Raw genomic sequence first — 54,480 nt, 5'->3', positions numbered from 1 at the left:
GTTCGGATCTTTGCGATAGCGCGCCATGTTGGCGGCGGTCATGCGGAACGGAAAGGCCTGGATCTGGAACTCGGTCTGGCCGCCCTGGAAAGCGTCGCGGCCGAAGGCGTAGATCTGCTCGATCTGCGCGTCGGTCATCGAATAGCAGCCCGACGACGAGCAGGCGCCATGAACCATCAGATGGGAACCGGTGCGGCCATTGGCTCGGTCGTAGGCGTTGGGATAGCCGATGTTGAAGGCAAGGTGGTAGCTCGACCGCGGATTCATCTGCGCCGGACGGACAGTATAGAAGCCTTCCGGTGCCTGGCGGTCGCCTTCGGTGTATTTGGGACCCAGCTTGCCCGACCATTTGCAGATGTCGTAGCTGGCGACCAAGTCGTAGCGGCCGTTAGGCTTGGCCTTCCAGATTTCGAGCTTGCCCTCTTCCTTGAAGATGCGGGCCATCACCGGCGAGGTGCGGGTCATGCCCTTGGCCTTCATGCTGGCCAGGATCTTGTCGGGCAGCGGCTTGTTGGCGTGGGGGGCAAAATCCTTCATCGAAGAATCGGTGCAGCCGGCGACGCCTATCGCGGCAATCAGAAGTCCGGTGCGGGCAAGCTTGGCAAACATGGCTATGTCTTTTCTTTCGGACCGCAGGCATCAACGCCGACAGACCCAACCCTAAGTCCGTTAACCTTGAAAATTCCTTACCGCAAGCGCCGGGCCATTACGGCAATCCGATTGAAACGAGTGCAGCGGCATTTTTGTGGCGAAGGTGCTCAATCTCGCCACATTGCAGCGCCGAAACCGTCCGGCGGTCCGTCCGATTGAAATCGGACGGCCCGAATCTTCTTGTTTCACCATGATCTTTTCCGAAAACCGGTACCCACTTTTTGCTACGCTGACCTTCGGTTTGGGATCATGGTCTAAAGGTTTCGCCCCATAGCCAGGTATTTTTCGCGGCGCTGCTCGCGAAAATCGGTGTTGGCGCCGGAGAACTCCTTCATCGTCTTGGCGATGAGGTCGCCGGTGGCGGCAATCACCGTTTCCGGGCCACGATGGGCGCCGCCGAGCGGTTCGGGAATGATGGCGTCGATGATCTTCAGCTCCAGCAGATCCTGGGCGGTGATCTTCATGTTGGTCGCCGCATCCTTCGAGCGGGTGGTGTCGCGCCACAGGATCGAGGCGGCGCCCTCCGGCGAGATCACCGAATAGATGGCATGCTCGAGCATGTAGACGCGGTTGGCGGTGGCGATCGCGATGGCACCGCCCGAGCCGCCTTCGCCGATGACCACCGAGATCGACGGCACCTTCAGGCCGAGACAGGCCGAGGTCGAGCGGGCGATGGCTTCGGCCTGGCCGCGCTCCTCGGCATTGACGCCGGGATAGGCGCCGGCCGTGTCGACCAGCGTCAGCAACGGGATGTTGAAGCGATCGGCGAGTTCCATCAGCCGCACCGCCTTGCGATAGCCCTCCGGCCGTACCGAGCCGAAATTATGCTTCAGCCGGCTGGCCGTGTCGCAACCCTTTTCCTGGCCGATGATCGCCACCGGCTCGCCGCGGAAGCGGGCGAAGCCGCCGACGATCGCCTGGTCCTCGCCGAAATTGCGGTCGCCGGCAAGCGGCGTGAAATCGTTGAACAGGCCCTTTATGTAGTCGACGCAATGCGGTCTGTCCGGATGGCGCGCCACCTGCACCTTCTGCCACGGGGTCAGCGCCCTATAAGTGTCGCGCAATGCGTCACGCACGCGTTTCTCGAGACGGCTGATCTCATCGCCGACATCGACCGCCTCGCCATTCTCTGCGAGCTTCTTCAGCTCGACAATCTTGCCTTCGAGATCGGCAACCGGCTTTTCGAAATCGAGGTAATTGTACATTCTTGAGCGGACCGATAAGCCGGGAGGCAATGACTGACGGAACCTGGGAAATAGAGGCGCCGGGCGGTGGAACGTCGTCCTCACATAGCGATATGACGTCTAGTCGGCAAGCGGATGATGATCGTTGACCAGCCGCACCAGCCGCTCCTCCAGCACATGGGTGTAAATCTGCGTCGTTGAAATATCGGCATGGCCAAGCAACTGCTGCACGGCCCTGAGATCGGCGCCGTTCTGCAGGAGATGGCTGGCGAAAGCATGGCGCAGCACATGCGGCGATATTTTCGCAGAGGCGATGCCGGCGCGCGCGGCAAGGCCCTTCAGGTCCCGGGCGAAAACCTGCCTCGAGAGATAGCCGCTGTCGCTTGCTGCTGGAAACAGGAACGGGCTATCTGCGAAAGCCGGCACCGTTGCCCGGGCAGCGAGCCAGGCCCGCATTGCCATGCGCGCCTTTGCCGACAGCGGCACCATCCGTTCCTTGTCACCCTTGCCGCGCACCATGAAGAAACGATCGTCGCGCAGCGCCACCGTGACCGGCAGGCCGACCAGTTCGGAAACGCGCAGGCCGGTGGCGTAGAGCACCTCGACCAGGGCATGCAGGCGCAGCGCCGCCAGGTTGTCGCCATCGTTCAGCGAGGCGTCAGCTGCCTCCTGCGCTGCACGGTCGATCAGCCGGCCGGTGTCGGCCTCGCTCATCGTCTTCGGCAGCGGCCGGCCCTTCTTCGGACTGTCCAAGGTTCCGGTCGGGTCGTCGCCGCGCAGGCCTTCTGCATAGAGGAACTTGAAGAACTGGCGGATCGCCGACAGTTTGCGTGCCTGCGAGGTGGCAGCAAAACCGCGCGCCGCGATCTCGTCGAGATAGCCGCGGATATCGGCGGCGGCGGCACCCGCGAGCCCGCCGTCGATCTCGGCCGAAGCGTCTTCGAGGTCGCGGCGATAGCTGGAAAGCGTGTTTTCGGCAGCGCCGCGCTCGGCACTCATCATTTCCAAAAAGGCTTCGATGCGGGCCGCGCTATTCATTTCTTTTGGGTCAGTTTTTCTCTTTTGGGTCAGTTTTTCTTGGGGTTCAGCTTTTCGGGAGGAATGCGTACGCTCATTTCGGTCTTTCTCGGCTCGACGAACATCGCCAGAGCGAACATCGTGCCATAGACAATGCCAGCCAGAATCGTGAGCGTCACGACAAAGCGGAACAGTGTCGGCATCAATTTTCGCCCGTCTTCTTGTTCTGCATTTCCAAACCCTGTGCCCTTATGAGACGCCAATCCGGCCAATTCAAGGGCGAAGCTCGGACGACGCTCGGGGCCGCCACGCTTGACGCAAACAGGCTTTTGATGTCGATACGCCGGCAAAGAGGGCCTAAGCAGGCATTCGTGGGCTGGCCCACGAATGCCTGCTTAGATTCTTTGGCTTGTCGCAGTTCTTGTCGCCAAACCGTAGGACACTTGGCGGAACCTGCTTAGAAACATCATGGTGTCATGAACGCACTACCAGCAAATACTCCCGATGAGAGCCATGCCGCGCTGCTCGGCCGGCTGGGCAACCGTTCCATCGTCTTTGTCGGCCTTATGGGCGCCGGCAAGACGGCGATCGGCCGCAAGGTGGCGGGCATCCTGGGACTGCCTTTCATCGACAGCGATCAGGAGATCGAAAGCGTGTCGCGCATGAGCGTCCCTGAATTGTTCGAACGCTATGGCGAGACCGAGTTCCGGGCGCTGGAGCAGCGGGTCATCCTGCGCGTGCTGGAACATGGTCCGCAGGTGCTGTCTACGGGCGGCGGCGCCTTCATGAGTGCGCAGACGCGGGAGGCCATTGCCGGCCATGGCGTGTCGGTATGGCTGAAGGCCGAGATCGACCTCTTGATGGACCGCGTTTCCAAGAAGCAGAACCGGCCGCTCCTGAAAAGCGCCGACCCCCGCGCCGTGATCGAGCGGTTGATGGCTGAGCGCTATCCGGTCTACGCAGCCGCCGATGTCACTGTGCCGACCCGCGACGATCGCAAGGAGGTCATCGCGGCCGAGGTGGTGAATGCGCTTTGCGGGTATTTCGGCGTTGCGGCCGTGACAGGCGAGGTGCGGTCGTGAGCACCAATACGACAGTCACCGTCGAAGTCGGGCTCGGCGATCGTGCCTATGACATATTGATCGGCTCCGGCCTGCTTTTGCGCGCCGGCAGCGAGATTTCGCGCCGCCTGCCCGGTACGCGCGCCGCGGTGGTCACCGACGTCAATGTCGCCGCAGCACACCTTGAGACGTTGAAGGCCGGCCTTGAAAAGGGCGGCATCCAGCCCGCCGTGATCACGTTGCCGGCTGGGGAAAAGACCAAGAGTTTCGCGCATCTCGAAGAGGTGGTGGACGGCGTGCTCGCCGCAAGACTGGAACGCGGCGATGTCGTCATCGCGCTCGGTGGCGGTGTCATCGGCGATCTGGCCGGATTTGCCGCCGGCATCGTGCGCCGCGGCATGAATTTCGTGCAGGTCCCGACTTCGCTGCTGGCGCAGGTCGACTCTTCCGTCGGCGGCAAGACCGGCATCAACAGTGCGCGCGGCAAGAACCTCGTCGGCGTCTTCCATCAGCCGAAACTGGTGCTGGCCGACACCGAAGTACTCGATACGCTGCCGATCCGGGATTTCCGGGCGGGTTACGCCGAACTCGCCAAATACGGGCTCATCGATCGCCCCGACTTCTTCGCCTGGCTGGAGGAAAACTGGGGCCAAGTGTTCGCCGGCGGCCCGGAGCGGGCCGAGGCCATCGCCGAAGCCTGCCGCGCCAAGGCCGATGTCGTCGCCCGCGACGAGTTCGAGACCGGCGACCGCGCGCTGCTCAATCTCGGCCACACGTTCGGCCATGCGCTCGAGGCCGCCACCCACTATGACAGCGCCCGTCTCGTCCACGGCGAGGGAGTCGCCATCGGCATGGCGCTGGCCTATCGCTTTTCGTCACGCCTCAACCTGGCAAGTCCAGACGATGCGGCGCGCGTCGAGGCGCATCTTCGCGCTGTTGGCCTGCCCTGGCGCATGGCCGATATTCCGGGTGAATTGCCTGATGCCGAAGCGCTGCTTGCCTTCATCACCCAGGACAAGAAGGTTTCGCGCGGCGCGCTGACCTTCATCCTGACGCGCGGCATCGGCCAGGCCTTCATCGCCAAGGATGTGCCGGCGTCAGAAGTGCTGTCGTTTCTGAGGGAGAACCGCCCGGGTCAGCCGAAAGGCAGCCCGGGTCAGCAGAAGAGCCGCCCGGGATGAACGAGGCCGGCTGGATTGCCGCTGGTGTCTTGGCCGGGCTCGGCCTGCTCGCTTTCGCCTTTCGCGCGCGCCTGCTCGCTGCCTTCGGCTATGAACTGCAGCGCATCGAGCCGCAGCATTCGAACCATGATGAAGCGCGAGGCGCCGTCGACGATTTTCGGCGCGACGGCCAGGTGGTGCGCGTGGATCGCGCCCGCATCGGCCGCCTGTCCGATCTCGACGAGCTCGAAGTGTCCGATGTCATGGTCCACCGCACCAACATGCGCTCGGTCAATGCCGACAATCCGCCGGAAGCGGTGGTGCGCGAGATCCTGCAGAGCCCGCATACCCGCATGCCCTTGTGGAAGGGCTCGCTCGACAACATCGTCGGCGTTCTGCATGCCAAGGACCTGCTACGCGCGCTGAACGATGTCGGCAACGACTTTTCCAAGATCGACGTGATGAAGATCGCTTCAAAACCGTGGTTCGTGCCCGATACCACGACACTGCAGGAACAGCTCAACGCCTTTCTGCGTCGCAAGGCGCATTTCGCAGTCGTCGTCGACGAGTATGGCGAGGTCGAGGGGCTGGTGACGCTGGAGGACATCATCGAGGAAATCGTCGGCGAGATCGCCGACGAGCACGACATCGACGTGCAGGGCGTCAAGCAGGAAGCCGACGGCTCCGTCGTCGTCGACGGCACTGTGTCGATCCGAGACCTGAACCGGGCGCTCGCCTGGGACCTGCCGGACGAAGAAGCCACCACCATTGCCGGTCTCGTCATCCACGAGACGCAATTGATCCCGGACGAGAAGCAGGCGTTCACCTTTCACGGCAAGCGCTTCGTCGTCATGAAGCGCGACAAGAACCGGATTGCAAGGTTGAGGATCAGGCCGGCCGGTGACATCTAGTTCTGGTAGGTTCTGTCGCGGCTCACCAATCCTTGACTGCACGCTCGCCGCGCCGGCGTGCACTTTTCGGCTGGGCTGTCTGGAGATGACGGTGATCGATCGGCGAACCCTGCTTTTGATGTCGATGGCTTTGTTGCCGGCCAGCGCTTCGGCGGCGTCGCGCCGGCTTTTGCCATCTCCGCAAACCTTCGACTACGGACCGGCCAGGCTCGACATCTACGCGCGCGCTGGCGCTAGCTCCCTGCCTGTGGTCCTTTTCATTCATGGCGGTGCCTGGCGAGCCGGCAATCGCACCAACGTCGACGTCAAGCCGGGCTTCCTGCTCGACAATGGCTTCTGCTTCGTCTCGATCGACTACCGGATGCTGCCTAAGGCTGATGTCGCCACCCAGGCCGACGATGTCGAGCAGGCATATCGTTACGTGCGTGCCAACATCGTCAGATACGGCGGCGATCCGAACCGGATAGCGGTGATGGGCCATTCGGCCGGCAGCCATCTCGCCGCATTGACCGGGCTGCGCGGCGGTCTGCCCGGCGTCGCGGCGCTGGTTCTGAACGATACCAGGGCCTATGATCTGGAGGCGCTTGCGAGCAGCGGCGGCATGACGCCGGCCTATGCCCGGGCCTTTCCCGACCCGTCGCAGTGGCGCGCGCTGTCGCCTGCCACCCATGTCGGGAGCCGCAAACATCCGCCGACTTTTATCGCCTATTCGCGCGCATCGGGTCGTGAGGCGGCCTCACGGGCCTTCGCCGAGCGCCTGCGGGCGACCGGAACGGAGGTGACACTGTTCGACGGCAGCGCTTATTCGCACATGTCGATCAACCGCGACTTCGGCGAAGGCGACACCTTGACCCGTGCAGTGATGACTTTCCTGAAGGCGGCGCTCGGCTGAAGCCTACCACCTGGTCTTTTCGTCCGGCGCGGCCGGCTCGATCGCCAGCGCGTGGACACCAGCCTTCAGCTCGTCGGCCAGCAATGCGTTGACCGCGCGATGGCGGTCGATTCGGCTCATGCCGGCAAAGGCTGAGGAGACGATGCGGACGCGGAAATGCGTCTCGCCGGTGCCGTCATAAGTGTCGTGATGGTCGGAATCCTGATGGTGATGGCCGGCATGCAGATGGCTTTCGTTGATGATCACCAGCCGCTCCGGCGAGAACGCCTTCTTCAACTTGCCTTCCATCGTTGACTGTATGGACATTCGTACTTCCCTTCACCACATATGCGGGCGCATGACCCTCGAAAATCGGCGCCCTTTGCGCGTCCGGAAGGAAGCGCGGTACCGTCGCCGCGACAAAATTCGCCGATCGCCCGCTTTATGCCCCGATTCAGCGGTTAGGGCGATCATTGCAAAAATGTCAATTCTTGTTTCGCACCAGCGAACAGCCCATAAATGGGTGAGATGAAACCGTACCCCAAATATTTCGAGAAAATTCGCATCCGCCCGGAGAAGGATGCGGAGTTGAAGTCGCGCTCGCCGATCTGCCAATGGGACGGTTGCAAGGAGGCCGGCACCCATCGCGCGCCGGTCGGGCGCATGAAGGAGGGCGAATATTTCCAGTTCTGCTTCGATCATGTGCGCGAGTACAATAAGGGCTTCAATTATTTCTCCGGTGTCCCCGATACCGAGATCGCCCGCTTCCAGAAGGAAGCGATGACCGGCCACCGGCCAACCTGGAAGATGGGCGTCAACGGCGCCTCGACGCGCTCCTCGCCCGATTTCGCCCAGCAGCGTTCCGGCCGCGCCGGCTACTACAACCGCATGCGCGATCCGTTCGACCTGTTCAAAGGCCCGAAGGATCCGCGCGAAGCGCGGGAGCGCAAGGCCAAGCCGCTTGAGGCCAAGGCGCTGGAAACGCTTGGCCTTGATACAAAGGCGACTGGCAAGGATATCAAGGCGCGTTATAAGGAACTTGTGAAACGCCACCATCCGGATGCGAATGGCGGCGACAGAGGTTCGGAAGACCGGTTCCGCGATGTGCTCCAGGCGTATCGCGTGCTCAAGCAGGCAGGATTGTGCTGAGCGACCATTCGGTTCGTGTCGTTTTCCAACTTTCATAAGGTTGGAAAAGGCTCTAAGACCGCCCCCGAACAAAATCGATTGCCGGCGAAACGCGGCGTTCGCCCGTGGAGACGTTGATAAAGATGAACAAGGTCGATCGCGACATCGCCAACCTGCCCGACAGCACCGTGTCGGTGAAGGAGAAATTTGGCTTCGAGTCCAAGATGGTGGTGCCGGCCTATTCGGTGACGAGCGAGCATGTGCCCGACATCGATCCCGACTATCTGTTCGACAAGAACACGACGATGGCGATCCTCGCCGGCTTTGCCTACAACCGCCGCGTCATGGTGGCGGGCTATCACGGCACCGGCAAGTCGACGCATATCGAGCAGGTCGCCGCCCGTCTCAACTGGCCTATGGTGCGCGTCAATCTCGACAGCCATGTCAGCCGTATCGACCTCGTCGGCAAGGACGCCATCGTCGTCAAGGAAGGGCTGCAGATCACCGAATTCCGAGACGGCATACTGCCCTGGGCCTACCAGCACAACGTCGCACTCTGCTTCGACGAGTACGATGCCGGCCGTCCGGACGTGATGTTCGTCATCCAGCGCGTGCTGGAGTCGTCCGGCCGGCTGACGCTGCTCGACCAGAGCCGGGTCATCCGCCCGCATCCGGCGTTCCGGCTGTTCTCCACCGCCAACACCGTCGGTCTCGGCGACACCACCGGCCTCTATCACGGCACCCAGCAGATCAACCAGGCGCAGATGGATCGCTGGTCGATCGTCACCACCCTGAACTATCTGCCGCACGACAATGAGGTGAACATCGTGCTGGCCAAGGCCAAGCACTATCGCGACAGCAAGGGCAAGGAGATCGTCAACAAGATGGTGCGTGTCGCCGACATGACGCGTTCGGCCTTCATCAACGGCGACCTGTCGACTGTCATGAGCCCGCGCACGGTCATCACCTGGGCCGAGAATGCCGAGATCTTCGGCGATATCGGCATGGCGTTCAGGCTGACCTTCCTCAACAAGTGCGACGAGCTGGAACGCTCGCTCGTTGCCGAGTTCTACCAGCGCGCTTTCGGCCAGGATCTGCCCGAATCGGCCGCCAATGTGGTGCTGGGGTAACACCGATCCCATGGGAACGATCCTCCGGATATTCCTATGGAGTTTTTCAATCTTCTGCTTTGGTATCTGTCAGGCGGCTATGGCCCAGGATGAACCATTCAAAGCCGGGCAAATTTGGACTTATCGCGGCGCGACACCGGTATCATCGCGGTTAATCGTTGGCGCAGTCGATAACTTCGATGGCGAAAGCCAGCCGATCGTATCGGTTTCAGTTACCGACGCTCCAATTCCGAATGGCGGCAAGCAGCTACAAACCGTCCCCCACCTTCCTGTAGCCGCCGACGCGCTGAGAAAAAGTGTAATTGAACTTGAACGGATCGGTTCGATTCCTAATGGTTTTGACAACGGATACAGTTTGTGGAGACATGCATATGACAGCGGGAAAGGAGGCTACTTTACGATCTCGGTGGAAGAGGTTGTCGGCCACCTTCGCGCTCAATTTGGTCAGCAGCCGGCAGCAAAATAGAGATGTATGATGGCGGGTCCGGGCGACAACACGCGCAACAAGTCGAAGACGGGTTCTGAAGCTGACAGCTTCAAGCGCGCCGTCACCGTCTGCATGCGCGCGATTGCCGGCGACAAGGACCTCGAAGTCGGTTTCGCCAAGGATCGGCCGGCGCTGGCCGGCAGCCGCGCCCGGCTGCCTGAACTTCCGAAAAAAGCGTCGAAGGCCGATATCGCCATCACCCGCGGGCTCGGCGATTCCATGGCGTTGAAGCGCGCCTGTCACGACACGCGCATCCACACTCGGCTGGCGCCGGAAGGCAAGCAGGCCCGCGCCATCTACGATGCGGTCGAGCAGGCCCGCGTCGAGGCGATCGGCTCCCGCGCCATGCAAGGTGTGGCCGACAATATCGGCTCGATGCTCGAGGACAAATACGCCAGAGCCAACCTTATCGACGTCAAGGACAAGGCCGACGCGCCGATCGAGGAAGCGCTAGCCTTGATGGTGCGTGAAAAGCTGACCGGCCGCACCGTGCCAAAGAGCGGCGAGCGGCTGGTCGACCTCTGGCGTCCGTGGGTCGAGGAGAAGGCCAGCGCCGATCTCAACGGGCTGTCGGCCAAGCTCGACGACCAGCAGGCTTTCGCCCGTGTCGTGCGCGAGATGCTGGCTTCCATGGAAATGGCCGAGGAACTCGGCGACGACCAGGAGACGGAAGACTCAGAGGACAACGACGACAACCAGCCGCAGGGCGAGGAGCAGAGTGAGGAGGGCGGCGAGGACGATTCCGGCTCCGAGCAATCGCAGTCCGACGACACCGAAGCGTCGTCCGACGACGAGCAATCGGCCGAGACTGAGGCATCCGATGCCACCGCCGACGACCTGTCCGACGATGACGACGCCGATGCCGAGACGCCCGGCGAGGCGCGCCGCAACGACAATCCCTTCACCAATCTGTCGAAGGAGATCGACTACAAGGTCTTCACCACCGCCTTCGACGAGACGGTGGGTGCCGAGGACCTGTGCGAAGAGGAAGAGCTGGATCGGCTGCGGGCCTTTCTCGACAAGCAACTTGCCAACCTTTCCGGCGTCGTCGGCCGGCTGGCCAACCGGCTGCAGCGCCGCCTGATGGCGCAGCAGAACCGGTCCTGGGATTTCGATCTCGAAGAGGGTTATCTCGATCCGGCGCGGCTGGTGCGCGTCGTCATCGATCCGATGCAGCCGCTGTCCTTCAAGCAGGAACGTGACACCAAATTCCGCGACACGGTGGTGACGCTGGTGCTCGACAATTCGGGCTCGATGCGCGGCCGGCCGATCACGGTCGCCGCAACCTGCGCCGACATTCTGGCGCGGACGCTGGAACGCTGCGGCGTCTCGGTCGAGATCCTCGGCTTCACCACCCGCGCCTGGAAGGGCGGGCAAGCACGCGAGAAATGGCTGAAGGAAGGCAAGCCGCCGAATCCCGGCCGGCTCAACGACCTGCGCCACATCATCTACAAATCCGCCGACCATCCGTGGCGACGGGCGCGCCGCAATCTCGGGCTGATGATGCGCGAGGGCCTGCTCAAGGAAAATATCGACGGCGAGGCGCTGCTGTGGGCGCACAACCGCCTGATCGCCCGGCCGGAGCAGCGCAAGATCCTGATGATGATCTCGGACGGCGCGCCGGTCGACGATTCGACGCTGTCGGTTAATCCGGGCAACTATCTCGAACGGCATCTGCGCGCGGTGATCGAACTGATCGAGACGCGCTCGCCGGTCGAGCTCCTAGCCATCGGCATCGGCCACGACGTTACCCGCTACTATCGCCGCGCCGTCACCATCGTCGATGCCGAGGAACTGGCCGGCGCCATGACCGAGCAACTGGCCTCACTGTTTGGCGAGGAAAGTACGCGGGACACGCGACGCGGCGGCATGCGGCGCGCCGGATGATTTTTTCGCGGGGCGGCTTTCGGCAGACGCTTTTCGCCGTCACAGCGCTGTTCGTTGCCGGCATCGCCCTGTCGCCTTGCATCGCCGCGGGCAGCGTTTCGGTCGAGCCGATCGAAATCTCGGCACGGCTGATAGACCGGTTTCATATCGGCCGTGACGAAAAGCGGTTCGGCCCGCTCGAATTCGTCGGCGGGCTGGACATGACCTCGCCGTCACGCGATTTCGGCGCGCTGTCGGCGTTTCGCTTCCTCAAGCCCGGCAGTGATTTCATCGGCGTCGCCGACACTGGTTTCTGGTTCTTCGGCACGGTTACCCATGATGCCGACAAGCGCCCGTCGGGCATGCGGAATTTCCGCATGCAGCAGATGGTCGACGAGGCGGGCCTGATCGAAGAGAAATGGAAGGTCGACGCCGAAGGCCTTGCGGTCAAGGGCGGCATTGCCACGGTCGGCTTCGAGCGCATCCACCGTGTTTCCCAGTTCAAGATCGACCCGCACGATATGGGGCCGCCGTTCAAGCAATTGGATTCCCTGATTCCAGCCTGGGAACTTCGCCTGAATCGCGGCTTTGAGACCGTCACCCACGCCCATCCTAACGGCCAGCACCAAGGCGGGCTGGTCGTGGTGTCGGAGAAGAGCCTCGACAAGGCCGGCAACATCTATGCGGCTGTTATCGGAGGGCCGCACAAGGGTGTCTTCACCGTCAAGCGCAACGGCAATTTCGACATTACCGACGGCGCATTCCTGCCGGACGGCGACCTCTTGCTTTTGGAGCGCAGCTTTTCGATGGCTGGCGGGGTCAAGATGCGGCTGAGGCGCATCTATGGCGAAAGCGTCGAGAAGGGCGCCGTTGCCGACGGGCCGGTGCTGATGGAAGCCGACATGGCCTACCAGATCGACAATATGGAAGGGCTCGACGTCTGGACCCGCGACGACGGCGCACTGATGGTGTCGCTGATCTCGGACGACAACCACTCGATGCTACAGCGTAATCTCTATCTGGAATTTGTGCTGCACGAGGATTGAGAACGTGCGGCGATTGGCTGATGGCGAGGCTGCCGTCTCGAGCTCTTCGATGTTCGCAGCTTCGCAAAGAGAATTCGGCCTATTGCTCGTTGGTCGCGATCCAGATGACGTGGCGGGCGCCGCGCTTGCCATTGGCGCGGACCCTAACTTCCTCGACCGAGAAGCCCGTCTGCTTGAGTCTGCGGGTAAAGCCGCTGTCGGGCCCCTGCGACCAGACCGCCAGCACGCCGCCGGGCTTGAGCGCTGCTCTCGCTCTGTTCAACCCGGCTATACTGTAAAGAGCGTCATTGGCCCCGTGGACAATCGCTTCCGGCCCATTGTCGACGTCGAGCAGGATGGCGTCATAGGTTGCCACGTCCAACTTGATGAGCCGTCCGACATCCGCCTCGCGAACGGTCACGCGCGGATCGTCGAGACAGCCACCGAACACCGAGGCCATCGGGCCGCGCGCCCACGCCACGACGGCGGGTACCAACTCGGCGACAACAATGCCGGCGTCGGCGCCAAGCTCGGCAAGGGCGGCGCGCAGCGTGAAGCCCATGCCCAGCCCGCCGATCAGGATTTTCGGCTGCCGCCGACCGGCAATCGTTTGGCAGGACAGCCTGGCCAGCGCTTCCTCGGAGCCGCTGAGGCGGCTGTTCATCAGTTCGTTCGAGCCGAGCATGATCGAGAATTCGGCGCCGCGTTGTTTCAGGCGAAGCTCGTGGTCGCCGTCAGGCGTATTCGCGCTATCGAGCTGGACCCATGGGATCATGCTCGAGACCCTGTGAGCATGATCTTTTCCGAAAACCGGCACCCACTCTCAGGGATCATGGTCTATGCCGCCAGTGCCGGCTGGCTCCAGCGGGCGGCAAGCAGCCGGTAGGGGATCAGCGCCACCACGGCGATGATCAGCTTCACGCCGAGGTCGCCGAGCGCCCATGACACCCAGCGCATGGTCTCGACCGGCAGCACGCCCATCAGCGGCGCGGTTTCAAGCGCGAAGCCATCGTTCGGGCCAGCGAAGGCGAAGGCCGCTGAAAAGGCGACGGTGAAGAACACGGCGGTGTCGAACACCGAGCCGACCAGCGTGCCGACGATCGGCGCCCGCCACCAGCTCTGCCGGCGCAGCCAATTGAACACGGTCACGTCGAGCAGTTGCGCGATCAGGAACGCGGTGCCGGAAGCCGCCGCAATGCGCACCAGCCGGTCGGCGGCCGTTTCGAACTCGATCAGACCGTAGCGGAACAGCAAGGGCGGCATGACGACCGAGCAGATCACCGCCGCCGTGAAGCCGACAAACACGATCCGGCGCGCCACGGCCGGGCCGTAGCGGCGGTTGGCAAGGTCGGTGACCAGGAAGGAGAAGGGATAGGTGAAGGCGCCCCAGGTCAGAATGTCGGCCAGCGACAAGCCGCCGATCGCACCTTCCAGCGGGAACTGCACAAGGATGTTCGACGCCACCACGACAAGCGCCATGGCCGCAACAAAGGGCAGGTAGCGGGAGAAAAAACTCATTTTTTTATCCTGGGTAATGGAACCAGCGGGGTGTCATGCCGAGTTCGGACGACACTCCTTGGAAGGCGGTTGCCTGAAAAAATTAAGCGGCAGGCTGTTCGGCAAGTTTCTTGGCGATCTGCTTCTTCAGCAGGCGGGCGCGCTGCGACAGCTCCTTGGCGTCGGCCTTGGCCAGGAACGCATCAAGGCCGCCGCGATGCTCGACCGAACGCAGCGCGTTGGCCGAAATGCGCAGGCGCACATTCTGGTTCAGCGCTTCCGAGATCAGCGTCACATTGACGAGATTGGGCAGGAAGCGACGCTTGGTCTTGTTGTTGGCGTGGCTCACATTGTTGCCGGACATAACTGCCTTGGCAGTGAGTTCGCAGGTGCGGGACATGGTTCTAAACCTTCAGTTCTCGGTCTGGCCAAACATTCGACCCGCGCCGGTTGGCGCGCGGTTTCGGTCAGGCGGCCTTATGGAAAAAGTTGGCGTTCCATAGTTGCATTTCGCCGATGCGTCAAGCTCCGGCTTGCGCACGGGTGTGACGACGCCTTTTCACATAAAGGCCGGAATTCAGCCTATAAGCGGTCGCACAACGAGATGCCAGGCCGGAGTTGTCCGCTTCCGCTGAAAAATCGAGGATCGATCCCCGCCATGCTTCGTTCGTCTCTTGCTCTTCTTGCCTCGCTTGCCGTTGCACTGCCGACGGCAGCGTCTGCCGCCACGCCACAATCCTTCAAGGGCGAGTATACGGTATCGATCCTCGGCCTCTCGGTGGCGAAAGCAACCTTTTCCAGCAGTTACGAAGGCGATACCTATTCGATCGACGGCAGCGTCTCCAGCGCCGGCCTCGCCACAATCTTCGACGACACACGCGGCACGGTCTCGTCAAAAGGCAAGATTTCGGGCAAGCAATTGCAGCCTGAAGCGTTCCGCGCCGACTACAAGTCGGGCGAGAAGGCCTCGATGATCGATATCCAGTTCGCCAATGGCACTGTTATCGCGACGAAGGTCGTGCCTGCGCCGAAGAAGCGCAATCCCAAAAATTGGATACCGCTGGGCGCCAGCCATCTCGCGTCGGTGCTCGATCCGATGGCCGCCACCGTCATCCATGCCGATAGCCTCGACAAGGTCTGCGGGCGCACGGTGAAACTCTATGACGGCGAGATGCGCGCCAATCTGACGCTGACATACTATTCGAAAGGTTCGATCTCCGTGCGCGGCTACAAGGGCGAGACCGTCACCTGCAGGCTGGGCTTTGAGCCGGTGGCGGGGTACCGCAAGAACCGCAAAGCTTTGAAGTACCTGAAGGATCGCAGCCGCATCATGGTGACATTTGCGCCGGTCGGTCAAACTGGCGTATATGCGCCGATCCACGCCACCGTCAGCACGAAAATCGGCACTCTCACCGTCAGCGCGGAGCGGTTCGAAGCAACAGAATAGGCGCGATCGCGCGCCGCCAGAAACAGGCATGAGGCCGACGGACATGGGGCGCGCAACACTGATCGGCTTCTCAGCGATCGCCATGTGGGCGCTGCTGGCGCTGCTTACGGACGCTTCCGGTGCGGTGCCGCCATTCCTGCTTTCGGCGATCACCTTCACGATCGGCACCGGCGTCGGGCTCGTCGCGCGGCTGTTCATGCCGGCCGCCGCCAACCGGCAGAAGATACCGCCGCAAGTGTGGGTGATCGGCATTGCCGGCCTGTTCGGCTATCACTTCTTCTACTTCACTGCGCTGCGCAACGCGCCGGCGGTGGAGGCGAGCCTCATCGCCTATCTGTGGCCGCTGCTGATCGTGCTCGGATCGGCGCTGATGCCGGGCGAGCGGCTGGCCTGGAACCATGTCGTCGGCGCGCTGCTCGGGCTTGCCGGCACTTTCCTGATCGTCACCAAGGGCGGCGGGCTTGCCTTCGACGCGCGCTATGCATTTGGCTATGCGATGGCTGGCGTCTGCGCCGTGCTGTGGTCGGCCTATTCGCTGCTGTCGCGGCGCTTCCCGTCGGTGCCGACCAGCGTCGTCACCTGGTTCTGTGCGGCCACGGCAGCACTTTCCCTTGTCTGCCATCTGATGCTGGAAGAGACGGTGCTGCCTGTCGGCGCCGGCCAGTGGCTGGCCGTGCTCGGCCTCGGCCTGATGCCGGTGGGCGCGGCCTTCTACGCCTGGGACATAGGCGTCAAGCGCGGCAACATCCAGGTGCTGGGCGCGGCGAGCTATGCCGCGCCGCTGCTGTCGACGCTGGTGCTGATATCAGCCGGTTTCGCCGAGCCGTCCCTGCGCATTCTCGCCGCCTGCGTGCTGATCACCGGCGGGGCAGCACTTGCGGCGAAATCGCTGTTCTTGCGCAAGCAGGCAACTGGCGAGGCTGGGGCGTGATGCCGTTTCCCGGCGGCATTGACGCCAACGCCAATGCGACGCTGCTGTTTTCGCTGGTGGCGGCGGTGATCTACGCCTTCATCATCGACATGCCGCCGACGCTTGCGCGTTCTGCGGTCAAGACGCTGGCCGTGGCAATGCTTGCCGTGCTGGCCTCGCTGCAGGGCGGTCCGTGGCTGCTCGTAGCGGCACTGGCGCTCAGCGCCGTCGGCGACGCGTTCCTGTCGCGCGACGATGAAAAGGCTTTTCTCGGCGGGCTGGCCAGTTTTCTCGTCGCGCATGGGCTTTACATCGCGCTGTTCCTGCGTTCCGGCGGTGGGATCGGGCTGCTCTCGGCCGAGCCGTGGCGCGGGTCGATTGCCCTGGCAATGGCCGTGTTCGCGCTCGCCATGCTTTTTTCGCTCTGGCGCCGTGTCGGCCCCGCCTTGCGCCTTCCGGTCAGCGTCTATATCGCGGCAATCCTCGCCATGGCGATTTCAGCCCTGACGCTGAGCAATATCTGGGTCGTCGGCGGCGCCGTGCTGTTCATGGCGTCCGACGGGCTGCTCGCCTCGGAAAAGTTCCTGCTGATCGCCGTTTCGCCACACCGCGCCTTGATGCGCTACGCGGTCTGGATGCTGTATTACGCTGCGCAGTTGTCGATCACGATGGGTTTCCTGTTGGGGTAGGATCAACGCAGAGAGACGTCCAAGGCTGATCCTCTAAGCTCTTGCAAAAATCATACCTACAGGATTGATCGGGACCGACGAGTCCGAATTGCAAGAAATGGCGCTCAATCGGGCGGGTCAGCGCTAATTGACCGCCCGGATTCGGCTACCTGCTGCTCATTACCTCAACATGGAACGCAGTGTCAGGTAAATCATGCATAAGAATCCGCCGAATGCCACGACAAAAATCATGAAGAGCAAGCGCTTCTGAAGCGTCGGAAGTTGCTTCCATTCCTGAAACGTCATCCAGGACCAGAAGATCAAATAGGCTGCACCGAACACGGACACTAAAAAGAGCGCTACAAAGATGCTCTTCGGATAAATAGGGCGCAACAGAAGACCTGCTATACAAATCGCGACGCAGGCGGCAATGAGCGCCTTGTTCCGCGCAGGAAGCCGATGATCATTCATATCGATCATGCCCCAGGCTGCCAGCCCGGTTCGGCCAGCTCGAAGGCGGCGAAATCGAAGCCCGGAGCCACGGTGCAGCCGACCAGCGTCCACTCGCCCAGGCTGCGTGCCGACTGCCACCAACCTGCCGGCACGACGATCTGCGGCCGCTCGCCCGCCGCCAGTGCCGTGCCGAGCACCTGCTCGATCACCGGCCCGTTTTCCCCATGCATCGACAGCGCCAGCGGCGCGCCGGCATAGAAGTGCCAGACCTCGGCCGCGTCCTTGACGCGGTGCCAGGCCGACACTTGTTCCTGCTCCAAAAGAAAATAGATCGCGGTCGAATGGCCGCGCGCGTCTTCCGTGCCATCGCGGAAGGTTTCGGCATACCAGCCGCCTTCCGGATGCGGTTTCAGGCCGAGCGTTGCGATGATTTCGGCGGAACTGGTCATTGGCCCCAGTACGTCACGGTTTCCAGACCATCAATGGTGCTCAGAAATTGTCCTTGCGCTTGCGAATTTCGGCGAACACTTCGGCGTCGGAGGCGTTCTCCAAGCCGAGATGCTTGCGGATTGCCGGATCGTGCCAGCGCAGGAACGGATTGGTCGACAGTTCCTCGCCGATCGTGGTCGGCAGCGTCGGCTTGCCGTCGGCGCGCAGCGCCTCGATTTTCGCAGCGCGCTCCTTTAACGCCGAATTGGTCGGGTCGACGGTCAGCGCGAAGCGGGCGTTGGACAGCGTGTATTCATGGCCGCAATAAACGACCGTCTCGGCCGGAAGTGCCGCGAGCTTTTTCAGCGAATCGTACATCACCGGCGGCTTGCATTCGAACAGCCGCCCGCAGCCGAGCGCGAACAGCGTATCGGCGGTGAACGCCACTTTCGATCCCGGCAGATGATAGGAGACATGGCCTGCCGTGTGGCCGGGCGTGGCGATCACGTCGATCCTCTCCTCGCCGAGGTGGATGACCGAACCCTGCTCGACGGTTTCGTCGATGCCGGGGATCTTGGCCTCTTCCGCTTCCGGTCCGACGATGCGCAGCTTGAAGCGCTCCTTCAGCGCCAGATTGGCCTCGACATGGTCGACATGGTGATGGGTGGTCAGGATCATCGTCGGCGTCCAGCCGGTACGCTCGATCGCAGCCAGGATCGGCGCCTCCTCGGGCGCGTCGATGATCGCGGTCTGGCCGCTTTTGGGGTCATGCACCAGCACGCCGAAATTGTCGCTGCGGCACATGAACTGTTCGATTTCAACCGGCATAGCATCTCTCCACTAGAGCGGTTCGGCGTTTCACGGAAACGCCGAACTGCTCTATCTCGTTGTTTTTGCGCAATTCCGGACGGAAACCGTTTCACACTTTTCCTGGAATTGCTCTAGAGCGCCGTACGTCCAGTTGGACGCACAAAGAACGCTCTAACACCTTTATCTGCTGCATCGTGCTTTCCGAAATCGAAATCGATTTCGGGCCGATGCAGTAGTCGCGGCAGACATAGGGCGCTTGCCCGCGGATGTCATCCGCCTTTGTTGAACTTGGACAGCATCGAAGATAGCGTGCCGCGCATGCATTCCGATATCGTCGACCTTCGCTCCTTCTATTCGACCACGCTCGGGCGATTGGCCGAACGCTCGATCACCATGGCGTTGTCCTCGATATGGGCTGTTGTGCCCAATGAGCGGCTGGTCGGCCTCGGTTACACCTTGCCGTGGCTGGAGCGGTTCGGAACCGACGCGGAGCGTGTCTTTGCCTTCATGCCGGCAACGCAAGGCGCGGTGGTCTGGCCGGCCACGGGGCCGACCGCAACCGCGCTGGTCTTCGATGAGGAATTGCCGCTGGTCGATGCCTCCATCGACCGCATGCTGCTCGTCCATTCACTCGAACATGCCGAGAACCCGCGCGAGACGCTGAACGAAATCTGGCGGGTGCTGTCGCCCGCCGGCCGCGTCGTCATCGTCGTTCCCAACCGGCGCGGTGTCTGGGCCCGTTTCGAGCATACGCCGTTCGGCAGCGGCCGGCCCTTTTCGCGCGGCCAGCTCACCGAATTGCTGCGCGAAGCAAACTTCACGCCCGCCGCCTGGTCCGACGCCCTGTTCTTCCCGCCATCGCGGCGACGCTTCATGATGCAGTTCCACAATGTGCTGGAGCGCGCCGGCCGCAGGTTCTGGCCGATCTTTTCCGGCGTCATCGTGGTCGAGGCGCAGAAGCGGCTCTATCAGGGCGTGCCGGTCGTCCAGCGCGCATCTCGCCGCGTCTTCGTGCCGGTTTTCTCGCCGCATGGCGCCACAAGGCTCGGCCGGATATCGCCGACCGGGAAGGCGACATTGCCGAGCCGTCGATGACATTTTCGTGATCGGGATCGAGCTTATTCTCACCTATCTGTCGAGGGCGGGTTTGCTACCCGAATGTGTCGACATGTTCACCGGTTTCAGCACCGCTTGCGAATTCAAGGACTTCACCAATGGCTGATCATCCGGATGTAGAGGCCAGCGCCAAGCCGGTTGCCGCGTCGATCGAGGCCAGCAGCTTGCGCGACCAATTGGCGACGATCAAGCTGGCGCTGGGGACATCGCCGATCCGCAAACACCTGCTCTGGGCGTGCGTCGGCATTGTCGCCGTCATTGTGGCAACGTCGATCGGGCAGGTTCTGCTCAATCGCTGGAACGAGCCCTTCTACGACGCGCTGGCTCGGCGCGACATGCAGGGCTTCCTGCACCAGCTTCTGGTCTTTGCCGCCATCGCCGGCGGACTTGTGGTGCTCAATGTCGGCCAGACCTGGCTCGACCAGAGGATCCGGCTGAAGCTGCGTGAGGCGTTGACCCTCGATCTGATCGGTGAATGGATGCGGCCGGCGCGCGCCTTCCGGCTCGCCAACGCCGGCGCCATCGGCGTCAACCCTGACCAGCGCCTGCAGCAAGATGCCGGACATCTCTCCGATCTTTCCACAGGCCTCGGCATAGGGCTGCTGCAGTCGTTGATTTTGCTTGTTTCGTTCGTCGGCGTCTTATGGTCGCTGTCTTCTGGCTTCGTCTTCCATATCGGCGGCTATTCGCTGGCCATTCCGGGCTACATGGTGTGGGCCGCGATCCTCTATGCCGGTACCGCCTCCTGGCTGAGCTGGCTCGTCGGACGGCCGCTCATCCGCTTCAACAGCGACCGCTATACGCGTGAAGCGGAGTTGCGCTCCTCGGTGGTCCGCGTCAACGAGAATGTCGATGCCATCGCGCTTGCGCACGGCGAAGCCGACGCGAGACGACGGCTCGAGCTCGACCTCGGCACGGTACTGGGCGCGATGCGGCGCATCTACAGCGCCCAGATCAATCTTTCCTGGGTGACCGATACCTATGGCTGGATCACTGTCGTCGCGCCGATCCTCGTCGCCTCCCCGGTCTATTTCGCCGGCGATATCAGCTTCGGCGGGCTCATGATGGCTGTCGGCGCCTTCCAACCAGGTGCATGCCTCGTTGCGCTGGTTCATCAACAATATCGGCGGCATCGCCGATTGGCGCGCCACGCTGATGCGCGTCGCCGATTTCCGCATCGCGCTCGTTGAAACGGACGTGCTGCACGACACCGAAGAACGCATCACGATCGGCGAAAACCCGAATGGCAAGCTGACATTCGAGAACCTCGAGGTTGCGTCGCGGGATGGATGTACGAAGCTCGCCAAGCCCCATGTCGAAATCCGCGCGGGCGAGCGCGTCATGATCACTGGAGATCCGCGCGCCGGCAAGACGCTGTTCTTTCGGGCCATTGCCGGTCTGTGGCCGTGGGGAAGCGGGCGGATCGGCATGCCGGCCGGAGAGGTGCCCGCCTTCGTTCCCCGCAAGCCCTATTTCCCGCTCGGCACGCTGCGCGAGGTGCTCAACCACGCCGATGCCGCGGTCAGCGACGCCGAGATCTCGGCGGTGCTTGCCGAGGTCGGTCTTGGGCGTCTGTCGTCCTCGCTCGACCGCTCGGCGCGCTGGGAGCGCGAATTGAGCGATGACGAGCAGCGCCTGCTTGCCTTTGCCCGGCTGGTTTTGCGGCAGCCGAAATGGGTGATCATCGACGAGGCTTTGGACACGTTCGACGGCGCGACGCTGAGTCGGGTGCTGTCGATGCTGGAGGCGCGTCTTGCCGACGCCGCGATCCTCAACCTTGGCCGGAGCCAGCAGAACATTGAATTCTTTCCGCGCTCGTTGGCGATCGTGAAAGACGTCGACCGACCGGCTCTCAAGCCAGTCCGTGTCAGGGCCGGCGCGATCGAACCACCCCCGGCCGTCGCCGCAGCCTACCAAGAGACGTAGCCGGCGATACGCAGCCAAGCTTTATTTCGCCGTGATCGCGGCGAAAGATTGCCGGCATCGTGCGGAAGCTCGCGGCGTTGGACCCATGCTTGACGCGCTTAAAACGCGTCCCCTTGAAGAGATTCATGCGACACGTTTTAAGCCTTTGTTTCTATGCATGTCGTTACCCCAAAACCGCTTCGCACTTTTGGGCGACATGCATTAGCCTGCTTGCCTGCCTTGCCTGCGCCCAGGCAGCACCACTGGCCGCGCCGGCCGATACCATTGCAGTGGACGTCGAACTGGTGCTGGCGGTCGACATTTCGCACTCGATGGACGAAAGGGAATTCGCCCTGCAGCGCGCCGGCTATGTCGAGGCGCTGCGCCACCCCGACTTCATCAATGCGGTGCGTTCGGGTGTGACCGGCCGCATCGCGCTGGCCTATTTCGAATGGGCAGGCACCGTCCGCGACGATGCGGTCATTGCCTGGCAGGTCATCGATAACGCTGAGAGCGCCGACGCATTCGCCGACAAGATCGAGGCGCGCGCGTTCAGGAGCTTTCGCGGCACCTCGATTTCCGGTGCGCTCGGCTTCGGCGCCAAGCTTTTGGATGGAGGCGCTTTCGAGGCGACGCGCAGCGTCATCGACATTTCAGGCGATGGTCCCAACAATACCGGGATGCCCGTTACCACGACACGCGACGCCGCGGTGGCAAAGGGTATCGTCATCAACGGCCTGCCGATCCTGATCAGCCCGTCGCCCAGCTTCAGCCATCTCGACCAATACTATGCCGAGTGCGTTACGGGCGGGCCTGGGGCTTTCGTGCTGCCGGTCTATGCCGCTTCCGAATTCGTGACCGCCATACGCCGCAAACTGATCCTAGAGGTCAGCGGTGTTGCCGGTCCTTGGGCCGATCGTGGACCGATCCGGGTCGATGCGGCAACACCGGTCGACTGTTTGCAAGGCGAGCGCGACCGGCGGTTTTTCTCCGATCCGTATTTTCCGCAACTTAATCGCTAGCTGGTCGATGAATGGCGATCAGTCCTACACCCATGGTCTTCGGACCCGGGCAGGCCGAGCGCCATATTGGCCGAAGAAGCGACGGCCGTTATCGCCTCAGCAGGAACACCGCTTGCTGGCCAAAGAAATTCCAGAACCACCATGGCATCGAGAGGCCGATTTTCTGGCCATTGGCGTCAAGCGCGGTTGCCCTTTCCACCGTTGCGCCGAGCTCCTCGCAGAGATTGACGAAGTCGCGGATGGTGCAGAAATGGATGTTGGGTGTGTCGTACCAGGAATAGGGCAGGTCCTTGGTCACCGGCATCCGCCCTTCGAGGAACAGCGAAAGGCGCACCCGCCAGTGGCCGAAATTGGGGAAGGAGACGATGGCGTGTTTGCCGATCCTGAGCAATTCGTCGAGCACCAGCTTCGGGTTGCGGGTCGCCTGCAAGGTTTGCGACAGGACGACGAAATCGAAACCCTTGTCGGGATAGAATTTGAGGTCCTTGTCGGCGTCGCCCTGGATGACGGACAGGCCGCGCGCCACGCATTCGTTGACGCCGCGCTGCGACAGTTCCATCCCGCGGCCGTCGACCTGCTTCGTCGCCTGCAGCAATTCGAGCAGCAGGCCATCGCCGGAACCGACGTCCAGCACCCGCGACTGCGGCGGGATGAGATCGGCGACGACTTCGAGGTCGACGCGCTGGGCGTGGTTGACACTCATGATCTCGCCTTTTGCCTGGCGCATGATCCTGATCCGAAAAGTCTGCAACTTTTCGGGGTCATGCGCTGATGCCTGGCGCATGATGCCGGTCCGAAAAGTCTGCAACTTTTCGGGGTCATGCGCTGATGCCTGGCGCATGATGCCGGTCCAGAAAGCCTGCAATCTTCAGGGGTCATGCGCTGAGCCCCCTGGCGCGGGCCGCCGAGGCGATGAAGCCGTTGATGGCCGCGAACAGCTCCGGCTCGTCGAGCAGGAAGGCGTCGTGGCCGCGATCGGTCTCGATCTCGACGAAGGACACCGAGGCGCCGGCCGCGTTCAGCGCGTGAACGACCGAGCGGCTCTCCTCGGTCGGGAACAGCCAGTCGCTGGTGAAGGAGACCAGGCAGAAACGGGTCCTGGTGCCGGCAAAGGCGTCGGCCAGTCGGCCGCCATGGTCGGCGGCGAGGTCGAAATAGTCCATTGCCCGGGTCATGTAGAGATAGGAGTTGGCGTCGAAACGGTCGACGAAGGTCATGCCCTGATGGCGCAGATAGCTCTCAATCTGGAAGTCGGCGTCGAAACCGAAGGTGAGCGCTTCACGGTCCTGCAGGTTGCGGCCGAACTTCCGGTGCAGGGCCGCTTCAGACAGGTAGGTGATGTGGGCGGCCATGCGCGCCACGGCCAGTCCCTTTTCCGGGCGCTTGCCCTGCTCGAAATATTTGCCGCCATGCCAGTCCGGATCGGCCATCACCGCTTGCCGGCCGACCTCATGGAAGGCGATGTTCTGCGAGGAATGGCGCGCGCCGGTGGCGATCGGCAGCGCTGAGAAAACGCGCTCCGGATAGCTCGACGCCCATTGCAGTACCTGCATGCCGCCCATCGAGCCGCCGAGCACTGAGAACAGTTTTTCGATGCCGAAATGGTCGACCAGCATCAGCTGCGCCCGCACCATGTCGCGGATGGTGATGATCGGCAGGTCGAGCCCGTAGGGCTTGCCGGTGGCTGGATTGGTCGAGGCGGGGCCGGTCGAGCCGAGACAGCCGCCGATGACGTTTGAGCAGATTACGAAGAAGCGGCTGGTGTCGATGATCTTGCCGGGGCCGATCAGCACTTCCCACCAGCCCGGCTTGCCGGTGACCGGATTGGTGCTGGCGACATGCTGGTCGCCGGTCAGCGCATGGCAGACGAGGATGGCGTTGGAGCGGGCGTCGTTGAGCGTGCCGTAGGTCTTGTAGGCGATCTGGAACGGTGACAGCAGCGTGCCGGCGTCGAGCTTGAGCGGCTTGTCGGCACCGAAACGCAACACCGGGCTCGACGGTTGGTCGGCCTCGTTGTTGGTTCTTTTAGTGCGCAGCGCGACCATCGCATCCTCTTGTATTACCCATCGCGCTTTCCGAAAATCCCGATTCCGATTTTCGGGCGATGCGGTTGTCCGGCCGGCAACGGACAACAAAAACCGGCATTGCCTTCGCAAAGCCGGTTACAGAATGCAAACGGCCCTTTAGCGAGTTGTTTAACGTGGCTGCAAGCCGACCGGCCAAATCACCACGGGATTTCGCCTTTCTTCTAGGACCGCCGCGCCTCGGCGTCAACGGCCAGTCGCTCACCCATAATTGACGCTCTCGACATTCCGGGCCACGGCTTGTATTTCCGCTGCGGCTTCCCGGGCGGAAACGTTCTCGACGGATTTTTGCAATATGAACCAGCCATCGGATCAGGCACGTCCAACGCCCCGCGCGGGGATCATGGACATAGAAGCCTATGTGCCGGGCAAGAGCACGGCGCCGGCCGGCGTTGCCAAGATCCATAAATTGTCGTCGAACGAGAACCCGCTCGGCCCCTCTCCGAAGGCTATAGAGGCCGCGCGCGACGTCGCAGCCAAACTCGACATATATCCCGACGGCACCGCCAGGCGCCTGCGGGAGGCGATCGCCGAGGTGCATGGCCTCAACCCGGCGAACATCGTCTGTTCCAATGGTTCCGACGAGATTCTGGGCCTGCTTGCGCAGATCTATCTCGCGCCCGGCGATGAAGCCGTTATCACCGAACACGGCTTCATGGTCTACAAGATCTACATCCAGTCGGCTGGCGCTGTCCCGGTGTCTGTCAAGGAAACCAATGAGCACGCCGACGTCGATGCGATCCTCGCCGCCGTAACGCCGCGGACCAGAATCATCTTCCTCGCCAATCCGAATAACCCGACCGGCACCTATTTGCCGTTCCAGGAGGTGCGCCGCTTGCATGCCGGCCTGCCTCGAAATGTGCTTCTGGTGCTGGATGGCGCCTATGCCGAATATGTCCGCCGCAACGACTATGAAGCCGGCGTCGAACTGGTGGCTGGCGCGGAAAACGTGGTCATGACCCGCACCTTCTCCAAGCTCGGCCTCGGCGGCGCGCGGATCGGCTGGATGTACGCGCCGATGCATATCATCGACGCGATTAACCGCGTGCGAGGTCCCTTCAACGTCAACGCGACGGCGATCGAGGCCGGCATTGCCGCGATCCGCGACCGCGCCCATGTCGAGCGCAGCGTGGCGCATAACGAGACCTGGCTGCGATGGGTGAGCGAGGAGTTGACCAAGCTCGGACTGCGGGTGACGCCGAGCGTCGGCAATTTCGTGCTCATCCACTTTCCCGAGGACCAAAAGCATTCGGCGGCGGCTGCGGACGACTACCTCTCAGCGCGCGGCTACATATTGCGGCGCGTTTCCGGCTACGGCTTCCCGAATGCACTGCGCATGAGCATCGGCACCGAAGAGGCCAATCGCGGCGTTGTCGCCGCGCTCACGACATTTCTGAAAAGCTGAGACAATGACATCACCGATGTTCGAAAAGATCGCGCTGGTCGGCATCGGCCTGATCGGCTCGTCGCTGGCCCGCATCATCCGCCGCGAAGGTCTTGCCCGCCACGTCGCTATCTCGACACGCAGCGAAACGACGCTGGCACGGGCAAGCGAACTCGGTCTCGGCTCCTCCTACACGGTGGACGCGAAAGAGGCGGTCCGCGATGCAGACCTGGTCATCGTTTCGGTGCCGGTCGGCGCTTCGGGCGAGGTCGCCGAGGAAATCGCACCGGCGCTGAAGCAGGGCGCCATCCTCACCGATGTCGGCTCGACCAAGGCGTCGGTCATCGCGCAGATGCAGCCGCATGTGCCTGATGGTGTGCATTTCATTCCCGGCCATCCGTTGGCGGGCACCGAAAAATCGGGCCCGGATGCAGGCTTTGCCGAACTGTTCGAGAATCGCTGGTGCATTTTCACGCCGTTGCCCGGCACCGATCCCGAGGCGCTGGAAAGACTCTCGGAATTCTGGCGCCGCTGCGGCTCCAACATCGATACGATGGATTCCCAGCATCACGACATGACACTGGCCATCGTCTCGCATCTGCCGCACATCATTGCCTACAACATCGTCGGCACCGCCGACGATCTGCAGTCGGTCACCAAGTCCGAGGTCATCAAATATTCGGCCTCCGGCTTTCGTGACTTCACGCGCCTTGCCGCTTCCGACCCGACCATGTGGCGGGATGTCTGCCTGCACAACAAGGATGCCATTCTCGAAATGCTGGCGCGGTTCTCGGAAGATCTGGCCTCGCTGCAGCGGGCGATCCGCTGGGGCGACGGCGAAAAGCTGTTCGACCTGTTCACCCGCACCCGCGCCGTCCGCCGCTCGATCATCGAGGCCGGCCAGGACATCGACGTACCGGACTTTGGCCGGCAGGCGGTCGAGCACCCATCCAAGGGATAGAGCATCGGACCCAAATGTGGGTACCGATTTTGGGAAATCCGATGCTCAAACAAAAGGCAGAGCGGCGGTACGATTCGATTTGAAAGCCGCCGCTGTCTCAGGCCGGCCAGTGGGCGGCCATCATCGCCAGCGTCTCGGCCCTGTCCGGCGCGCCCAGCCGGCCGCCGAAACGCAGGCATTTGAGCGCGGCGGCGGCGCTGGCAAAGCGCAGGGCCTGTTCGATCGGCATGGCTTCCGCCAAACCAACGGCAAAGGCGCCGTGAAACACATCGCCGGCGGCAAGCGTGTCCACTGCCTTGATCCTTGGCGCCGCGACATGGCGCACGGACGCGACCGAGCGGTCGAACCACCAGCTTCCCGCCGAGCCGCCCGTCACCGCTACGAATGCATCGGTGCGTCCGGCCAACGCTTCACAGGCCTCTTGCGGGCCTTGCTCCTCGCGGCAGAGGATGAATGCCGCTGGCTCCGACGCGACGATGTGCGAGGCGAGCGGAAACAGGCGTTCCAGCACGTCCCGTGGCGCGGTGTCGGCGTCCAGTATGGCTGGACGGCCGATTGCGCGCGCCGCCGCCATGGCCAGAGCTGCTGCGCCCGGCCAGCGTACGTCGACCAGGACGGCGTCGAATGCGGTGAGATTTTGGGTGGGGAGCGCCTCGGGATCGGCCTGGGCGAGCTTGTCATAGAAAGGAACGATGATGCGCTCGCCGTGCGTATCGACCAAGATGGCCGACAGTGCCGAACGCGCGCCGGTGACGCGCCGGACAAAGCTGCAATCGACGCCTTCGGCCTCGATCCCGGCGACCAGCTGATCGCCGACGGTGTCGTCTCCCGCGCTCGCCCACAGCGATACGTCCGCGCCGAGGCGGCGTGCGGCGCAGGCCGCGCTCGAAGCCATGCCCGAGGCGATCTGGAGGCCGTCGGCCGCGATGAGCTTGCCCTGACGTGTCGGAAGCGTGTCGACGCGTAGGATCGTGTCGAGCGTCAGCGCGCCAACACTCAGGAGCTTCACCGGGCGATTCATCTATCTTCCTGTTTGACCATGATCTTTTCCGAACTGGAGGTTCGCAATCTTGATCTAATCGACCGGCTTGATCCTGCCCAGCGGGATAAAACCGAGCGAGGCCTTCCCCTTGACGACCTTGAGCGGCATCGACGGTTCGTTGCCTAGCAGCGCCAGCCCGGCAAAGCCTGTTTTGATCTGGCTCTTCTGCTCGGGAATGGCCTTGCCGAGGATTGCCGCCACCGCCTTCGGATCGCTAAGCTTGATCATCAAATCGGCGTCGATCAGCCCATCGGCATCGACCGAAACCGGTCCGGAAATGGTGATACGCGCAGTTCCCGACGACAGATCGAGCTTGCCGATATCGACCGCCTGGCCGCGCAGGCTCTTTGTTTGTGTCTTGATCAGCGCCACGCCGTTCTTCAGCGTCACGTCGCCGCTGCCCTCGAGCGGCGGCAGCACGCGACCATCAATGGCATCGGGGTCGATTTCGAGATCGGTAAAACTCCCGGCATAGTCGATGTCCTGGCCGTTCGGACGCAATTGTCCGGCCGCTGTCCCGGCGCTGAACAGCTCGACCGGGTCTGTGCCATCCGCCGGATCGGTCTGGCCGGACAGGCCCTCTGCCTCCAGCGAAATGCTCCGGGGCAGCGGCCAGGACAATTTCAGGTTCGCTCGCAGAGTATCCCAGTCGATCCATAGCGGGGTCATCCCCGGGACGGAGGTCCTGAGCGGTCCCCGCAGGTCGACGCCAGGCGACAGGATCTGGGTGATGTGCGTAGCCGCGTGGAGGCTGCCGAGCGAGGCGGCGACGTTCCTTGTGTCGTCCTGGTAAGCCAGACTGTCGCAGGAAACGGCAAAGCTCGAGGGATAGCCGCTGACCGTGAGATTGGCGCAGTCCGCCTCGATGCCATTGCCGTTGAGCTCGGCCACCGCTTTGCCGGCTTCGCTCTTGACCTTGTCTGCCAGGTAGAACCAGCCGGCGCTGTAGAGGCCGAACAGCACGACGATGAAAGCGCCGAGCCAGAGCAGCCGGCGGAGAAAATTCGGCGGGCGTTCGTCATTTGACGTCATGCTGCGGCTCTTCGTTGGCGCGTGTTGCAGAGGGGACTGTCGTTTCCGGCAACATCAGATAGACGGAGGAGGATCGAAAAACACCGATTCCAGTGCGGTGCTGCAACAGGCTTGGCGATATGGGCGATTTTTGGGTTTTTGGCTACGGTTCGCTGATCTGGCGGCCGGGATTTGCGCATATCGAGACGCGGCGCGCCCGCCTCCATGGCTACCGCCGCTCGCTGTGCGTCTACTCCTTCGTGCATCGCGGCACGCGCGAACGGCCCGGCCTGGTGCTCGGCCTCGACCGTGGCGGCTCCTGCATCGGGCTGGCCTTCCGCGTCCCCGGCGATCTGCGCAACGAGGTCATCACCTATCTGCGTGAGCGCGAGCTGGTCACCAATGTCTATCTCGAGCGCATGCTTAGCATTCGCCTCGACAATGGCGATAAGGGTGGCGGCGATAAGGGGGGCGGCGATAAGGGTGGCGGCGAGACGGACGGGGGCGAGACGGTCTCGGCTGTCGCCTATGTCGTCGACCGTACCCACGAGCAATATGCCGGTGCGCTCGATGCGGCCGATGCGGCGACCGTCGTTCGCGGCGCCGTCGGCCAGTCGGGAAAGAACGAGGACTACGTGCTCAGCACGCTGGAGCACCTCGAAGCGCTGGGGATCCGCGACCACTGGCTGGAAGAAGTGGCGAAACGGATCGGGTCGTGATCTTCTTTCGTCGTTTGACCATGATCTTTCCGAAAACCGGTTCCACTTTTTGCTTAGCTGACCTTCGGTTCGGGATCATGGTCCGGGCTACATCCTGAAAATCTGCTTTCCGAGATCGGCGCGATCCAGGCTGTTTGCCACGGCGAGCTCGAACTGCGCCAGCGGATGGATGCCGCCGACAGAGATATGGAAATCGGGTTGGCCGAAGATGTCAACAATCTCGCGCAACACCGGCCGGTCGGCTTCGACAGGCGGCGAAAAGAAGTAGCGGTAGATATTTGCCCTGATCTCGACGCCGCTCAGCAGCACGTCGAAATTGTGCAGTTCGAAACGCTCGCTGCTCATGCCGCCATTGATGACCATCTGCCCGCCCATCGCGAGGGTGCGGATCAATTCGCCACTGGCGGGTCCGCCGACATTATCGATGATCCCGTTCAACCCGGCGCCGCCGGTCATGTCCATGACCGCTTCCCTGATGCCGACCTTCAAATCCGACAGATCGAGGGTGGCGGTGGCACCAAGCCGCTTCAGGTCCAGCCTGTCGTGAGAGCGTCGCACGAGCGCGATCACGTTGATGCCGCGCCGTTTGGCGAACTGCATCACCATCGTCGAAACCGATGAATAGCCGGCCGTGACGGCCAGCCACTGTCCAGGCTGCACACGGGAATCCGCCAGCAGGTCCCAGGCGGTGATGGGGTTCACCATCTGTCCGGCGCGTTCGAGCGGATAGTCCGCAGGTAGCGGGATCAGCCATTCGGCCGGAACGGCCGCATATTCGGCCCAGCTATTGTAGTAGCTGAACGCGACAAGCGTGCCCGGTTTCAAAGCGACGTTCGCGCCCACGGCATCGATAATGCCGGCGCCATGATTTCCGGCGATCTGGTGGGGAAAATGCGGCTTCTTCGGTTCGGGATAGAGGTTCTGGATGAACAGGAAGTCGCCAGGGTTGACCGAGGCGGAAACCATCCTGACCAGCACCTCGCCGTCGCCAATTCGCGGCATGGGTACGTCGTGCAGATAGAGCACGTCCCGCGGCGAGCCGATTGCGTCAAACACGATTGCTTTCATCTCGGCCTCCAATAACGGGCGATCTGGTCATGCAATCTGGACGCGGCCAGATCGCAGGCACCGATGTTTGCATCGGTGTCACGGAACCTAAGCTCGCTGGCAAAAATCGAAATTGGCAGATTTGACAATCTATATGCTAAACTTGCCATAGCTGTTAAAGGAGGCATCTTGGACCATCGTCCCGTCCACGCCGTGATCTGGCTGCCGTCGACCTTCTATTCGGCCGTCGCCGCGACGCTTGTCGAAATGTTCGAGCTGGTGAACACCATTCGCGGCGCGCTGGCGATTTCCTTCGAATTCGTGGCGCGGCAGGCCGACGCCGCGACGACGCCCGGAATTTCCTTTCACACCAGACGCGAACCCTCGCAGCGCATGGACCTGCTGGTCCTGCTGGCCATGCCTGGCATGCAAATCCCGGAGCTTGTTGCCGCGCTGGAGGAAGAGAGCCGCCACGCCGCGCCGCTTATCGCAATCGCGCAACGCGACGGTGCCATCATCGCCGCGCATTGCGGGGCCGGTTACTTTCTGGCAGACGCCGGTCTTCTCGACAGAAAGCGCGCGACGATCTCCTGGTGGCTGAAGACCGATGCTCAGCGCCGCTTTCCGAAGGTGCGTTGGGACGCGTCACGTGTGCTGATCGGGGACGGACGGATCTACACTTGCGGCGGCGGTTTTTCAGGCTTGGAGCTCGGCAAGGCGCTTCTGCGGGATCTTGGTTTCGCCAGGGAGGAGCGCCTGGTTCGCAAATTGCTGGTGCTGCCGCCGTCGCGGCAGATCCAGACGCCCTACGAGTTCCCGCTCACCGATCTGCTGCCCACGCCAGAGCCGTTCCGCGACCAGCTCGAAGCTTTATCCAGAAAACAGCTCGGAGCGCTCGACCTTGCCTTCCTTGGAGCGCAACTCGGCCTGTCGCCGCGAACGCTGGCGCGCCGGTTTTCCGATGAATTGCACACCACTCCTGGCCGATGGATTCAAGACCGGCGCCTTGAGGCCGCGAAAACACTTCTTGAAAGCACCAAACTCGGCATTTCGGAAATATGTTACCAGGTCGGATACCGGGATACGGCCTCATTCAGCCGGCTTTTCAACCGCGTGGTCGGACTGCCGCCTGGTGAATACCGGCGCCAAAGCCAGTAGACATTTGGAGCGCGGCGAGTCGCGCCTTTGTGAAGCGCTGGTCCATCGGAAAAGACAGCCGGGCCTTTGACCTCGGCACGGTGAGACCTAGTTAAGCCCGGGCTTTTCGCCCGCTCCTTTCCATTCCCCACGGAGATCAGTCTTGCAGAAACGTCGTCTCGGTCAAACCGACCTGTCCATCGCGCCGCTGGTCCTGGGCGGCAACGTCTTCGGCTGGACCGCCGACGAGAAAACCTCTTTCGACCTGCTCGACCGCTTCGTCGGCACCGGTCTCAATGCCATCGACACGGCGGATGCCTATTCGCGCTGGGTTCTCGGCAACAAAGGCGGCGAATCCGAAACCATCATCGGAAAATGGATGAAGAGCCGCGGCAACCGCGACAAGGTCGTGGTGATCACCAAGGTCGGGTCGGATATGGGACATGGCAGGAAAGACCTCTCCGCCGCCTATGTCGAAAAGGCCATCGATGCGTCGCTGAAGCGGTTGCAGACCGATGTCGTCGATCTCTATCTGTCGCACTGGCCGGATCCGACGACCCCCTACGAGGAAACGCTCGGCGCCTACCAAAAACTGCTCGCCAAGGGCAAGATCCGCTACGTTGGCGCCTCCAATCTCGATGCCGGCCAGTTGCGCGCCGCGCTCGACGTGGCAAGCCTGCGGGGCCTGCCGCGCTACGCGGTGCTGCAGCCGGAATACAATCTCTATGATCGCGCCTCCTTCGATGGGCCGCTCCGCGATCTGTGCATGGCCGAGGATCTCGGCGTCATCAGCTATTTCGGCCTCGCCAAGGGTTTTTTGAGCGGCAAGTACCGCAGCGAAGCTGATCTCGGCAAAAGCGCGCGTGGCGACGGCGTGAAGCGCTATCTCAACGCGCGCGGCATGCGCATCCTGGCGGCACTCGACGCTGTGTCGGCGCGTCACTCGGCCAAGCAGGCGGAAGTGGCGCTCGCCTGGGTGATCGCGCGGCCCGGCGTCACCGCGCCAATCGCCAGCGCCACGACGCTGGACCAGGTCGACAGCCTCGTTCACGCCGCATCATTGAAGCTCAGCCCAGACGATATCGCCGAGCTCGACAGCGCGAGTGCGTAGCCGCGTGGGAAGTGACTGCTTGCGTGTCCCAGGACATTCAAGCAGTGGATGCGTCAAGGACACCCGGCCGCGGACGAGTTTGCACGATCGTTCAAGACGCTCGGCGCTGCCTTGCCGTACCGTCCCTGCATCGACGCACGATGCGGGGATGACGCATGGCCGGACAAGTTCTATCCCACCCGTATCTATGGCAGCAATTGCTCGCGCTTGTGCTGGCATCGGCGGTTGTGATGGGCAGTCCGGGGCCGGCGACGATCAGCGTCACCGCCGTTGGGGCCGCCTTCGGTCTGCGCGATTCGATCCGCTACGCCTCGGGCATCGTTCTTGGCACGGTCGCCGTGCTTTTGGTCGTGGCGAAGGGCATCACGGCCATGCTTGCCTCTGTGCCGAAGCTCACATCGCTCTTGGCGCTGGCATCCGCAGCCTACATCCTCTACCTCGCCTTCAAGATAGCAACGGCTCCGCCTCTGGCTGCGCGTGCCGGCGGGGCGGCACTTCCCACGCTCCTGGGTGGGTTTCTTCTGGCCGTCGCGAACCCAAAAGCCTACGTGGCGATTGCCGCTGTGTTCGCCGGCACGTCGTCCGCCGGTGAGCTTGATGCAAGCCTCAAGCTGGCGGTCCTCGCCTCGATGATCGTCGCCATCCATGCCCTTTGGCTTCTCGCCGGGGCAGCGTTTGCGCGCTTCCTGCGCAAACCGCTGGCCTCGCGGATCATCAATCTGACGTTCGCGGCGACGCTGGTTTTGACGACGGCACTGGCTGTGATTCCCTAGGGGAATATTACCGGTCAGGCAGCAGTTCAGGCCGAGGTATCGGAGGCCAGCTCACTCAGCCGCTTCACCGCCGTCGGCGGCATAGGCGGCGGGTTGGGCGCATTGGAGGCCTCGACGAGCAGCTGGTCGCAGGCGGCTTCCGTCTCACCAATCAGCCGTTCCATGAATTCCTGCTTATCCAACCCGGGTGGGATCGGCGGCAGGAAGCAGGCCTTGATCGTGCCGGGATAACGCAGGAATTTCCGGCGCGGCCAGTAGAGGCCGGCGACATGGGCGACCGGCACCACCGGAATGCCAAGCTGCGCATAAATCTCGACGATGCCGTATTTATAGGCCGGCTCGTCGCCCGGCGCCCGGCGTGTACCCTCGGGATAGATGATCAGCTGGCGGGGATTGCGCGCCAGCTCCTGTTTGGTCGCGGCGACGACTGCCTTCAATGCTTTCGAGCGGCTGCCGCGGTCGACCGGGATCATCCGCATTTTCAAGATGTACCAGCCGAAGAACGGGATCCAGGTCAGTTCCCGCTTCAGGATGTAGATCGGATCCTGCAGGAGGGGGAAGAAGGCAATCGCATCCCAGAAGGATTGATGCTTGGGCGCCAGGATGAAGGAGCCTTCGGGCAGGTTTTCCTGGCCGGTGATCTCGCTTTTGGTGCCGGCGATCTTGTCATAAAGCCACATGCTTGTGCGCGACCAGAATTTCGGCACGAACCAGGCGCGGTGGCGCGGCGACAGGAAATAGTACGGGGTCCAGAGGATCATCTGGACGATCAGATTGACATAGAAGACGAAGTTGAACGCCAGCGAGCGGATAAGGAGCATGGGAGAAGTGCCCGGTGAGGAGGTGTGCGTTGGTTACACCAAGCGCGGGCAAAAAGGAAACGATGCGAAATCGATCCGACTTGATAATCCGCTATCCGTTCATCAGGCCTGCCACGTCGCTTGCACCAGCCGCTTCTTCAGGCGCGGGGCGGCGAAATCAAGGAACGCACGCAGTTTCACTGGCAGCAGACCCTGGCCGGCATGCACGAGACTGACCGGCCATGGCTGCGGCTCGAATGCCTGCAGCACGGCGCGGAGTGTGCCCGCCCGCACCGCAGCTGTGACCTGGTAGGAAAGCACCCTCGTCATCCCGGCGCCGGCAACCGCGGCATCGACCGCCGCTTCCGCGGTGTTGACCCGAAGCCGTGAGCGGATCGGAACAGCGAGCTCGGTCTTGCCGGTCGCAAAAGTCCATGCGGCGGGAGCGGTGAGCCCCTCGAAGGTGATGCAGTTATGTGCCGCGAGGTCTCTCGGGGTCTCCGGCATACCGTGCTCGGCCAGATAGGCCGGGCTCGCGCAAACAACGCGCCGGATCGAGCCGATGCGGGTGGCCACGAGGCTCGAGTCGGGAAGCTCGCCTATGCGGACGGCGAGATCGATATGCTCCTCGCTCAACTGGGTTATCCGGTCCGCGAGCATCAGGCGGATAGCCACGTCGGGGTAGGCGGCGAGGAAGCCGGTGACTACCGGCAGCACATGCAGGCGGCCAAAGACGATCGGTGCGGTGATGATCAGTTCGCCCGTCGGGGCGATGTATTCGCCGGCGGCGGTCCGCTCGGCCTCGCCGACCTCGTCGAGAATGCGACGGCAGGCCGCCAGGTAGGCGTGACCCGCGTCGGTCAGCGTCAGCTGCCGTGTCGAGCGGTTCAGGAGACGCGTCTTCAGATGCCGCTCCAGGTCGGAGACCTTGCGGCTGACCGTTGCAAGTGGGATGCCGAAACGGCGTCCGGCGGCCGAAAGGCTGCCGGCCTCCACCGCGGCGACGAAAAGCGACATGGCCTCGAGGCGATCCATGGTTCTCCCGAAAAATGGAAGGATCAATTGCGAATATGACAGCTACATCCGAAACATGGAAGGGGGCATATTTGGTGGCGAAGCTGATCGACGAGAAGGAAATGCCATGCCCCGTATCGCTACACCTGCGTCCATAGAGGCCGCGCCTGCTGCGTCGCAGCCGATGTTGCATGCCGTCGAGGAGCAACTCGGTGTCGTCCCAAATCTTTGCAGGCTCGTTTCCAATAGCCCGGCTGCGCTGGAAGGCTATCTCAGTCTATCCGGAGCGCTTGCCAGGGGCCGCCTTCCCGCGCCGACGCGCGAGCGCATCGCTCTGGCGGTCGCCGAGATCAATGGCTGCAGCTATTGCCTTTCCGCCCACACCTATCTCGGCAAGAACCTCGCCAAGCTTGACGACGCCGAGATGGTCGCCAATCGCGGCGGCGGGTCCAACGACCCCAAGGCCGCCGCAGCGGTGCGTTTCGGCGCCAAGGTTGCGCGCGACCGTGGCCATATCGGCGACGAGGATCTCACCGCCGTCCGGCTCGCAGGCTACGATGATGCGCAGATCATCGAGATCGTCCAGCATGTCGCTCTCAATGTCTGGACCAACTATGTCAATGAGGTTGCCAGGACGGAGATCGACTTTCCGCTAGTTTCTGCCCGCAGGGCAGCCTGAATTCAGCAACCGTGAGCCCATTGCAAGGAGTTCCCATGGCCGAAAGCCGCCCGCCGCTCCCGCCATTCACCGCCGAGACCGCCGCACAGAAGGCACGCATGGCGGAGGATGCCTGGAACTCCCGTGATCCGGCACGGGTCGCGCTTGCGTACACAATCGACAGTCGCTGGCGTAACCGGGCCGAGTTCCTGCAAGGACGCGATGCCATCCAGACCTTCCTCACACGCAAATGGGGTCGCGAACGCGACTATCGGCTGATCAAGGAGGTCTGGGCCTTCCGCGACAATCGTATTGCCGTGCGTTTCGCTTATGAATGGCACGACGACAGCGACTTGTGGTTTCGCAGCTACGGTAATGAGAACTGGGAGTTCGATGAACATGGATTGATGCGCTTGCGTATCGCCAGCATCAACGACCTGCCGATCCGCGAGGCCGACCGCAAATATCATTGGCCGCTCGGCCGCCGGCCGGACGAACATCCCTCTCTGACGGACCTCGGCCTTTGAAGGAGGCTTTCCAATGAGCGTTCACGTCTTCACCAGCGATGTCGCCTTTACGCCAACCGTCAAGGCGATCCAGGCCCGCAAAGGCTCACGCGTGGCCTATGCCCGCGTCGAGGAGCGTGGCGGCTGGCAAGCTGATATCACGCCCGATCTCGCCGCCTTCATCGAGGCGCAGACCAGCGTCTTCCTGTCGACGGCCAATGGTGAGGGCCAGCCTTACATCCAGCATCGCGGCGGGCCGGCCGGCTTTCTCAAGGTGCTCGACGAGCGGACGATCGGCTTCGCCGATTTCTCCGGCAACAGGCAATTCATCACCCAGGGCAATCTGGACGACAACCCCCGCGCATTCCTGTTCCTGATCGACTATGCGCACCGACAGCGCATCAAGATCTGGGGCAGCGCGCGTGTCGTCGAGGACGACGCCGAACTGATGGCGAAGCTGATGCCGGAAGGCTACAAGGCCCGCCTCGAACAAATCATCCTGTTCACGGTTTCGGCTTGGGACTCCAATTGCCCGCAGCATATTCCGCAACGGTTCGAAGCTGCCGACGTCGCGGCGGCGCTGGCCGAGCGGGACAAGCGTATCGAACGTCTCGAACAGGAGATCGCGCGCCTGCGCAGTGCCTCATGCGCCACGGTCAAGGAATGATACAGGTCCAGATCGGCTCAGTTCGGCGCAGCAGCCTCGGCCAGCGCGATGCCGGTTGGCGTTGGTTTCACCGGCACGATGCCGCGCGCCAGCGCCAGCAGATATTTGTTATATTCGGTGAACAGCACGCGCAGCGCCCTGGGCTTGGTCAGCCAGCCGCCATTGCCAAGGTTGCTGTTGACAACCGGATAGGGCTCGAGCTTGGCCTTGTGCAGCAGCCGGCCCATTTCCAGCAGGCTGCGCGGCATGTGATAGTTGTTGGTGACGAGGATCACGGTGCCATAGGCGTGGTCTTCCACCCACTTGGCACTTTCCTCGGCATTTCCGATCGTGTCGAGCGCGGCGCGGTCGATATCGACGCAGCAGGAAAACAATTTCTTGTCGCCGCGGGTCGCGACCTGAAGCTGGCGGCGGCTGGCGGAAGGATGCACGCCGCTGATCAGCAGCCGCTCGCCCTTGCCGGACGCCAGCAGACCCATAGCGGCGTCGAGACGCGAATGGCCGCCGGTCAGCACGATGATAGCATCGGCTTTTGCCGGATTGATAGGCGTCGCGAGACGGCTGACAGTGTTGGCGAACCAGCCGAAGCCGCCGGCAAACAGCGTTGCCAGCACGAGCAGAAAGAAAGCGGAGATGCGCAATGCGCCCGCCAATCGGCCGGGCGTGACGCGCTCGCTGAATGGCGCAATCACCAAGGGTAACTGTCCAGCCGTTCCAGTCGACTCGCGCGCGTCCATCGTCTCTATCGTTAACCCCGAAATGCGGCGTTTAGTAGGTGGAGAAGCACACATTACGTTACGCTAATTCTCTATTCGTGATCACCCCGCGTCCGGCTGGCGGACATCGATGTCGCTGAGATAGGTGACGACGGTGACATGGGAGGTTGCCGCCGTCAGCGCACCGATGACCAGCACCATGAGGACGACGCCGAGATAGCCGGCCGAACCGATAGCGAAATTACCGAACAAGGCGGTCGCCTGATCGGCCTCCGGCGTTGCCATGTTGCGCGACGACCACCATGAGAAGACGATGAAGACGAGCACCGCCGCCGCACCCCCGGCGGCTGCGCCCTTCATGCCGGTGACCAGGAAGTGGTGGCGGAATTCGCGCGCGATGAAGCGCGCTTCGGCGCCGACGAAATGCAGCACCTCGATGATGTGGCCGCTGCCGGCCATGGCGCCGCGCGTTGCGAACACCACGGTCAGCACGGTTGCCGACAGCATCAGCGCCAGCACGGCGATGCCGATTGTCACCGTGGTACGGGCCATGGCCACCAGCCGGTCGACCCAAGTGCGATGGTCGTCAAGTGCTGCACTGGGCAGCTTCGGCGTGATCGCGGCGCGCATTGCGGCGAAGTCGGGCGGGTTGTTCTCGTCTATGGTGACGATGATCAGACGCGGCACCGGCAGCTCGTCGATGTTGAGACCCGAACCCAGCCACGGCTCCAGTAGCCGCGCCGTGGCATCGCGGTCGACGATCCTGGCGCTCTTCACACCAGGAAATTCACCGGCGATTTGCGAAGCCTGGGCAAGTGCTGCCTCCATGTCGAGGCCATCCACCGGCTTGATCTGGATGGTCGCCTCGCGTGAGATCTGGTTCTCCCAGACCGAGGCGGTGTCACGCACCAGCGTCACCGCGCCGAAGGTCAGGCAGGAGAGGAAAGTCATGATGGCAATGACCAGGACCAGTGCCCGGCCGGCGATGTTCTGCGCCGGCACGATCGGCGCCATCTTGCGCTGAGCGCGCTGCGTCGTCGCAGCCTTACCGGCGTGCTGGTCTTCGGCATGGTGAACGGAAAGGTCAGTCATAGATATCCAGCCTTCCGCCGGCCAGGATCATGCGCCGTGCGTCGACCTGTTCCATCAGGCCGAGGTCGTGCGTTGCAATCACCACCGCAGTGCCCAGCCGGTTGAGTTCGATGAACAGCCGCAACAGGCGTCGCGCCAGCGGTGGATCGACATTGCCGGTCGGCTCGTCGGCAAGCAGGATCTCGGGCTGCTCGATCAGCGCCCTGGCAATTGCGGCGCGCTGCTTCTCGCCACCCGACAGCACCGGCGGCAGCACATGCATGCGCTCGCCAAGGCCGACCCATTTCAGTAATTCGGTCACGTCGGTGCGGTAGCTCGCCTCCTCTCGCCCGCGCACGCGCAGCGGCAAGGCCACATTCTCATAGGTCGTCATGTGGTCGAGCAGGCGAAAGTCCTGGAACACCACGCCGATGCGCCGCCGCAGATGCGGCAGCTCGGTGCGCGAGATGCGCGAGCGGTCCTTGCCGAAGATGGTGATCAGCCCGCGCGTCGGCTTGAGTGACATGAACAAAAGCCGCAGCAGCGTCGTCTTGCCGGCGCCCGAAGGGCCGCTCAGGAACTGGAAGGAGCGCTCCGGTATGTGCAAGGAAATGTCGCGGAGGATTTCCGGACCCATGCCATAGCGGAGGCCGACATTTTCGAAGCGGATCACGTTCGACGACCTGAAACTTGCGGCGGCGACGAGCCAGCCTTCTCTGGGAAGAGACCATCGGCCGGCATGGTTAACCGGCGGTTAATTCGGAGGTTTTTTAGGCGCGTCACAAGGGTTCCGGTGGGGAAGCGTTAACCATTTCCGTTTACGCAAAAGAAACGAAGACGAACAAGTGCCGTAGTGCTGGGGCCGTGATGGCTGACGATCGAACCGCGCGCCCGGTTTCCGGCGAATTCATGACCGATTCGGCCGCAAATCCTGCGCCGGAACGCATCTTGCGTGATCCAGCCGCCGACGTCGTCGATGCCGACTTCGAGGTGCTGCCCCGCCTCACCGCCAGCATGGACCTTTCACCGCCGCTTTCGCGGGTGATCGCCACGCCATCGCTCGAAGGCATGGACATGTTGCGCAAGCCGAAAGCCGCGATGGAACGGCTGCGGGCGTCGCGCGGCGGGCCGATCTTCTGGATCGCCGGCCTCAGCGTGGCGTTTGCAGCCTTCTGGATCTCGGGCGGGCACGCGCTGGTGCGCCAGGCGCCGCTTCTTCTCGCGGCACAGGAGACGGGCGCTGCACTCAGCATTTCAGGCGTTACGTCGCGTATCGATGCGTCCGGGCCGGAACCTGTCCTGTTCGTCGGTGGCGAGGCCGCGAATGACGGTGCCAGCCCGTTGCCTTTGCCGCCGCTGGAAATCCGGGTCACCGGCAATGACAGGCGCACAACCCGCTATACGCTGGAGACATTCAACCATTCGCTGGCGCCCGGCGAAAGATTTGGCTTTTCCAGCCGGCTCGACGTGCCTAGAAACGGGGTCAAGACCGTCTTGGTCACCTTCGCCAATTAGGGGCGATCATTTCTGGAAAGGCGGCTAATGCCAATCGTGCGTGGCAAGGATATCGAGGTCTTGTTTTCGGCGTCGGCGATTGCCCGGCGCAATCTGGAGCTCGCCAAGGAGATCGCCGGGCACGATTATCAGGACCTTCTGGTGATTTCGGTGCTGAAAGGATCGTTCATCTTCGCCGCCGATCTTATCCGCGCCATGCACGATGTCGGCCTGTCGCCCGAGGTCGAGTTCATCTTCATTTCCAGCTACGGCGCCGGTACCACCAGCGGCGAGGTGAGGGTGCTGCGTGACATCGACAATGAAGTCGCCGGCCGCGACGTGCTGTTGATCGACGACATTCTCGAATCCGGCAAGACGCTGTCCTTCACCCGCGACCTGATGCTGTCGCGCGGCGCCAAAAGCTGCGCCATCGCCGTGCTACTCGACAAGCGCATGCGCCGCCAGACTGCGCTCAACGCCAACTATGTCGGCTTCGACTGCCCCGACTATTTCGTCGTCGGCTACGGCATGGATGTCGCCCACGCGTTTCGCGAATTGCCGTTTGTCGGCGTCGTCAAGGGCGACGCATAGATTTATCTTCGATGCCGTTTGCGGTTCAGGAAAAGTCAACTTTTCCCCGCCAAACATTCCGCTATGGCAAAGCTCCTGATCGTCGAGGACGATGAGTCCGTCCGCACCCTCGCCGCCCGCGCGCTCGAACGCGCCGGGCATATGATCGACATCGCCGCCGACGGCGCGCAAGGGCTTGCCCTGATCCGCGCAGCACGTGGCGGCTATGACCTTGTCGTTTCCGATATCCGGATGCCGGAAATGGACGGCATCCAAATGGCCAAATCGGCGGCATCGCTTTTTCCGGCGATGAAGATCTTGCTGATGACCGGCTATGCCGACCAGCGCGAGCGCGCCGAGGAATTGAACGGTGTCATTGTGGACGTCGTGCAAAAGCCGTTCACGCTGGCAGAAATCCGCGCGCGTGTCGAACAGGCGCTCGCCTGTTTTGCCTAGCGGCCAAAGCCTGATTGCAGTCAGGCCGGATCGCAGGTTGCCGCGATTGCCGGCGCGCTGCTCCGGCGCCGATTGGCGTTTAGCGCGAACAGACCGGCGCCGATGATGAGGGCGGCGCCGACGACGGTGGTCGATCGCGGCACTTCGGCAAAGAACAGGAAACCCCACAGCGGCGACCAGATGATGCCGGTGTATTCGAAGGTGGCGACGCTGTTGGCGGGCGCCAGCCGGTATGCCTGCGACAACAGGACCATCCCAGCCGAAGCGACGAAGCCGCAGGCCGCCATCTTCAGGAAATCGATCGGCGTCGGCCAGATCCATGGCCTGACCAGGAATTCGAGGCTCGGATGCGTGGCGTGAGCTATTCCTGCCAGCCAGAACAGCCCGGCAACCGCCGCAGCGCCCAGGAGATAGACGCCGTTTTGATAGAACGCCATGACCGTGGATGATTCGGTGTCGCCGATCTTGCGGGCCATCAACTGCGAAAAACTGTACAGCACCGCCGAGGCCAGCGACAGCAGCGCTGCCCAGTCGAACAGCCCGGCACCGGGCCGCAGCATCACCAGCACGCCCAGCATCCCGACCATGACGGTGACCAGCGTCTGCCACGCCACCCGTTCGCCGAGATAAGGGCCGGCAAGCGCCATGATGAACAGCGGTGCCATGAAATAGAGCGCCACCGCGTCGGCAAGCGGCAGGGCGGCGATCGCCAGGTAGTAAACGGTGTAGGAGGTGAACAGGATGAAGGCGCGCATCGTCAGCATGCGAAATCGCTTTGAAAAGATCGCGCTGAGCCCGACATCGGCATGAACGAGCACGAGAAGAATGGGCAGGGCGACGATCGAGCGGATCGCCATCACCTCGGTCACCGGATAAGTGCCCGATACGGCTTTGATCAGCGGGTCCTGGAGCGAGAACACCAGAACACCGAGGCAAAGGCTTGCCATGCCGAGGACGGTCCGGTTCTGCATGTCGTTCGACGGCTCCTTGCGTGTGCGGCCCGACAGCCGAGCCTGGCAATTTTTTGTTTATGCCTGTCGCTGTCCCAAAACCGCTGCGCACTTTTGGGCGACATGCATCAAAAAGAACCCGCCACCGTTTCGGGCAGCGGGTACGAGTGAGGACTCTATATTGGTCCGCGGCCGATTTCGCAGCCGCATGTCCAATGGGTGAGGCGACTATTATCCGCCGTTTGACATGTTGCAAACGAATTGGAATGATGCCAGCAATCAGAATTTCTTATGGCGGACAAATGAAGCTCACGCTCGACAGCGATCTGCTGCGCACCTTCGTAGCGGTTGCCGATACCGGCAATTTCACCAAGGCAGCGGAGCAGGCCGGCCGTACCCAATCGGCGGTTTCGATGCAGATGAAGAAGCTCGAAGATGTGCTCGGCGACAGCCTGTTCGAGCGCGGCTCGCGCGGTGTGGCGCTGACGCGCCGCGGCAGCGAACTCATCATCAACGCCCGCCGGATCGTATCGCTGCTGGACGAGACGGCGGCATCGATGGTCGCAGCGCCGCTTGGCGGGCCGGTTCGCATCGGCATTCCGGAGGAATATGGCCACGCGATCCTGTCTCGCGCGCTCGGCGCTTTTGCCAAGCGCCATCCTCAGGTCGACATCACCGTCCGCTACGCGCATTCGGGTGCGCAGATCGCGGCGCTCGCCGCCGGCGACCTCGATCTGGCGGTGGTGTTCGAATGGCAGGACCTCTCCGGCGGACAGGTGCTGATGCATGATCCGACCGTATGGGTAACGTCGGAGCTGCATCACATGCATGAGGAGCGACCGGTGCCGATCGCCCTCTATAATCGTGCCGGCTGGTGCAAGGATTTCGCGATCAAGTCGCTGGAACAGCGCGGTCTCGCCTACCGTGTCGCCTATACCAGCGACACCAATGGCGGCCTGCGGCTCGCCGTCACCTCCGGGCTGGCGATTGCGCCGATCTCGCGCAGCAACATCCCGGCCGGCTGCCGCGAACTTACGGCCGCCGACGGGTTCGGCGACATTGATTCGTCGAACGTAGTGCTGCGGCGCAATCCGAACGCTTCCGGCGAGGCCATCGACGGCATGGAAGAGGCGATCCGAGAGGCGTTCACCAACCGCTAGAGCAGGGCAGCTTTACTTCAGCTCCAGCAGCCGCTCCAGATAGCTGCGCTCGATGTCGGGGCTGAGCGCGTTGCCGAGCCGCTTGCGGATCGCTTCGAGAATCTGGCGGGCGCGCTGCACGTCGATCTCGTCCGGCACCTTCACCGAATCGCCGAAATCGGGACCCTCGGTGGCGCGCGGCCGGCCGAGCGGATCGCGGTCGGCGTTCTGCTGGCGGCCGCCTCGCTCGCCGTCGCCCTCGTCGCCCTGCATGGCCTGCAATTGCTTCATCATGTCCTTGGCGCCCTTGCGCAGCGCTTCCAGCGCGCGGCCCTGGTGACCGACGGCCTGATCGCCATCGCTGTCGCCAAGCGCCTGTTCGGCGTTGCCCATGGATTTGCCGGCCTCGCCAAACCCTTCATTGGGCTCGAGACCCATGCCTTCGAGACCTTTTCTCAGCTGGTCGAGGTCGCCTTGCAGCTTGCCCTGGCCTTCCTGCAACCGCTTCAGCGCGTCGGCGAACTCCTGCGGCGTCATTGGCCGGCCGAGCGGATCGCGGTCTTCACCTGGGCCGGGCTGCTCGCCCTGTTCGCCCATTTGGCCCTGCTCACCGTTCTCGCCGAGCTGGTCGTCGCGATTCTGCCCGCGCTGTTGCTGGCCGCGCTGCATCTGGTCCATGCGGAACGTCTCGTTCATCATCTCCTGCTGGCGCCGCATGATCTCGCCGAGCTTATCCATCTGCTGGCGCATTTCACTGTTCTGCTGGCCGCCCTGCTGCTGACGTCCGGCCTGCAGATTGTTCATCATGTCCTGCAGTTGCGAAAGCAATTGTTGCGCGCTGTCGCGATCGCCTGATTTCGCCAGGTTTTCGATCTGGTCCATCATGCGTTCGATGTCGCTCTGGCGCAGTTCCTGGCCGTTCTGCTGCATCTGCGGCGCGTTCGGATTCTGCTGCGCACGCTGGGCGAATTCCTGCAGGAACTGGTTCATCGCCTCGCGCAGTTCCTTCATCGCCTTGTCGATTTCCTCGTCGCTGGCGCCGTTCTTGATCGCGTCCTGCAGCGCCTGCTGCGCCTGCCGCAGCCGCCGCTCGGCCTCCGAAAGATTGCCTTCCTCGATCCCGAGCGCGATCTCCCACAGATAGGCGACCTCGTCGCGCAGCTTGTCGTCGCTGTCAGCCATCTTCAACCGGGTGCGGGCGCTCATGATGGCGAGGTAGTGCGCCATGTTATCGAACGTATCTTCGGGCCTGAGCGTGATCGCGTCCATCAGGTCGAGCACGCGGCTCTTGGAGTTGGCGTCGAGCGCCAGCACGCGGCGCTGCTCGATCACGGCCCTCGCCAGCGGGTTGGAGAAAGGCCGCTCCGGCATCACCAGCGTCTTAGTCTCGCTGGTTGCCGTATGTCCGGCGTCGTCGGTGGCGACAAGCGTGAGCTTGATGTTGCCGCCGGCCCAGATATGCTCGGTCAGGTCCTTCGTGGTCTTGGCGGCGTTCCCCTTGGCGCCGCGGCGCGGCAGCGTCAGCGGCATTTCGGGCGGGCCATAGAGCGGATGCGCATTCGGCGCCGGTGGATCGGCCAATGCGAAATCCGCCTTGGCGGAGGCCGCGCCATAGTCGTCGTCGATCTGGTAGTTGAGTTCGAAGGAGCCGTTGACGGCGCGTTTCGGCTCGCCGACGAAGCGGATCTGTGGCGGCTTGTCCGGGATCACCGCGAAGGCCCAGTTGCCGAGTTCGTCATTGCCCGATTGCAGCGTCAGCGTGCCGTTGGTCGTCAGCTTTCCTGTGAACTGGCGCACCGTGGAGGGCGTTGCCGTCGAGGGCGTTGCCGCCGCCGGTTTGGCCGCGTCGGCCTTCTGCCCGGTCGGTTCGATGGTGCTGGCGTTGCCGTCGGCGTCGGCGTAGCTCAGCGTTTCCTCGCCCGAACCGCCGGTGACGCGCAGGGACACATCGCTGCCTTCCGGAACGGTGAAGGTGGACGCAGCCTGCTTGCCATTGTCGGCGAGGGCTGGGTTGGCGAGGGCGGGGGAAGTGAGGAAGACCGGCGGCCTGCCGGTGTAGGCCGGCGGCGTCACCCAGGCGTCGATGCGCGGCGGCACCGCGTCGCGCGCCGCGTGGGCACTGAACCCGTCTGCGATGCGGCCGCCCGACGGTCCAAAGGAGAAGGCAAAGGCGGTGACCAACAAAAGCGCCGCCACGGCGCGCAGCCCCCACGGGTCGCGCTCCGGAACCCGGGTGCGTGGCATGTCGCCACCAAGGTTACCGAGTTTTTCGGCCATGCGTTTCTGGTGCTCACGCCACAGCGCTTGCGAAAAAATACTCTCCCTGCCGCTCGGCCGGTCGGTCTGCACCAGCACCGGGCTGTGCAGCAATTGGTTGGCAGCCTCGATGCGCCGGTCGATCTCGGCGCTGGTCGGCACCCGGAAGAAACGCAGGGGATAGAGCGCGGCAAGGGCTGCGATGCCGAACACTGCCATGAGGCTCATGCGCGCCGTGTCGGGCAGCAGAAGGAAGAGGCCGAGCCACGAGACGCTGAGGAACAGGCTGGCGACGATGACCAGCGGAAGAAGCAACGGCCAGCCACGCTCGACCGTCATCGAGACCCGTGTCGCCAGCCGGCTCAGAGCAAGGCGCCCGGCCAGGCTGCGATCACTGGTGAAGGTGGGTCGTTGCGTCATCGGCCCTTCCTATTCGGGCGGATAACCCGAACCTCACAAATCTGTCGCACCGGCCCGAGAATCGGATGCGAAGGACTCAAACCCTTAGATGCACGTCGCTACAAACATACCAAGAAACACGGCGAAGGCGAGGCAGTTCCCTAAAACGTGAACAGGACTGCCCCCGTTATCGTCAGAATTTAGCCGGATTGGCGTTTGCACCGCAGACCAGTACCGCGACACGCTCGCCCGCAGCCGGCGCGTACCGGCCGGACAGGATCGCCGCGAAGGCCGCAGCGCCGCCCGGCTCGGCGATGATTCGCACTCGGTCCCAAAGCGCCGCCTGCGCGGCGATAATCTCGTCGTCGCTGACCAATATGGAACGCTCGACGAAGGCCTCGGCGATTGGAAACATCATTTCGCCGACGCGCTTCGGCGCCAGCGAATCGGCGGCGATGCCCTCGGCTGGCGCATCGACGGGTTGACCGGCCTCGAAGGCGCGATAAAGCGTCGGCGCTCCTTCGGGCTCGACGGCGACGATCCTGATTCGGCCGGCAAACCAGGCGGCGATGCCGCCGATCAGGCCGCCGCCACCGACGGCGACCAGCAGTGTGTCGAGCCCAGGCAGGTCGGCCTCGATCTCGAGGCCAAGCGTGCCTTGCCCCACAAGCGTTTCCTCCTGGTTGAAGGCGTGGATCTGCAGTGCACCGGACTTTTCGGCAAAGTCTTCGCTGGCGATCAGCGCCTCGGCATAGCGCGCGCCACCGACGACCAGCTCGGCGCCGTAGCCGCGGATGCGTTCCAGCTTGGCCGGCGGGCTCACTTCGGGAACGAAGATGGTCGCCTTGTGACCGAGCCGCATGGCGGCATAGGCGACCGCAGCGCCATGATTGCCGCCCGATGCCGCGACAACGCCAGCCTTGGGAACCGGCCGCTCGAGAAGATTGGTGAAGGCGCCGCGTGCCTTGAACGAGCCAGAATGCTGCAGGCATTCGAGCTTCAGGTCGACGGCAAGAGGCGGACGGCCGAAATCGGCCATGTCGACGCGCAGCACCGGCGTGTGGCGCACGAATGGCCGGATGCGGGGTTCCATTGCGGCGATGCGTTCGCGTGTGATGCTATTGCGGTTAAGCATGGCCTGCTCCCAAGGATTGACATCACTTAGTAACTTAGCAAAATGGCTAAATGCAAGAGGTTGATGTCTTCAAGGCGATCGCCAACGAGCGCAGGCTGCAAATCCTCGAGTGGCTGAAGGACCCGCGCGCGCATTTTCCACGCCAAGCGGATGGCGATCTTGTCGAGGACGGCGTCTGCGCGCTGCTGATTGCGGAAAAGCTTGGCATTACCCAGGCGACGCTCAGCGAGCATATGCGGGTGCTCACCCGGGCCGGCCTTCTGAGCAGTAAGCGTATCAAACAGTGGACGTTCTATCGCCGCGACGAGGACAGGATCGCCGAGACGAGGGCGCTCATTCAGCACCGGTTGTAGCGCTGCAGGCGATCTATTCTTGTTTGACCATGATCTTTTCCGAAAACCGGTTCCCACTTTTTCGGGATCATGGGTCTATTCCAGCCAGTCGGGCAGCGAATCCAGTCCGATCAGCGCATCATAGGTCTGGCGCGGGCGCACCACGTGGAAACGATCGCGGTCGACCAGCACTTCGGGCACCAACAGGCGGGTGTTGTAGGTGCCGGCCTGCACCGCGCCGTAGGCGCCGGCAGTGGCGACGGCGATCAGGTCGCCGGCCTTCAGCCGGGGCAGGTCGCGGTCGAGGCCGAGATAATCGCCGGTCTCGCAGACTGGGCCGACCACGTCGACCGTGATGCGCGGCGCCGCAGCCGGCTGCTGCACCACCGGCTTGATGTCATGGAAGGCGTCGTAGAGCGTCGGCCGGATCAGATCGTTCATCGCGGCATCGACGACCAGGAAGTTCTTGGCGTCGCCCTCCTTCGCGAAGATCACTTGCGAGACAAGAATGCCGGCATTGCCGACGATCAGCCGGCCCGGCTCGAACATCACCTTCAATCCCAGCTTGGTGACGTGATTTCTGACGATCTGGGCATAAGCGTCCGGCAAGGGGGGTGGGCTGTTGTCGACGCGGTAGGGAATGCCGAGGCCACCGCCGAGATCGATGTGCTCGATGGCGTGCCCGTCGGCACGCAGCACGACGACCAGCTCCACCAGCAGCGCGAAGGCGTCGTCGAAGGGCTGCAATTCGGTGATCTGGCTGCCGATATGGGTGTCGATGCCGGTGACCTTTATGCCAGGCAGTTCAGCTGCGCGGGCATAGACCTGGCGTGCCTTCTGCCAGGGAATGCCGAACTTGTTCTCGGCCTTGCCGGTGGAGATCTTCTTGTGGGTCTTGGCGTCGACATCGGGATTGATGCGCAGCGAGATCGCAGCCACTTTTCCCAGTGCCGTGGCGCGGGCCGACAGCAATTCAAGTTCCGGTTCGGATTCGACGTTGAAGCACAGAATGCCGGCCGAGAGCGCAACATCCATTTCGCGCGCGGTCTTGCCGACGCCCGAAAACAGGATCTTGTTGGCCGGAATGCCAGCGGCCAGGGCGCGGCGCAATTCGCCTTCCGAGACCACGTCGGCGCCGGCGCCGAGCTTGGCCAGGATCTTTAGCACCGCCTGGTTGGAATTCGCCTTCATGGCGTAGCAGACCAGCGCGTCGAGCCCGGCAAAGGCCTGCGCAAACACGCGGAAATGCCTGGTCAGCGTCGCCGTCGAATAGCAATAGAACGGCGTGCCGACGCTTGCGGCGATATCTGATATCGCCACGTCCTCGGCATGCAGCACGCCGTCGCGGTAGTCGAAATGGTTCACAGCAGTGGTTCCGGATGTTGAAGCCGATAGGATCGGCCGATCTCATCGGCTCTAGATCAGCGGGTCGAGAATGAACTTCTTGTCCTTGACCGGTTTTTCCGGCTCCGGCGGCACGGGCTGCTCGGCCTTTTGTGCGTCCTTGCGCGCCTGCACGGCCGCCTCATAGGGCGTGTCGAGGCCGGCTTTCCTGCCGCAGGCCGTTACGGTTGCCAGCGCCACCAGCAGCGTCAGCGTCACCAAAATCCTGCTTGCGGTCATCGATCCATCCGTCTGAAACTTTCGCCCGCCGCTTTTAGCCGAGTTTTGCTGGCATTGCACCTAGTGTGGTGGATTAGAAGTTCCTGTCATTGATGGCATTCGCGTCAAGGAACTTCAAATCCAAAACCACACTAGAATTCATCAATTAACTCGTGCGGCTTTTGAATCCGAAATTCGCTCGCCGCGCTGCTCCAGCGTGATGCGAATTTCGGATTCGCCGCACGAGCATCACGCCTTGGCGATGTGCTTTTTCCAGTATCGGATCTGCTTCCTCACCTCCGACGGCGCGGTGCCGCCGAAGCTCGTGCGGCTCTTCACCGAATTCTGTACGGCAAGCACCGAAAACACGTCCGCCGTGATGTCGGGGTGAATGGACTGCAAGTTTTCCAGCGGCAGCCTGTCGAGCCCGATTTTCTTCTCCTCGGCCAGCGCCACCGCGCGGCCGGTGACGTGGTGCGCCTCGCGGAACGGCAGGCCGAGCGTGCGCACCAGCCAGTCGGCAAGGTCGGTCGCGGTCGAATAGCCTGACCCGGCGGCCTTCTTCATGGCGGCCGCGTTCACCGTCATGTCGCGCACCATGCCGGTCATCGCCGCCAGCATCAGATCGAGCGTCTCGGCGGCGTCGAACACGGATTCCTTGTCCTCCTGCATGTCCTTGCCGTAGGTCAGCGGCATGCCCTTCATCACCGTCAGCAGGCCGACCAGATGGCCGGTGACGCGGCCGGTCTTGCCGCGCACCAGCTCGGCGGCGTCGGGGTTCTTCTTCTGCGGCATGATCGAGGAGCCGGTGGAGAATGAGTCCGACAGCCTGACGAAGCCGAATTGCGGCGTCGACCAGATGATGATCTCTTCGGCCAGCCGCGACAGATGCGTCGCGCAGATCGCCGCCAGCCCCAAGAATTCCAGTGCGAAATCGCGGTCCGAAACGCTGTCCAGCGAGTTGCGCATCGGTTCGCGGAAGCCGAGCGCCTTGGCCGTCTGGTGCCGGTCGATCGGAAAGCTTGTGCCGGCAAGGGCGGCCGCACCGAGCGGGCTTTCGTCCATCCGTTCGATGGCGTCGCGGACACGCGACAGGTCGCGCGAAAACATCTCGACATAGGCCATGCAGTGGTGGCCGAAGGTCACCGGCTGCGCCGCCTGCATGTGGGTGAAGCCCGGCATCACCGTCGCCGCATGCTCCTCGGCCCGTTCCAGGAACGCCGTGATCAGGCCCTTCAGCGCCTCGGCGACGCGAAAGCATTCGTCTTTGACCCACAGCCTGAGATCGACCGCTACCTGGTCGTTGCGGGAGCGGGCGGTATGCAGGCGGCCGGCGGCCGGGCCGATCAGCTCGGCAAGGCGGGCCTCGACATTCATGTGGATGTCTTCCAGCCTGGTCGAGAACTCGAACGTGCCGGCTTCGATCTCTGCCAGGATCGTGTTCAGCCCGTGAGCGATTTTTTCTTGATCGGCCGTCGAAATAATGCCCGTCTGCGCCAGCATCTCGCTATGGGCGATCGAGCCTCTGATATCCTGCGCATAGAGTTTGCGGTCGAACGAGATCGACGCGTTGATCGCTTCCATGATCGCGGCCGGACCCGAGGCAAAACGTCCGCCCCACATCTGGTTGCTGGCCTTCTTGTCGCTCATCGCTATAACCCGTGCTCCGGAGCAGTTTTTAGAAAATGGCAGACGGCAATCGATTTTTCCCGGCCCCGCGCCTCATCCTCGCCGCTTTGGTGGCGGGCGTGCTTGCGGGCGCGGTCGCGGTATATGTCAGCGAGAGCGGTTCTGGCAACAACGCGCCCGCGCCAGTCGCCGTTGGCGACAGCACGGACGATGTCGCCTGCGCCGCCAAGGCCGACCGCGCCAAGACGGTCGCGGCGGCTGCCACCGGCCAAGTGGCAGCACTTTTGCCGGCTGATCCGCCGCAATCGCTGAAGGGCCTTGCCTTCAACGACCCTGGCGGCAAGCCGATGACGCTCGCCGACCATGCCGGCAAGACGTTGCTGCTCAATCTGTGGGCGACATGGTGCGCACCCTGCCGCGCCGAAATGCCGGCGCTCGACGCGCTGCAAAAAGAAATGGGCAGCGACGCCTTCGAGGTCGTCGCGGTCAACGTCGATGTCGGCGACGACGCCAAGCCGAAGAAGTTCCTCGAGGAAACCGGCGTCAAGGCGCTCGGCTACTACCGCGATTCGACGATGGCGCTGTTCAACGATCTCAAGACGCGCGGCCTGGCGCTCGGCCTGCCGGTCACCATGCTGATCGACGGCGAAGGCTGCCTGATCGCTCATATGAACGGCCCGGCCGAATGGTCGGGACCGGACGCCAAGCGGCTGGTCGTGACAGCGCTCGGAAAGTCGGACTAGGCGCCAGCGATTTGTTGCCGGTCTTCGTCGCCTTGTTCGAGCCGTAAGCCGGCTTGGCAATCCCTTTCCATCAGCTCTCATTCGCAAGCGTGCACCACTTTGCGTGGAGATCGAGTTCATCGATCCGCAACAAAACCGTTGTCCAATTGTCACGAGCGGCACATATTGCCATTGCGAGAGTGCCCTTTCGCCAATGACAAAACGGGAGATGAAACATGAAGTTCTTCGGCTTCGCGGCCGGTGTCGCCGCCACCTTGACGCTGCTTTCCACCACTTCCGCTTTCGCCGTCACGCAGATCAGCTGGTGGCACGCCATGACCGGCGCCAACGCCGAAGTCGTCGACAAGATCTCCAAGGATTTCAACGCCAGCCAGAGCGACTATGAGCTGGTTCCGGTGTTCAAGGGCACCTATCCCGAGACGCTGAATGCCGGCATCGCTGCCTTCCGCGCCGGACAGGCGCCCGATATTCTCCAGGTGTTCGATGTCGGCACCGGCGTGATGATGGCGGCCGAGGGTGCGATCAAGCCGGTGGCCGAGGTGATGACCGGTGCCGGGATGACCTTCGACAAGAGCCAGTATCTGCCCGGCATCGTCGGCTATTATTCGAAGCCGGACGGCACCATGCTGTCCTTCCCCTACAACTCCTCCTCGCCGATCCTCTATTACAACAAGGACATCTTCCAGAAGGCGGGTCTCGATGTGAACAACCCGCCCAAGACCTGGAATGAAGTGTGGGAAGCTGCCAAGAAGATCAAGGCGAGCGGCGCCGCCTCATGCGGCTACACCTCGACCTGGCTGACCTGGATCCATCTCGAGAACTTTGCGGCGTGGAATGACGTGCCCTGGGCCACCCAGCAAAACGGCCTGGCCGGCGGTGATGTCGAGCTCAAGATCAATGCGCCGATTTTCGTCAACCACTTCCAGGCGCTCACAGACCTCGCCAAGGACGGCACCTTCAAATATGGCGGGCGCACCTCCGAAGCCAAGCAGATCTTCCTGGCCGGCGAATGCGGCATCTTCACCGAATCGTCGGGCGGCCTCGGCGACATCGTCAAGTCCGGCATGAACTATGGCATCGGCCAGCTTCCCTACGACGCCGACGCCAAGGGCGCACCGCAGAACACCACGCCGGGCGGCGCCAGCCTGTGGGTCTTCGGCAACAAGTCGGACGAGCAATACAAGGGCGTCGCGACCTTCTTCGCCTATCTGTCCAAGACCGATGTGCAGGAATATCTGCACCAGAAGTCGGGATACCTGCCGGTGACGCTCGCCGCCTACGAGGCGACCAAGAAATCAGGCTTCTATGACAAAAACCCCGGCCGCGAGACACCCATCCTGCAGATGACGGGCAAGGCGCCGACCGATAACTCGAAGGGCGTGCGCCTGCCGAATCTGCCGCAGGTGCGCGATATCCAGAACGAGGAGTTCGAGAAGATGCTGGCCGGCCAGCAAACCGCTCAGCAGGCGCTCGACAATGCGGTCACGCGCGGCAACGCCGCGATCGAGGAAGCGCTCGAGAACTGACGAGATTATCTCGGTCGATCGATTGGAATATCGCCCACGCGAGCTCGCGTGGGCGATTCCTGGATAGCGAGGGAAATCAGCCTGTCTCCACGCATCGTCTTTCCCAACAAGATCCTGCCCTACCTGCTGGTGGCGCCACAACTCGCCATAACACTGGTTTTCTTCTACTGGCCGGCCGGTCAGGCGCTTTACCAGTCGATGCTCAGGCAAGACCCGTTCGGGCTGAGGACCAGGTTCGTCTGGTTCGCCAATTTCCGCAAGGTGCTGGCCGATCCGGCCTACCTCAACTCGATCCACGTCACCGTGGTGTTTTCGCTTGCGACCGCGATCGTTGCGATGGGCGTGGCGCTTTTGCTTGCGGTCATGGCCGAGAAGGCCGTGCGCGGCAAAGGCCTGTACCGCACATTGTTGATATGGCCCTATGCCGTGGCGCCGGCGATTGCCGGCATGCTGTGGCTGTTTCTGTTCAATCCTTCGATCGGCTCGTTGGCATATTTGCTGAGAAGCCTCGGCATCGCATGGGACCCGCTCCTCAACGGCACCCACGCCATGATCCTGCTGGTGTCGGCGGCTGCCTGGAAGCAGATCAGCTACAATTTCCTGTTCTTCGTCGCCGGCCTGCAGGCGGTGCCGAAAACGCTGATCGAGGCGGCGGCGATGGATGGCGCCGGCGAGACCAAGCGCTTCTGGACTATCGTCTTCCCGCTGCTTGCGCCGACGACCTTTTTCCTGCTGGTCGTCAACACTGTCTATGCGCTGTTCGACACGTTCGGCATCGTTCATGCCGTCACCGGCGGCGG

General features: G+C 62.8%; 58 protein-coding genes, 1 pseudogene and 1 riboswitch (2 of these 60 cut by a window edge). Of the genes and pseudogenes, 32 read left to right on the top strand and 27 right to left on the bottom strand.

The window, feature by feature from the left end; translation table 11 throughout:
• The 4 genes from ACWTU7_RS20860 to ACWTU7_RS20845 all read right to left on the bottom strand — a co-directional run.
• On the bottom strand, window positions 1-609 hold the start of the coding sequence (locus ACWTU7_RS20860; RefSeq protein WP_455840038.1) for a L,D-transpeptidase family protein. It extends 699 nt beyond the left edge of the window; only the first 609 of its 1,308 coding nucleotides appear in the window; its start codon is at window positions 607-609; its stop codon lies off the left edge, out of view.
• Between the two features lie 296 nt (window positions 610-905).
• Entirely contained in the window at window positions 906-1,856 is a 951-nt protein-coding gene (locus tag ACWTU7_RS20855) for an acetyl-CoA carboxylase carboxyltransferase subunit alpha (RefSeq protein ID WP_455840037.1), read from the bottom strand.
• 99 nt (window positions 1,857-1,955) lie between these two features.
• A complete protein-coding gene (locus ACWTU7_RS20850) occupies window positions 1,956-2,873 on the bottom strand; it encodes a site-specific tyrosine recombinase XerD (protein WP_095517831.1) in 918 nt (305 codons plus the stop codon).
• Window positions 2,874-2,902: 29 nt separating this feature from the next.
• Entirely contained in the window at window positions 2,903-3,055 is a 153-nt protein-coding gene (locus tag ACWTU7_RS20845) for a hypothetical protein (RefSeq protein ID WP_029348640.1), read from the bottom strand.
• 273 nt (window positions 3,056-3,328) lie between these two features.
• Between ACWTU7_RS20845 and ACWTU7_RS20840 the strand changes: the two genes are divergently transcribed.
• The 4 genes from ACWTU7_RS20840 (at window position 3,329) to ACWTU7_RS20825 (ending at window position 6,876) form a co-directional block, all read left to right on the top strand.
• Window positions 3,329-3,934, top strand: a complete 606-nt coding sequence (locus tag ACWTU7_RS20840) for a shikimate kinase (protein ID WP_455840036.1) — start codon at window positions 3,329-3,331, stop codon at window positions 3,932-3,934.
• Window positions 3,931-5,094 (top strand): 3-dehydroquinate synthase, encoded by a 1,164-nt coding sequence (aroB, locus tag ACWTU7_RS20835; protein ID WP_455840035.1) that lies wholly within the window; start codon window positions 3,931-3,933, stop codon window positions 5,092-5,094. Before ACWTU7_RS20840 ends, aroB begins: the two co-directional genes overlap by 4 nt.
• Window positions 5,091-5,984, top strand: coding sequence for an HlyC/CorC family transporter (locus tag ACWTU7_RS20830; RefSeq protein WP_095517828.1), 894 nt, complete (start codon window positions 5,091-5,093; stop codon window positions 5,982-5,984). The genes aroB and ACWTU7_RS20830 overlap by 4 nt, the downstream gene beginning before the upstream one ends.
• Before the next feature lie 91 nt (window positions 5,985-6,075).
• Window positions 6,076-6,876: an alpha/beta hydrolase gene (locus ACWTU7_RS20825; RefSeq protein WP_455840034.1), complete on the top strand. Its 801-nt coding sequence runs from the start codon at window positions 6,076-6,078 to the stop codon at window positions 6,874-6,876.
• Window positions 6,877-6,879: 3 nt separating this feature from the next.
• On the opposite strand, the gene ACWTU7_RS20820 is transcribed toward ACWTU7_RS20825, so the two are convergent.
• The gene (locus tag ACWTU7_RS20820; RefSeq protein ID WP_455840033.1) at window positions 6,880-7,182 is read right to left on the bottom strand and encodes a BolA family protein; all 303 of its coding nucleotides are present in this window, start codon (window positions 7,180-7,182) and stop codon (window positions 6,880-6,882) included.
• A gap of 192 nt (window positions 7,183-7,374) precedes the next feature.
• Here ACWTU7_RS20820 and ACWTU7_RS20815 point away from each other — a divergent pair, with 192 nt between their 5' ends.
• The 5 genes from ACWTU7_RS20815 to ACWTU7_RS20795 all read left to right on the top strand — a co-directional run bounded on the left by ACWTU7_RS20815 (window position 7,375) and on the right by ACWTU7_RS20795 (window position 12,512).
• Window positions 7,375-8,004, top strand: coding sequence for a J domain-containing protein (locus ACWTU7_RS20815; RefSeq protein WP_036262308.1), 630 nt, complete (start codon window positions 7,375-7,377; stop codon window positions 8,002-8,004).
• 122 nt (window positions 8,005-8,126) lie between these two features.
• A complete protein-coding gene (cobS, locus tag ACWTU7_RS20810; RefSeq protein ID WP_455840032.1) occupies window positions 8,127-9,113 on the top strand; it encodes a cobaltochelatase subunit CobS in 987 nt (328 codons plus the stop codon).
• Between the two features lie 10 nt (window positions 9,114-9,123).
• On the top strand, window positions 9,124-9,579 hold the full coding sequence (locus ACWTU7_RS20805) for a hypothetical protein (RefSeq protein ID WP_455840031.1): 456 nt from the start codon (window positions 9,124-9,126) through the stop codon (window positions 9,577-9,579).
• 9 nt (window positions 9,580-9,588) lie between these two features.
• Window positions 9,589-11,487: a cobaltochelatase subunit CobT gene (gene cobT, locus ACWTU7_RS20800; protein WP_455840071.1), complete on the top strand. Its 1,899-nt coding sequence runs from the start codon at window positions 9,589-9,591 to the stop codon at window positions 11,485-11,487.
• The gene (locus ACWTU7_RS20795; protein ID WP_455840030.1) at window positions 11,484-12,512 is read left to right on the top strand and encodes an esterase-like activity of phytase family protein; all 1,029 of its coding nucleotides are present in this window, start codon (window positions 11,484-11,486) and stop codon (window positions 12,510-12,512) included. Before cobT ends, ACWTU7_RS20795 begins: the two co-directional genes overlap by 4 nt.
• Window positions 12,513-12,591: 79 nt before the next feature.
• On the opposite strand, the gene ACWTU7_RS20790 is transcribed toward ACWTU7_RS20795, so the two are convergent.
• From ACWTU7_RS20790 to rpmB, 3 genes are all read right to left on the bottom strand, one after another.
• Window positions 12,592-13,266, bottom strand: coding sequence for a spermidine synthase (locus tag ACWTU7_RS20790; RefSeq protein ID WP_455840029.1), 675 nt, complete (start codon window positions 13,264-13,266; stop codon window positions 12,592-12,594).
• 62 nt (window positions 13,267-13,328) lie between these two features.
• Window positions 13,329-14,009 (bottom strand): queuosine precursor transporter, encoded by a 681-nt coding sequence (locus ACWTU7_RS20785; RefSeq protein ID WP_455840028.1) that lies wholly within the window; start codon window positions 14,007-14,009, stop codon window positions 13,329-13,331.
• A gap of 82 nt (window positions 14,010-14,091) precedes the next feature.
• Window positions 14,092-14,388, bottom strand: a complete 297-nt coding sequence (rpmB, locus tag ACWTU7_RS20780; protein WP_006328411.1) for a 50S ribosomal protein L28 — start codon at window positions 14,386-14,388, stop codon at window positions 14,092-14,094.
• 258 nt (window positions 14,389-14,646) lie between these two features.
• Between rpmB and ACWTU7_RS20775 the strand changes: the two genes are divergently transcribed.
• From ACWTU7_RS20775 to ACWTU7_RS20765, 3 genes are read left to right on the top strand one after another with little or no spacing between them, the layout of a single operon-like run.
• Window positions 14,647-15,435: a DUF3108 domain-containing protein gene (locus ACWTU7_RS20775; RefSeq protein WP_455840027.1), complete on the top strand. Its 789-nt coding sequence runs from the start codon at window positions 14,647-14,649 to the stop codon at window positions 15,433-15,435.
• A gap of 43 nt (window positions 15,436-15,478) precedes the next feature.
• Window positions 15,479-16,366: an aromatic amino acid exporter YddG gene (gene yddG, locus ACWTU7_RS20770; RefSeq protein ID WP_455840070.1), complete on the top strand. Its 888-nt coding sequence runs from the start codon at window positions 15,479-15,481 to the stop codon at window positions 16,364-16,366.
• Window positions 16,366-17,034: a lysoplasmalogenase family protein gene (locus ACWTU7_RS20765; protein ID WP_455840069.1), complete on the top strand. Its 669-nt coding sequence runs from the start codon at window positions 16,366-16,368 to the stop codon at window positions 17,032-17,034. Before yddG ends, ACWTU7_RS20765 begins: the two co-directional genes overlap by 1 nt.
• A 159-nt stretch (window positions 17,035-17,193) precedes the next feature.
• Here the strand turns inward: ACWTU7_RS20765 and ACWTU7_RS20760 are convergent, their stop codons facing one another.
• The 3 genes from ACWTU7_RS20760 to gloB are packed head-to-tail and all read right to left on the bottom strand — an operon-like array spanning window position 17,194 to window position 18,723.
• Window positions 17,194-17,493 (bottom strand): hypothetical protein, encoded by a 300-nt coding sequence (locus tag ACWTU7_RS20760; RefSeq protein ID WP_455840026.1) that lies wholly within the window; start codon window positions 17,491-17,493, stop codon window positions 17,194-17,196.
• Window positions 17,490-17,915, bottom strand: a complete 426-nt coding sequence (locus ACWTU7_RS20755; protein ID WP_455840025.1) for a cupin domain-containing protein — start codon at window positions 17,913-17,915, stop codon at window positions 17,490-17,492. Before ACWTU7_RS20755 ends, ACWTU7_RS20760 begins: the two co-directional genes overlap by 4 nt.
• A 40-nt stretch (window positions 17,916-17,955) precedes the next feature.
• Window positions 17,956-18,723 (bottom strand): hydroxyacylglutathione hydrolase, encoded by a 768-nt coding sequence (gene gloB, locus ACWTU7_RS20750; RefSeq protein ID WP_455840024.1) that lies wholly within the window; start codon window positions 18,721-18,723, stop codon window positions 17,956-17,958.
• A gap of 300 nt (window positions 18,724-19,023) precedes the next feature.
• Here gloB and ACWTU7_RS20745 point away from each other — a divergent pair, with 300 nt between their 5' ends.
• The 3 genes and pseudogenes from ACWTU7_RS20745 (at window position 19,024) to ACWTU7_RS20735 (ending at window position 22,748) form a co-directional block, all read left to right on the top strand.
• Window positions 19,024-19,800 carry a class I SAM-dependent methyltransferase gene (locus tag ACWTU7_RS20745; protein WP_029348626.1) on the top strand — a complete coding sequence of 259 codons (777 nt, stop codon included), beginning with the start codon at window positions 19,024-19,026 and terminating at the stop codon, window positions 19,798-19,800.
• A 119-nt stretch (window positions 19,801-19,919) separates the two neighbouring features.
• A pseudogene (locus tag ACWTU7_RS20740) lies at window positions 19,920-21,747 on the top strand (ABC transporter ATP-binding protein/permease).
• A 200-nt stretch (window positions 21,748-21,947) separates the two neighbouring features.
• Window positions 21,948-22,748, top strand: coding sequence for a DUF1194 domain-containing protein (locus ACWTU7_RS20735; RefSeq protein WP_455840068.1), 801 nt, complete (start codon window positions 21,948-21,950; stop codon window positions 22,746-22,748).
• Window positions 22,749-22,836: 88 nt separating this feature from the next.
• Here ACWTU7_RS20735 and metW read toward each other — a convergent pair whose 3' ends face one another.
• Both metW and metX read right to left on the bottom strand, forming a co-directional pair.
• Window positions 22,837-23,451: a methionine biosynthesis protein MetW gene (metW, locus tag ACWTU7_RS20730; RefSeq protein ID WP_065008548.1), complete on the bottom strand. Its 615-nt coding sequence runs from the start codon at window positions 23,449-23,451 to the stop codon at window positions 22,837-22,839.
• A 172-nt stretch (window positions 23,452-23,623) separates the two neighbouring features.
• The gene (gene metX, locus ACWTU7_RS20725; RefSeq protein ID WP_029348622.1) at window positions 23,624-24,793 is read right to left on the bottom strand and encodes a homoserine O-acetyltransferase MetX; all 1,170 of its coding nucleotides are present in this window, start codon (window positions 24,791-24,793) and stop codon (window positions 23,624-23,626) included.
• 118 nt (window positions 24,794-24,911) lie between these two features.
• Window positions 24,912-24,989, bottom strand: a riboswitch (SAM riboswitch).
• 138 nt (window positions 24,990-25,127) lie between these two features.
• On the opposite strand from metX, the gene hisC reads away from it, so the two are divergent.
• Window positions 25,128-26,237, top strand: coding sequence for a histidinol-phosphate transaminase (hisC, locus tag ACWTU7_RS20720; protein WP_455840023.1), 1,110 nt, complete (start codon window positions 25,128-25,130; stop codon window positions 26,235-26,237).
• Window positions 26,238-26,241: 4 nt separating this feature from the next.
• A complete protein-coding gene (locus ACWTU7_RS20715) occupies window positions 26,242-27,177 on the top strand; it encodes a prephenate/arogenate dehydrogenase family protein (protein ID WP_029348620.1) in 936 nt (311 codons plus the stop codon).
• Between the two features lie 97 nt (window positions 27,178-27,274).
• Here ACWTU7_RS20715 and ACWTU7_RS20710 read toward each other — a convergent pair whose 3' ends face one another.
• Together ACWTU7_RS20710 and ACWTU7_RS20705 are read right to left on the bottom strand one after the other, a co-directional pair.
• Window positions 27,275-28,198 (bottom strand): PfkB family carbohydrate kinase, encoded by a 924-nt coding sequence (locus tag ACWTU7_RS20710; RefSeq protein WP_455840022.1) that lies wholly within the window; start codon window positions 28,196-28,198, stop codon window positions 27,275-27,277.
• A 54-nt stretch (window positions 28,199-28,252) separates the two neighbouring features.
• Window positions 28,253-29,251: a DUF2125 domain-containing protein gene (locus ACWTU7_RS20705; RefSeq protein ID WP_455840021.1), complete on the bottom strand. Its 999-nt coding sequence runs from the start codon at window positions 29,249-29,251 to the stop codon at window positions 28,253-28,255.
• 119 nt (window positions 29,252-29,370) lie between these two features.
• Between ACWTU7_RS20705 and ACWTU7_RS20700 the strand changes: the two genes are divergently transcribed.
• A complete protein-coding gene (locus ACWTU7_RS20700) occupies window positions 29,371-29,949 on the top strand; it encodes a gamma-glutamylcyclotransferase (RefSeq protein ID WP_455840020.1) in 579 nt (192 codons plus the stop codon).
• A gap of 87 nt (window positions 29,950-30,036) precedes the next feature.
• Here the strand turns inward: ACWTU7_RS20700 and ACWTU7_RS20695 are convergent, their stop codons facing one another.
• Window positions 30,037-31,017: a quinone oxidoreductase family protein gene (locus ACWTU7_RS20695; RefSeq protein ID WP_455840019.1), complete on the bottom strand. Its 981-nt coding sequence runs from the start codon at window positions 31,015-31,017 to the stop codon at window positions 30,037-30,039.
• Window positions 31,018-31,185: 168 nt separating this feature from the next.
• On the opposite strand from ACWTU7_RS20695, the gene ACWTU7_RS20690 reads away from it, so the two are divergent.
• From ACWTU7_RS20690 to ACWTU7_RS20680, 3 genes are all read left to right on the top strand, one after another.
• Window positions 31,186-32,154, top strand: a complete 969-nt coding sequence (locus ACWTU7_RS20690) for a GlxA family transcriptional regulator (RefSeq protein ID WP_455840018.1) — start codon at window positions 31,186-31,188, stop codon at window positions 32,152-32,154.
• A gap of 142 nt (window positions 32,155-32,296) precedes the next feature.
• Window positions 32,297-33,244 carry an aldo/keto reductase gene (locus ACWTU7_RS20685; RefSeq protein ID WP_455840017.1) on the top strand — a complete coding sequence of 316 codons (948 nt, stop codon included), beginning with the start codon at window positions 32,297-32,299 and terminating at the stop codon, window positions 33,242-33,244.
• A 155-nt stretch (window positions 33,245-33,399) separates the two neighbouring features.
• Window positions 33,400-34,017: a LysE family translocator gene (locus ACWTU7_RS20680; protein ID WP_455840016.1), complete on the top strand. Its 618-nt coding sequence runs from the start codon at window positions 33,400-33,402 to the stop codon at window positions 34,015-34,017.
• Window positions 34,018-34,043: 26 nt separating this feature from the next.
• On the opposite strand, the gene ACWTU7_RS20675 is transcribed toward ACWTU7_RS20680, so the two are convergent.
• Together ACWTU7_RS20675 and ACWTU7_RS20670 are read right to left on the bottom strand one after the other, a co-directional pair.
• The gene (locus ACWTU7_RS20675; protein WP_455840015.1) at window positions 34,044-34,838 is read right to left on the bottom strand and encodes a lysophospholipid acyltransferase family protein; all 795 of its coding nucleotides are present in this window, start codon (window positions 34,836-34,838) and stop codon (window positions 34,044-34,046) included.
• A 102-nt stretch (window positions 34,839-34,940) separates the two neighbouring features.
• Window positions 34,941-35,852, bottom strand: coding sequence for a LysR family transcriptional regulator (locus ACWTU7_RS20670; protein WP_455840014.1), 912 nt, complete (start codon window positions 35,850-35,852; stop codon window positions 34,941-34,943).
• A gap of 106 nt (window positions 35,853-35,958) precedes the next feature.
• On the opposite strand from ACWTU7_RS20670, the gene ACWTU7_RS20665 reads away from it, so the two are divergent.
• From ACWTU7_RS20665 to ACWTU7_RS20655, 3 genes are read left to right on the top strand one after another with little or no spacing between them, the layout of a single operon-like run.
• Complete coding sequence (locus ACWTU7_RS20665; protein WP_455840013.1) at window positions 35,959-36,510, top strand: carboxymuconolactone decarboxylase family protein; 552 nt, start codon at window positions 35,959-35,961, stop codon at window positions 36,508-36,510.
• 35 nt (window positions 36,511-36,545) lie between these two features.
• The gene (locus ACWTU7_RS20660; protein WP_455840012.1) at window positions 36,546-37,016 is read left to right on the top strand and encodes a nuclear transport factor 2 family protein; all 471 of its coding nucleotides are present in this window, start codon (window positions 36,546-36,548) and stop codon (window positions 37,014-37,016) included.
• A 13-nt stretch (window positions 37,017-37,029) separates the two neighbouring features.
• Window positions 37,030-37,662: a pyridoxamine 5'-phosphate oxidase family protein gene (locus tag ACWTU7_RS20655; RefSeq protein ID WP_455840011.1), complete on the top strand. Its 633-nt coding sequence runs from the start codon at window positions 37,030-37,032 to the stop codon at window positions 37,660-37,662.
• 17 nt (window positions 37,663-37,679) lie between these two features.
• Here ACWTU7_RS20655 and ACWTU7_RS20650 read toward each other — a convergent pair whose 3' ends face one another.
• The 3 genes from ACWTU7_RS20650 to ftsE all read right to left on the bottom strand — a co-directional run bounded on the left by ACWTU7_RS20650 (window position 37,680) and on the right by ftsE (window position 40,122).
• Window positions 37,680-38,399 (bottom strand): YdcF family protein, encoded by a 720-nt coding sequence (locus tag ACWTU7_RS20650; RefSeq protein WP_455840010.1) that lies wholly within the window; start codon window positions 38,397-38,399, stop codon window positions 37,680-37,682.
• Between the two features lie 81 nt (window positions 38,400-38,480).
• On the bottom strand, window positions 38,481-39,470 hold the full coding sequence (locus ACWTU7_RS20645) for a cell division protein FtsX (RefSeq protein ID WP_455840009.1): 990 nt from the start codon (window positions 39,468-39,470) through the stop codon (window positions 38,481-38,483).
• Window positions 39,463-40,122 (bottom strand): cell division ATP-binding protein FtsE, encoded by a 660-nt coding sequence (gene ftsE, locus ACWTU7_RS20640; protein ID WP_010911739.1) that lies wholly within the window; start codon window positions 40,120-40,122, stop codon window positions 39,463-39,465. Before ftsE ends, ACWTU7_RS20645 begins: the two co-directional genes overlap by 8 nt.
• Before the next feature lie 191 nt (window positions 40,123-40,313).
• On the opposite strand from ftsE, the gene ACWTU7_RS20635 reads away from it, so the two are divergent.
• The 3 genes from ACWTU7_RS20635 (at window position 40,314) to ACWTU7_RS20625 (ending at window position 41,969) form a co-directional block, all read left to right on the top strand.
• Window positions 40,314-40,964: a hypothetical protein gene (locus ACWTU7_RS20635; protein ID WP_455840008.1), complete on the top strand. Its 651-nt coding sequence runs from the start codon at window positions 40,314-40,316 to the stop codon at window positions 40,962-40,964.
• A gap of 27 nt (window positions 40,965-40,991) precedes the next feature.
• Window positions 40,992-41,534, top strand: coding sequence for a hypoxanthine phosphoribosyltransferase (hpt, locus tag ACWTU7_RS20630; RefSeq protein ID WP_455840007.1), 543 nt, complete (start codon window positions 40,992-40,994; stop codon window positions 41,532-41,534).
• A 63-nt stretch (window positions 41,535-41,597) separates the two neighbouring features.
• Window positions 41,598-41,969, top strand: a complete 372-nt coding sequence (locus ACWTU7_RS20625; RefSeq protein WP_455840006.1) for a response regulator — start codon at window positions 41,598-41,600, stop codon at window positions 41,967-41,969.
• Between the two features lie 20 nt (window positions 41,970-41,989).
• Here ACWTU7_RS20625 and ACWTU7_RS20620 read toward each other — a convergent pair whose 3' ends face one another.
• Window positions 41,990-42,940, bottom strand: coding sequence for a DMT family transporter (locus tag ACWTU7_RS20620; protein WP_455840005.1), 951 nt, complete (start codon window positions 42,938-42,940; stop codon window positions 41,990-41,992).
• A 281-nt stretch (window positions 42,941-43,221) separates the two neighbouring features.
• On the opposite strand from ACWTU7_RS20620, the gene ACWTU7_RS20615 reads away from it, so the two are divergent.
• Complete coding sequence (locus ACWTU7_RS20615) at window positions 43,222-44,079, top strand: LysR family transcriptional regulator (protein WP_455840004.1); 858 nt, start codon at window positions 43,222-43,224, stop codon at window positions 44,077-44,079.
• Window positions 44,080-44,091: 12 nt separating this feature from the next.
• Here the strand turns inward: ACWTU7_RS20615 and ACWTU7_RS20610 are convergent, their stop codons facing one another.
• On the bottom strand, window positions 44,092-46,734 hold the full coding sequence (locus ACWTU7_RS20610) for a TIGR02302 family protein (RefSeq protein ID WP_455840003.1): 2,643 nt from the start codon (window positions 46,732-46,734) through the stop codon (window positions 44,092-44,094).
• 172 nt (window positions 46,735-46,906) lie between these two features.
• A complete protein-coding gene (locus tag ACWTU7_RS20605; RefSeq protein WP_455840002.1) occupies window positions 46,907-47,848 on the bottom strand; it encodes a threonine/serine dehydratase in 942 nt (313 codons plus the stop codon).
• Between the two features lie 50 nt (window positions 47,849-47,898).
• On the opposite strand from ACWTU7_RS20605, the gene ACWTU7_RS20600 reads away from it, so the two are divergent.
• Entirely contained in the window at window positions 47,899-48,201 is a 303-nt protein-coding gene (locus ACWTU7_RS20600) for an ArsR/SmtB family transcription factor (RefSeq protein ID WP_455840001.1), read from the top strand.
• Between the two features lie 75 nt (window positions 48,202-48,276).
• Here ACWTU7_RS20600 and lysA read toward each other — a convergent pair whose 3' ends face one another.
• The 3 genes from lysA to argH form a co-directional block, all read right to left on the bottom strand.
• Window positions 48,277-49,545 (bottom strand): diaminopimelate decarboxylase, encoded by a 1,269-nt coding sequence (lysA, locus tag ACWTU7_RS20595; protein ID WP_455840000.1) that lies wholly within the window; start codon window positions 49,543-49,545, stop codon window positions 48,277-48,279.
• Window positions 49,546-49,596: 51 nt separating this feature from the next.
• A complete protein-coding gene (locus ACWTU7_RS20590) occupies window positions 49,597-49,803 on the bottom strand; it encodes a hypothetical protein (protein WP_029348597.1) in 207 nt (68 codons plus the stop codon).
• Window positions 49,804-50,031: 228 nt separating this feature from the next.
• Window positions 50,032-51,432 (bottom strand): argininosuccinate lyase, encoded by a 1,401-nt coding sequence (gene argH, locus ACWTU7_RS20585; RefSeq protein ID WP_455839999.1) that lies wholly within the window; start codon window positions 51,430-51,432, stop codon window positions 50,032-50,034.
• 35 nt (window positions 51,433-51,467) lie between these two features.
• Between argH and tlpA the strand changes: the two genes are divergently transcribed.
• The 3 genes from tlpA to ugpA form a co-directional block, all read left to right on the top strand.
• Window positions 51,468-52,154, top strand: a complete 687-nt coding sequence (tlpA, locus tag ACWTU7_RS20580; protein WP_455839998.1) for a thiol:disulfide interchange protein TlpA — start codon at window positions 51,468-51,470, stop codon at window positions 52,152-52,154.
• 215 nt (window positions 52,155-52,369) lie between these two features.
• Window positions 52,370-53,680 carry a sn-glycerol-3-phosphate ABC transporter substrate-binding protein UgpB gene (gene ugpB, locus ACWTU7_RS20575; protein WP_455839997.1) on the top strand — a complete coding sequence of 437 codons (1,311 nt, stop codon included), beginning with the start codon at window positions 52,370-52,372 and terminating at the stop codon, window positions 53,678-53,680.
• Window positions 53,681-53,761: 81 nt separating this feature from the next.
• Window positions 53,762-54,480 carry the 5' portion of a sn-glycerol-3-phosphate ABC transporter permease UgpA gene (gene ugpA, locus ACWTU7_RS20570; RefSeq protein ID WP_029348593.1) on the top strand. Its footprint extends 166 nt past the window's final position, so 719 of the gene's 885 nt are visible here — the first part of the coding sequence; it begins with the start codon at window positions 53,762-53,764; the stop codon falls past the right edge of the window.

The sequence above is a fragment of the Mesorhizobium sp. BHscii genome (assembly GCF_053848065.1).
The sequence above is the reverse complement of the archived record's forward strand: the minus strand, read 5'-3'. Positions and strand labels throughout refer to the sequence as shown.

Excerpts from the sequence above, each read along its gene's own strand:
- ACWTU7_RS20600 (WP_455840001.1), top strand. The coding sequence starts at position 47,899 with ATGCAAGAGGTTGATGTCTTCAAGGCGATCGCCAACGAGCGCAGGCTG.
- ACWTU7_RS20605 (WP_455840002.1), bottom strand. The coding sequence starts at position 47,848 with ATGCTTAACCGCAATAGCATCACACGCGAACGCATCGCCGCAATGGAA.
- tlpA (WP_455839998.1), top strand. The coding sequence starts at position 51,468 with ATGGCAGACGGCAATCGATTTTTCCCGGCCCCGCGCCTCATCCTCGCC.
- ACWTU7_RS20700 (WP_455840020.1), top strand. The coding sequence starts at position 29,371 with ATGGGCGATTTTTGGGTTTTTGGCTACGGTTCGCTGATCTGGCGGCCG.
- cobS (WP_455840032.1), top strand. The coding sequence starts at position 8,127 with ATGAACAAGGTCGATCGCGACATCGCCAACCTGCCCGACAGCACCGTG.
- ugpB (WP_455839997.1), top strand. The coding sequence starts at position 52,370 with ATGAAGTTCTTCGGCTTCGCGGCCGGTGTCGCCGCCACCTTGACGCTG.
- ACWTU7_RS20855 (WP_455840037.1), bottom strand. The coding sequence starts at position 1,856 with ATGTACAATTACCTCGATTTCGAAAAGCCGGTTGCCGATCTCGAAGGC.
- rpmB (WP_006328411.1), bottom strand. The coding sequence starts at position 14,388 with ATGTCCCGCACCTGCGAACTCACTGCCAAGGCAGTTATGTCCGGCAAC.
- ACWTU7_RS20645 (WP_455840009.1), bottom strand. The coding sequence starts at position 39,470 with ATGACTGACCTTTCCGTTCACCATGCCGAAGACCAGCACGCCGGTAAG.
- metW (WP_065008548.1), bottom strand. The coding sequence starts at position 23,451 with ATGAGTGTCAACCACGCCCAGCGCGTCGACCTCGAAGTCGTCGCCGAT.
- metX (WP_029348622.1), bottom strand. The coding sequence starts at position 24,793 with ATGGTCGCGCTGCGCACTAAAAGAACCAACAACGAGGCCGACCAACCG.
- ACWTU7_RS20815 (WP_036262308.1), top strand. The coding sequence starts at position 7,375 with ATGGGTGAGATGAAACCGTACCCCAAATATTTCGAGAAAATTCGCATC.
- ACWTU7_RS20715 (WP_029348620.1), top strand. The coding sequence starts at position 26,242 with ATGACATCACCGATGTTCGAAAAGATCGCGCTGGTCGGCATCGGCCTG.
- ACWTU7_RS20615 (WP_455840004.1), top strand. The coding sequence starts at position 43,222 with ATGAAGCTCACGCTCGACAGCGATCTGCTGCGCACCTTCGTAGCGGTT.
- ACWTU7_RS20675 (WP_455840015.1), bottom strand. The coding sequence starts at position 34,838 with ATGCTCCTTATCCGCTCGCTGGCGTTCAACTTCGTCTTCTATGTCAAT.
- ACWTU7_RS20795 (WP_455840030.1), top strand. The coding sequence starts at position 11,484 with ATGATTTTTTCGCGGGGCGGCTTTCGGCAGACGCTTTTCGCCGTCACA.
- ACWTU7_RS20665 (WP_455840013.1), top strand. The coding sequence starts at position 35,959 with ATGCCCCGTATCGCTACACCTGCGTCCATAGAGGCCGCGCCTGCTGCG.
- ACWTU7_RS20620 (WP_455840005.1), bottom strand. The coding sequence starts at position 42,940 with ATGCAGAACCGGACCGTCCTCGGCATGGCAAGCCTTTGCCTCGGTGTT.
- ACWTU7_RS20830 (WP_095517828.1), top strand. The coding sequence starts at position 5,091 with ATGAACGAGGCCGGCTGGATTGCCGCTGGTGTCTTGGCCGGGCTCGGC.
- ACWTU7_RS20660 (WP_455840012.1), top strand. The coding sequence starts at position 36,546 with ATGGCCGAAAGCCGCCCGCCGCTCCCGCCATTCACCGCCGAGACCGCC.
- cobT (WP_455840071.1), top strand. The coding sequence starts at position 9,589 with ATGGCGGGTCCGGGCGACAACACGCGCAACAAGTCGAAGACGGGTTCT.
- ACWTU7_RS20850 (WP_095517831.1), bottom strand. The coding sequence starts at position 2,873 with ATGAATAGCGCGGCCCGCATCGAAGCCTTTTTGGAAATGATGAGTGCC.
- ACWTU7_RS20710 (WP_455840022.1), bottom strand. The coding sequence starts at position 28,198 with ATGAATCGCCCGGTGAAGCTCCTGAGTGTTGGCGCGCTGACGCTCGAC.
- ACWTU7_RS20590 (WP_029348597.1), bottom strand. The coding sequence starts at position 49,803 with ATGACCGCAAGCAGGATTTTGGTGACGCTGACGCTGCTGGTGGCGCTG.
- ACWTU7_RS20775 (WP_455840027.1), top strand. The coding sequence starts at position 14,647 with ATGCTTCGTTCGTCTCTTGCTCTTCTTGCCTCGCTTGCCGTTGCACTG.
- ACWTU7_RS20805 (WP_455840031.1), top strand. The coding sequence starts at position 9,124 with ATGGGAACGATCCTCCGGATATTCCTATGGAGTTTTTCAATCTTCTGC.
- ACWTU7_RS20680 (WP_455840016.1), top strand. The coding sequence starts at position 33,400 with ATGGCCGGACAAGTTCTATCCCACCCGTATCTATGGCAGCAATTGCTC.
- hisC (WP_455840023.1), top strand. The coding sequence starts at position 25,128 with ATGAACCAGCCATCGGATCAGGCACGTCCAACGCCCCGCGCGGGGATC.
- ACWTU7_RS20790 (WP_455840029.1), bottom strand. The coding sequence starts at position 13,266 with ATGATCCCATGGGTCCAGCTCGATAGCGCGAATACGCCTGACGGCGAC.
- ACWTU7_RS20820 (WP_455840033.1), bottom strand. The coding sequence starts at position 7,182 with ATGTCCATACAGTCAACGATGGAAGGCAAGTTGAAGAAGGCGTTCTCG.
- ACWTU7_RS20625 (WP_455840006.1), top strand. The coding sequence starts at position 41,598 with ATGGCAAAGCTCCTGATCGTCGAGGACGATGAGTCCGTCCGCACCCTC.
- ACWTU7_RS20655 (WP_455840011.1), top strand. The coding sequence starts at position 37,030 with ATGAGCGTTCACGTCTTCACCAGCGATGTCGCCTTTACGCCAACCGTC.
- argH (WP_455839999.1), bottom strand. The coding sequence starts at position 51,432 with ATGAGCGACAAGAAGGCCAGCAACCAGATGTGGGGCGGACGTTTTGCC.
- gloB (WP_455840024.1), bottom strand. The coding sequence starts at position 18,723 with ATGCCGGTTGAAATCGAACAGTTCATGTGCCGCAGCGACAATTTCGGC.
- ACWTU7_RS20670 (WP_455840014.1), bottom strand. The coding sequence starts at position 35,852 with ATGGATCGCCTCGAGGCCATGTCGCTTTTCGTCGCCGCGGTGGAGGCC.
- ACWTU7_RS20760 (WP_455840026.1), bottom strand. The coding sequence starts at position 17,493 with ATGATCGATATGAATGATCATCGGCTTCCTGCGCGGAACAAGGCGCTC.
- ACWTU7_RS20785 (WP_455840028.1), bottom strand. The coding sequence starts at position 14,009 with ATGAGTTTTTTCTCCCGCTACCTGCCCTTTGTTGCGGCCATGGCGCTT.
- yddG (WP_455840070.1), top strand. The coding sequence starts at position 15,479 with ATGGGGCGCGCAACACTGATCGGCTTCTCAGCGATCGCCATGTGGGCG.
- ACWTU7_RS20765 (WP_455840069.1), top strand. The coding sequence starts at position 16,366 with ATGCCGTTTCCCGGCGGCATTGACGCCAACGCCAATGCGACGCTGCTG.
- ACWTU7_RS20705 (WP_455840021.1), bottom strand. The coding sequence starts at position 29,251 with ATGACGTCAAATGACGAACGCCCGCCGAATTTTCTCCGCCGGCTGCTC.
- hpt (WP_455840007.1), top strand. The coding sequence starts at position 40,992 with ATGCCAATCGTGCGTGGCAAGGATATCGAGGTCTTGTTTTCGGCGTCG.
- ACWTU7_RS20610 (WP_455840003.1), bottom strand. The coding sequence starts at position 46,734 with ATGACGCAACGACCCACCTTCACCAGTGATCGCAGCCTGGCCGGGCGC.
- ACWTU7_RS20745 (WP_029348626.1), top strand. The coding sequence starts at position 19,024 with ATGCATTCCGATATCGTCGACCTTCGCTCCTTCTATTCGACCACGCTC.
- ACWTU7_RS20755 (WP_455840025.1), bottom strand. The coding sequence starts at position 17,915 with ATGACCAGTTCCGCCGAAATCATCGCAACGCTCGGCCTGAAACCGCAT.
- ACWTU7_RS20840 (WP_455840036.1), top strand. The coding sequence starts at position 3,329 with ATGAACGCACTACCAGCAAATACTCCCGATGAGAGCCATGCCGCGCTG.
- ACWTU7_RS20845 (WP_029348640.1), bottom strand. The coding sequence starts at position 3,055 with ATGCCGACACTGTTCCGCTTTGTCGTGACGCTCACGATTCTGGCTGGC.
- ACWTU7_RS20650 (WP_455840010.1), bottom strand. The coding sequence starts at position 38,399 with ATGGACGCGCGCGAGTCGACTGGAACGGCTGGACAGTTACCCTTGGTG.
- ACWTU7_RS20695 (WP_455840019.1), bottom strand. The coding sequence starts at position 31,017 with ATGAAAGCAATCGTGTTTGACGCAATCGGCTCGCCGCGGGACGTGCTC.